Here is a 50,143-nt window from a genome sequence, read left to right on the forward strand (position 1 = left end):
TGTAGAGCCTACTTCACGCATCCAAAAGACGCGTCGCGCTCTGGCGAAAAAACAATTGACGCAAAAATGTTTTTTCACGATAAAAGACATTATATGTTAAGAGCCGCGTGTCAATCCGCTCGCGCACCCAGGAACACACCCAGGAAGCTCCCGTGAACGCCGCAAACAGCATTCTTCTGTCTCCCGCCGACAATGTCGCGGTCGCCAATGGCCGCATCGAGATCGGCACCGTGCTGCCGGGCGGCGCCGTCGCCGCCGCGCTGATCGAGCCGGGCCACAAAGTGGCGATCAAGCCGATTGCGGCCGGCGAAGCCGTGGTCAAATACGCCCAGGCGATCGGCCGCGCCACGCAGAACATCGCGGCTGGCGAGCATGTCCATTCGCACAATCTGGTCTTCGAAAGCGGGCGTTTGCCGGTGGTGCCGCCGAGCGAGGCGGTGCATGCGACCGAGGCCGACCGCGCCCGCACCTTCATGGGCTACCGGCGCGCCGACGGCCGCGCCGGCACGCGCAACTTCGTCGGCATTCTCGCCAGCGTCAATTGCTCGGCCACCGTCTGCCACGCCATCGCTGACGCGGCGAACCGCACGCTTCTGCCGCAATATCCCGGCATCGACGGCTTCGTCCCGATCGTCCACGGCCAGGGCTGCGGCATGAGCGCCACGGGCGACGGCATGATGGTGCTGCACCGCACGCTGGCCGGCTATGCCCGTCATCCGAATTTCGGCGGCGTGCTGATGGTCGGGCTCGGCTGCGAGGTCAACCAGCTCACCCTCTATGGCCAGAAGGGCGTTGCCGCGGGAAAACGTCATTTCAACATCCAGGAAGCCGGCGGCTCGCGCAAATCGGTCGAGAAGGCGCTGGTCGTGCTGGCCGAGATCGCCGAAGAGGTCGGCAAGCTTCAGCGTGAGCCGATCCCGGTCAGCGAGATCGTCGTCGGCCTGCAATGCGGCGGCTCCGACGGCATGTCCGGCATCACCGCCAATCCGGCGCTGGGTGCCGCGGTTGACATCCTGGCCGGCGTCGGCGGCATCGGCATCCTCTCCGAAACGACGGAGATCTACGGCGCCGAGCACCTGCTCGCCTATCGCGCCGCAACCCCCGAGATCGCCGCCAAGCTCGACGGTTATGTGAAATGGTGGGAAGACCATGTCGCCAAACATGGCGCATCCATCGACAATAATCCCTCACCGGGCAACAAGCGCGGCGGCCTGACCACCATCCTGGAAAAGTCGCTCGGCGCGGTCGCCAAGGGCGGCCAGACGCCGCTCAACGGTGTCTTCGGCTATGCCGAGAAGGTCACCGGGCACGGGCTGGTGTTCATGGACACGCCCGGCTACGACCCGGTCTCGGCCACCGGCCAGGTGGCGGGCGGCGCCAACGTCATCGTCTTCACTACCGGCCGCGGCTCCTGCTTCGGCTGCCGGCCGACGCCGTCGATCAAGGTCGCCAGCAACTCGACCATGTACCACGCCATGGAAGAGGACATGGACGTGAATTGCGGCGTCATCGCCTCGGGCGAAAAGACCATTGCCGGCATGGGCCGCGAGATCTTCGAGCTGATCGTCGAGACAGCTTCGGGCCGCAAGACCAAGAGCGAGGAATTCGGCTACGGCGACAACGAGTTCGTGCCGTGGCATCTCGGCGCGACGCTCTAAGCCTTAGCACCCGGGAAGTCGCGAGCACCTGACGTGAGCGCCAGGTGTCACAGTTCGTACACCGCCAAAAACGAATGTACATTCCATATTGACTGGTTGATGGAATTAATATTCCATGCTGGATATTGAAGCAGATTGGCAGCGGAGTTCCGACAGAAAATATCTTCCATCCAGCCATTCGAAGCGGCCATCAAACAGCGCTTGCGCCGACCGAGATGATGCACTATCAAAATACGGTAAATGTTTTTTATTGATAAAGTTCCGTTTGGGCCGCGCCATCCGAATGGAGCTTCCGTAACATTCACCGGGCGACTTAGGGAGGACTCCTAATGAAATTCGTGACCAGCATTCTCAACCGCCGCGCCTTCGTGGCACTCGCAGCCGCGTCGATGCTTGCCGGCGTGATGCATTCGGCTCCGGCATCCGCGGCCGACGTGACCATTCCGATCATCGTCAAGGACACCACGTCCTTCTACTGGCAGATCGTTCTGGCCGGCGCCCGCAAGGCCGGCAAGGATCTCGGCGTCAACGTGCCGGAGCTCGGCGCCCAGGCCGAGACCGACGTCAACGGCCAGATCTCGATCCTCGAGAATGCCGTCGCCGGCAACCCGGCCGCCGTCGTCATCGCGCCGACCGAAGCCAAGGCGCTCGGCAAGCCGATCGACGAGGCCGCCACCAAGGTCAAGATCATCGGTATCGACTCCGGCGCCGACTCCAAGGCCTTCACCTCGTTCCTGACCACCGACAACATCCAGGGCGGCCGCGTCGCTGCTGACGGCCTTGCCGCAGCCATCGGCGAAGCCAATGGCGGCAAGATCGAGGGCGACGTCGCCCTGATCACCGCACTTCCGGGCGCCGGCTCGCTCGAACAGCGCGCCCAGGGTTTTAAGGAACAGCTCGCGGCCAAATATCCCGGCCTCAAGCTGGTCGCCGACAAATACGCCGACGGCCAGGCCACCACCGGCCTCAATATCGCCACCGACCTGATCACCGCCAACCCCAACCTCAAGGGCATCTTCGCCTCCAATCTGATCATGGCGCAGGGCGTCGGTCAGGCGATCGCCGAGAACAATCTTGCCGGCAAGGTCGCGCTGGTCGGTTTCGACAGCGACGAGAAGCTGATCAAGTTCCTCAATGACGGCGTCATTTCGGCTCTCGTCGTTCAGGATCCGTACCGGATGGGCTATGACGGCATCAAGACGGCGCTCGCCGCCTCGAAGGGCGAGAAGGTCGAGGCCAATGTCGACACCGGCGCCAACCTGGTCACCAAAGCCAACATGAAGGATCCGAAGATCGACGCGCTGCTCAACCCCAAGCTCGACTGAGCATCGCCACAAGTGAACTGTTTCCGGGGCCTTTGCCCCGGAAACATCCCACTCGCGCCAATCGTCAGGCCATCTGGCGGGCCAATCTGGGAGGATTGTCATGATGTCGACGGCGCAGGAACTCCATCCGGCCCCAACGCTGGAACCGGGCAGGACCATCCTCGAACTCCGCGGCCTGGAAAAACGCTATCCCGGCACCCACGCGCTGAAGCCGGTCGACCTCGCCTTCAAAGCCGGCGAGATCCACGCCATCGTCGGCGAGAACGGCGCCGGCAAATCCACCCTGATCAAGCTTCTGACCGGCGTCATGCCGCGCACCTCCGGCGACGTCATCTGGGAGGGCAAGCCTGCCGCATTGGCAACGCCGCATGAGGCGATGGCACTCGGCATCAATGCCGTGCATCAGGAAGTGGTCCTGTGCCGCCATCTCACCGTCGCCGCCAACATGTTCCTCGGCGAGGAGGATGCACGTTTCGGCATCCTGCAGCAGCGGGCGATGGTCAGGCAGGCGCAGAAGATCATCGACGACCTAGGCTTCGACCTGCCCGCGCATGTCATGCTGGGTGACCTGACCATCGGCCAGCAGCAGCTGATCGCCGCCGCCCGCGCCACCGTGCGCGGCACCAAATTCCTGATCTTCGACGAACCGACCGCCTATCTCACCCGCAAGGAGGCCGACCAGCTGTTCACGCTGATCCGCCGGCTGAAGGGCGAAGGCGTCACCATCATCTACATCAGCCATCGCATGGAAGAAGTGTTCGAGCTCGCCGACCGCGTCTCGGTGCTGCGCGACGGCACGCTGGTCGGCACCAGGAACATTGCCGAGACCAATGACGCCGAGCTGGTCAAGATGATGATCAACCGCTCGATCGAGCAGGTCTACCACAAGGAGCATTTCACCCCTGGCGCGACCATCGTCGAAGCCAGGAACCTGTCAGGCAAGGGCTTCGAGAATGTCTCGATGTCCGTCCGTGCCGGTGAGATCGTCGGCCTCTATGGCCTGATCGGCGCCGGGCGCAGCGAGTTCGTCACCACGCTCTATGGGCGCCACCGCAAATCGGCCGGCCAGATCCTCTGGGAGGGCAAGGAGGTCAAGGTCAATTCCGAACATGACGCGATCAGGCTCGGCATGGCGCTGGCCCCCGAAAGCCGCCGCGACCAGGGCCTCTGCCTCAACCTGCCGGTCGGGCTCAACCTCAATCTGCCGATCTACAAGCGCATCTCGAGCAATCTGCTGATCTCGCGCGCGCAGGAAAAGGCGCAAGCCGATCGCCAGATCGCCGACCTGCGCATCAAGACGCCGACACGCAGCGCCCTGGCCTCCAGCCTGTCCGGCGGCAACCAGCAGAAGATCGTCATCGGCAAATGGCTCGCCCACGGCGCCAAGCTGTTCATCTTCGACGAGCCTACTGTTGGCGTCGATGTCGGCACCAAGGCCGAGATCTACCGCCTGTTCGGCGCGCTGCTATCCAAAGGAGCCGGCATCATCCTGATCTCGTCCTACCTGCCCGAGGTCTATGAACTCGCCGACACGCTGCATGTGTTCCGGCGCGGCAAACTGGTGGCTACGCACGGGTTTCGGACCGCTGATCACGAGGAGATCCTCACCCAGGCGCTGGCCGAGAAACAAGAAAGACCGGGAGGACGGATATGAGCACCGAGGCGATCGCTGCCGAAAGGCCGAAACGCAACTACAACGCCCTTTTCGGGCTGACACTGCTGGCGCTGCTGGTTCTTTTGTGGGTCATCCTGTCGGTGGCGACGCCGAGCTTCGCCTCGGCCAACAACATCTCCAACCTGTTGCGGCAAGGGTCGATGATCGCCATCCTGGCGGTCGGCCAGACCTTCGTCATCATCACCGGCGGCATCGACCTTTCCGTCGGCGCCGTGGTCGGCTTCGCCACCGTCATCGTCGCGATGCTGATCAACGCCGGAACACCGGTTTTCCTGGCCATCCTGATCACCTTGCTGGTCGGCGTCGCCATCGGCATGTTCCACGGCTTCGGCATCGTCAAGATGGGCCTGCCGCCCTTCATCATCACCCTGGCGACGCTGACCTCGCTGCGCGGCATCGGTCTGTTGATGACCAACGGCAACTCGATCTCGATCAACAACGACGCCTTCCAGACGTTCTCGCGCAGTTCCTTCCTCGGCGTCCCCAATCTGTTCTGGATGGTGATCCTGGTCGGCATCCCGGCCTACATCTTCCTGCACCACAGCCGCTGGGGCCGCTATCTGTTCTCGGTCGGCTCCAACGCCGAGGCGTCGCGCCTGTCAGGCGTCAACGTCCAGCGCACCATCTACATGGCCTACACGCTGTCGGGGCTGTGTGCGGCATTCGTCGGCGTGCTGCTTGCCTCGCGCATCGGCATCGGCAATCCGACACAAGCCGAGGGCTGGGAATTGCAGGCGATCGCCTCCTCGGTGATCGGCGGCACCTCGCTGTTCGGCGCTGTCGGCTCAGTTCACGGGCCGCTGCTCGGCGCCTTCATCCTTGCCACCATCAACAACGGCGCCAATCTGCTCAACGTCAACGCCTTCTGGCAGCGCATCATCACCGGCGTGCTGATCATCGTCATCGTCTATTTCGACGGGCTGCGCCGCCGCGGCAAATAGACCGCCTCCCCACAACCGCCGGCCTCGCGACAGCAGAGCCGGCGGTGCCATGAACCGACTGGATTGAAGCATGAAAGCCGTCGTCTGCCGCTCGCCCGGCGAACTTGTCCTCGAAGATCGTCCGGCGCCTGGCGCGCCCCCGGCCGGCTGGGCGCTGGTCGCCGTCAGCCATGTCGGCATCTGCGGCACCGACTATCACATCTTCGAAGGCAAGCACCCGTTCCTCGCCTATCCCCGCATCATGGGCCACGAAGTTTCCGGCACCGTGATCGAGGTTGGGGAGGGCGTCGATCTGGCAATCGGCGAACCGGTGGTCGTCAATCCCTATCTCGCCTGCGGCAAATGCATCGCCTGCCGGCAAGGCAAGCCGAATTGCTGCGTTAAGATCGAGGTGCTCGGCGTCCACCGCGACGGCGCCATGTGCGAGCAAATTCTGGTGCCGGCGCAAAATCTCTATCCGGCAAACGGCTTGTCGCTGGCCGATGCTGCTGCCGTCGAATTCCTGGCGATCGGCGCGCATGCCGTGCGGCGCTCGCTGGCTGATCCAGGTGCGCGCACGCTGGTCATCGGCGCGGGCCCCATCGGGCTCGGCACGGCGCTGTTCGCCCGCATCGCCGGGCTCGACGTGACGCTGCTCGACATGAGTGCGGAGAGGCTGAGTTTCGCCGAAAGCGAACTCGGCTTCGCGACCCTCGACGGCTCGCAGGGCGCTGCTGCGGACCTGGTGCGGCAAGCAACCGACGGCGATGGCTTTGACATGGTTTTCGATGCCACCGGCAACACCCAGTCGGTGCAGTCGGCCTTCGCCCATGTCGCGCATGGCGGGGCGCTGGTCCTGGTCAGCGTCGTCAAGGACGACATCGCCTTTTCCGATCCCGAATTCCACAAGCGCGAGATGATGCTGATCGGCAGCCGCAACGCGCTGCGTGCCGATTTCGACCATGTCGCCGCCTCGATCCGCAACGGCGCGGTGCCGTTGGCAAAGCTCGTCACGCACCGCACGACGCTTGGCGAAACGCCGCACGATCTTGCCCGCTGGGCGCATGAGAAGTCCGGCCTGATCAAGGCGGTTATCCAGGTCGGATGATGCCAGGGCTGGCGCATCTCAGAGCGCCGATAGTTTGAGCTCGATCCGCTCGGCCGGGAAGCGCGACTCCGAAAACTGGATCGGCTGACCGTCGGGCGTGACGTTAACGGCGACCGTCACTAGCACGATGGCGCCGGGCTGCAGGTCGAGGTCCGCAAGGTCGGCGGCATCCGCATGGCGCGCCGACAGCACCGTCGATTGCCGCAGATAGTCGTCAATGCCGAAACGTGCCAGCGATGCGGTGATCGAACCGGTTTCCGCCATGGCAGCATCGATGCCGGCAAAGCGCCTGGCATCGAACCAGCCGGCAGCGCGGGACACCGGCATTCCATCGGCTTCGCCGCGCGTTTCCAGACGTATCACGTCGGCCCCCTTTGCAAGGCCTAAGCTCTCTGCCACACGACGGTTGGCAGGCTCGACCGATGATGCAAGCAAGGTGATATGCCGCTCGGACGCCTGTCCTTGCAATCCTTCGGAAAAGCGGGTGCGGGCGCCGATCGGATATGACAGCCGCCTGCGCGACAGCACGAAGGTGCCGCGCCCCTGCTCTGCCCTGAGCACACCCTCCTGCACCAGCGCTGCAATGGCGCTGCGGACGGTGTGGCGGTTGACGCCATAGCGCTCGGCAAGTGCCACCTCCGGCGGCAACGCCGCATTTTCGGGAAAATCGCCGACGGCAATCGAATGCAGGATCTGATCGGCGATCTGCCGCCACAGCGCGACACCGCTGCGCCGCTCGATGCTGTTGGCTTGTCCGATCATTTTCTGCCCCAACCTTTGCGCCCCCTCTTCTCGCCCTGTCATGCACCCGTCATAGACACGCATTAGATAATAGGTATAATTTGTATAATTGTCTATATCAATAGACAAGTGTCGATGCAAGGGAGTGTTAACCATGCGAGGACAGGAAGCGCGCGATCAGGCTGAGCGCAAGGCCGTTATGACAACGCTGGCGCAATCGACCGGCGACGATATCGTCCGTCTGTGGAACGAAGCCGGCCTGCCTTCTGAGGCGGAACTCCTGCGCGGCCCCGAAACCGGCCTGGTGACCGTGCGTGGCCGCATCGGTGGCGGCGGCGCGCCGTTCAACGTTGGCGAGGCGACGGTCACCCGCGCCACCGTCAGGCTCGCCTCCGGACAGGTCGGCCACTGCTATGCGCTCGGCCGCGACAAGCAGAAGGCAAGGCTGGCGGCAATCGCCGACGCGCTCTGGCAGGACCCGGCTCACCGCAACGAGGTCGAGGCCAGGCTCGTCGCGCCCTTGCGGGCGGCACTGGCCAAGGCCCGTGACCAGCGCCGCGCCGAGACGGCGGCGACCAAGGTCGATTTCTTCACCATGGTACGCGGAGAAGACTGATGGACATCGCAACCCAAGCGATCGAAGGCGGCTTTGCCGATCCGGTGTTCGACGCCCAGACGGTCTTCCGCGCAGTGATGGACGCGATGGCGCGGCCGGGCACACTGCAGCCCCTGCCGGTCTTTACCCATCCACCGACGCCGCTGTCAGCCACCGCGGGCGCCATTGCGCTGGCGCTGTGCGATAACGACACGCCGCTCTGGCTCGACCCCGCCTTGCAGGCTTCAGCGACGGTGAAATCCTGGCTTGGCTTCCATACCGGCGCGCCGCTGGCCAACACATCGGCCGACGCGCATTTCGCGCTGATCGCCACCCCGGCCGAGATGATGGCGCTCGACGGGTTTTCGCAAGGCACCCAGGATTATCCCGATCGCTCCACGACGCTGATCCTCGAGGTCAGCGATCTTGTCTCCGGCGCTCCGCTGCTGCTCGAAGGCCCGGGCATCGAGAAGACGGCGACGATCGCGCCGGCGCAAATGCCGCGCCATTTCGTCGAGCAATGGAAGCAGAACAACCAGCGCTTTCCGCGTGGCGTCGACATCATCCTCGCCACGTCCGAAGCAATTGCCTGCCTGCCGCGCACGACGCGCATCAAGATGATGGAGGCATAGGATGTATGTCGCGGTAAAGGGTGGCGAAGCGGCCATTCGCAACGCCCACAAACTGCTCGCCGACCGCCGGCGCGGCGATCGTTCGGTGCCCGCACTTCGCCTCAACCAGATCGTCGAGCAGCTGGCGCTCGGCGTCGACCGGGTGATGAGTGAAGGTTCGCTCTACGACACGGAATTGGCGGCACTCGCCATCGTCCAGGCGCGCGGCGACATGATCGAGGCGATCTTCCTCATTCGCGCCTACCGCACCACGCTGCCGCGCTTCGGCTACACCAGGGCGGTCGACACCGGCACGATGCTGGTCGAGCGGCGCGTGTCGGCCACCTACAAGGACCTGCCCGGCGGCCAGTTGCTCGGCCCGACTTTCGACTACACCCACCGGCTGCTCGATCCCGAGCTTGCTGCAGGCGGCGAAGTCGCCGAGCCGGAGCAGCGTGCCGGCGAAGCGGAAGCCATGCCGCGCGTGTCGGCGATCCTCGCCCGCGAGGGCCTGATCGAATCCGACGGCGACATGCCTGAAGATCATGTCCCCGGCGACATCACCCGCGAGCCGCTCGAATTCCCGATGGCGCGCGACATCCGCCTGCAGGCGTTGTCGCGCGGCGATGAGGGGTTTTTATTGGCGCTCGGCTATTCCACCCAGCGCGGCTATGCGCGCAACCATCCCTTCGTCGGTGAGGTCCGTATCGGTGAGGTCGAGCTGGAGCTCGACGTGCCGGAACTGCCTTTCGCAGTGCCGCTCGGCAGTATCCGCGTCACCGAGTGCCAGATGGTCAACCAGTTCAAGGGCTCGGCCAAGGCGCCGCCGCAATTCACCCGCGGCTACGGCCTTGTCTTCGGCCAGAGCGAGCGCAAGGCGATGGCCATGGCGCTATGCGACCGCGCGCTGCGTGCCTCGGAGTTGGGTGAGGATGTCGTCGCCGCCGCCCAGGACGAGGAGTTCGTCATCTCGCATTCCGACAATGTCCAGGCGACCGGCTTCGTCGAGCATCTGAAGCTGCCGCATTATGTCGATTTCCAAGCCGAGCTCGACCTCGTGCGCCGCATGCGCGCCGAGCACGACGCCCGCGAAAACGCCGGCAAGGCCGAAGAGAAGAGAGAGGCCGCGGAATGACCGCACAACCAACCGACATCGCCACCTACAACTTCGCCTATCTCGACGAGCAGACCAAGCGGATGATCCGCCGGGCGATCCTCAAGGGTATCGCCATCCCTGGCTATCAGGTGCCGTTCGCCTCGCGCGAAATGCCGATGCCCTATGGGTGGGGCACCGGCGGTGTGCAGGTCACCGCTTCGATCATTGGTCCCCTCGATGTGCTGAAGGTCATCGACCAGGGCGCCGACGACACCACCAATGCCGTCTCGATCCGCGCCTTCTTCAAGAAGGTCGCCAATGTCGCTGTCACCACCGAGACGGCGAAGGCGACCATCATCCAGACTCGCCACCGCATCCCTGAATATCCGCTGAGCGCCGGCCAGGTGCTGGTCTATCAGGTGCCGATCCCCGAGCCGTTGCGCTTTCTCGAACCGCGCGAAACCGAGACGCGCAAGATGCATGCGCTGGAGGAATACGGGCTCATGCATGTCAAGCTTTACGAGGACATCGCCAAACATGGCCGCATCGCCACCACCTACGCCTATCCGGTCAAGGTGGAGCGCCGCTATGTCATGGACCCGTCGCCGACGCCGAAATTCGACAATCCGAAGATGCACCGTTCGCCGGCTTTGCAATTGTTCGGGGCCGGCCGCGAAAAGCGCATCTATGCACTGCCGCCCTTCACCGATGTGGTCAGCCTCGACTTCGAGGACCATCCGTTCGAGGTGCAGACCTTCGACCAGCCCTGCGCGCTGTGCGCGGCCGAGAACGTCTATCTCGACGAAGTTATCCTCGACGACCATGGCGGCCACATGTTCGTCTGCTCCGACACCGATCATTGCGAGAAGCGGCGGGCCGAAGGCCATCGCGGCCATCTTGCGCCTGAAACCCCTCTTGCCCTGGAAAAAACGGAGCCGGCCCAATGACCGACGAACCGCTGCTGCGCGTTTCGGCGCTGTCCAAATTCTACGGCTCGCGCGTCGGCTGCGAGGACGTCACCTTCGACCTCTGGCCGGGTGAAGTGCTGGCGGTGGTCGGCGAATCCGGCTCCGGCAAGACCACTTTGCTCAACTGCCTGTCGACAAGGCTACTGCCCAGCTCCGGCACCGCCAGCTACCGCATGCGCGACGGCCAATTCCGCGAGCTCTATCGCATGAGCGAGGCCGAGCGCCGCTTTTTGATGCGCACCGACTGGGGCTTTGTCCATCAGAACCCCGCCGACGGGCTGCGCATGACGGTGTCGGCCGGCGCCAATGTCGGCGAGCGGCTGATGGCGGTCGGCGACCGTCACTACGGCAAAATCCGCGCGACGGCGGTCGACTGGCTGTCGCGCGTCGAGATCGACGAAGACCGCATCGACGACGAGCCGCGCGCCTTTTCCGGCGGCATGCGCCAGCGCCTGCAGATCGCCCGCAACCTCGTCACCGGGCCGCGGCTGGTGTTCATGGACGAGCCGACCGGCGGCCTCGACGTCTCGGTGCAGGCGCGCCTGCTCGATCTGTTGCGCGGCCTGGTCACCGATCTCGGCCTGGCGGCCATCGTCGTCACCCACGATCTCGCCGTGGCGCGGCTGTTGTCGCAGCGCATGATGGTGATGAAGGACGGCCGCGTCGTCGAAAGCGGCCTCACCGACCGCGTCCTCGACGATCCGCGCGCGCCCTACACCCAGCTTCTCGTTTCTTCCATTCTGCAGGTGTGACTATGGCAACCCCGCTCGTTGTCTCCGACGTCGCCAAGAGCTTCACCATGCATCTGCGCGACGGCATCAAATTGCCGGTCGTCGCCGGCGTCTCGTTCGCGATCAGGGCCGGCGAATGCGCCGTGCTCGGCGGCCCGTCCGGCGCCGGCAAGAGCTCGATCCTGAAAATGCTCTACGGCAATTATGCCGCCGATGAAGGCCAGATCATCGTCCAGCACGAGGGCGGGCTCATCGATCTCGCAACTGCCAGCCCGCGCACCGTGCTTGCCGTGCGCCGGCTTACCATCGGCTATGTCAGCCAGTTCCTGCGCACCGTGCCGCGTGTCTCGGCGCTCGATGTCGTCGCCGAGCCGCTGGTCGAGCGCGGCGAGGAGCGTGAGGTCGCGCGCGGCAAGGCACGTGCCTTGCTGGCGCAGCTGAACCTGCCGGAAAAACTCTGGGCGCTGCCGCCGGCGACGTTCTCCGGCGGCGAACAGCAGCGCGTCAACATCGCGCGCGGCTTCATCACCGAGCATCCGATCCTGCTGCTAGACGAGCCGACCGCCTCGCTCGACGCAAGGAACCGCGACGTGGTGATTTCCCTGATCGCCGCCAAGAAGGCCTCGGGCGTCGCCTTGCTCGGCATCTTCCACGACCACGACGTGCGCGAGGCGGTGGCCGACCGTATCATCGACGTGACCGCCTTCGCCGCCGGAAAAATCGCCGCATGACGAGGAAACTGTCGGAGGCACCGCTGATCCACGAGACGGCGCAAGTTGAGAACTCGACGCTTGGCCGCTGGACCGAGATCGCCGAGCGCTGCCGGGTTTCCGAAAGCACGCTCGGCGACTATTCCTACATGATGCAGGACTGCGGCGTCTGGTGCGCGACGATCGGCAAATTCGCCAACATCGCCGCCAATGTGCGCATCAACGCCACCAACCATCCGACCTGGCGGCCGACGCTGCACCATTTCACCTATCGCGCGTCCGACTATTGGGACGACGCCGAGCACGAGAGCGAATTCTTCGCCCAGCGCCGCGCCAAACGCGTCACCATCGGCCACGACACCTGGCTCGGCCATGGCTCGACCATCCTGCCCGGTGTTACTGTTGGCGATGGAGCGGCAGTCGGCGCCGGCGCAGTGGTGTCGAAGGACGTCGCGCCCTACACCATCGTCGCCGGCGTACCGGCCAAGCCGATCCGCGAACGCTTCGACCGCCGCACCGCGGAGCGCTACCAGGCGCTCGCCTGGTGGGATTGGGATCACGCCCGGCTGCGCGCCGCGCTCGACGATTTTCGGGAACTGTCGGCCAATCAGTTTTTGGAGAAGCATGGGGGTTGACGTCCCGAATAAGTCAGCCGCTCAGGCAAATGTCCAAAATAATAGAAAGAAATCCTAACGTGATAAGAATAGCACCACCAGTCTGATTTAACCTGATAAGTTCTATAATTTTTTTGTCATAACCAATATCTACAAGCGATTTGGTTTTTTCCTCAATCTTATTTGCAAAATTTATCGTAACTAGCGCAATTAAAAAAATGAGAATCATTATAATAATGGCCGCGTCGCGCCCATTTCCATAATTGTACAAGTATCCCGGTATTGGATGGTTCAAGCTACCAACCCGATATACGGACATCAAAACCAGGGCCACTGTGAAACTTATCGCAGCGACTACCCCTGCAGCATACAGCCGCAACCACTGGCGCCAACGTAGCAATTAGGAAGCCTCTCTTTGATACGAGTTTGAATCTTTATTTCAATCTTGATGATGTGCAAACCCCGGCAGAATCGCTTGGCGAGTCCTGCCTTTGATATTCTACTTCTTGGCACGGTTTTGATGTCCCTGACACATCGTCGGGGCAGAACGCGGCCTTTCCTCTGGAGATCGCAATGCCTGTTTCAGTCAAACCTTCGCTCGCCGGATACTTTGCCGGCTCGAACCTGACCCCTCCGCTGCATCTCGGCAGGCGCTACGACACCTCTGGCAATTTCCTGACCGAGCCCGGCAACACGGTCGTCTGCCATCTCGTCGACGGCTCGCCGTCCGAGGCAGTGGTGGTCGAAGTGCGTGAGCGGATGCGCGCCATGCCCCATACCGACCGGCTGGCCTTCACGCCGGTCTCCAGCCTGCACATGACGCTGTTCCAGGGCATCATCGAATATCGGCGCCGGCTTCCCTATTGGCCTGAGGATGCGCCCCTCGACACCAGCATCGACGACATGACCCGCCTCTATCAGGAACGCCTGAACGGCTTCGAAGGCCGCGGCGCCTTCAAGATCAGGGTTGTCGATGTCGTGCCGACGGGCTTGACCGTTGCCGGCGCAACCGATGAGGACGTGCGTATCCTGCGCGCATGGCGCGATGCCTTGTCGGCGCCCTTCGGATATCGGCATCCCGACCACGACAGCTACACGTTCCACATAACCTTCGCCTATCAGATCCGCCGTCTCGACGATGAAAGGATAACGCAATGGCAACAACTATTCGATGATTGCCTCTCGCTGCCGTCCGTCAGACTCCAGTGATCGAGCTGCTGCCTCCGGCATTTTGCAGCTTCAAGGACATGAAGCATTTCGAGGAGCTTCTTGTCCTGGGCTGATCCAAAGGCGCGCGGATGAATTCCCCGGGCGAGGCGTACCTGTGGGCAGTAACAAAACTGACATCGTTCCGACACCGCAGGTTCATGCGGCTGCGCTAGCGAGGGTTAACAGACCTTCAATTGCGATTGGACTGGAGCCTGCACCATGTCAGCTACGCTCGAAATCCGCGGCGTCACCCGCCGGTTCGGCAAGAACACCGCCGTCAGCAATGTCGACATCGCGATCCCGCACGGTCAGATGGTCGGCATCATCGGCCGTTCCGGCGCCGGCAAATCGACGCTTCTGCGCATGATCAACCGCCTCATCGATCCCAGCCAGGGATCCATCCTGTTCGACGGCGTCGAAGTCTCCGGGTTGCGCGGCTCGCCGCTCCGGCGATGGCAGCGCGACTGCGCCATGATCTTCCAGCAGTTCAATCTGGTGCCGCGCCTGGACGTGCTGACCAATGTGCTGCTCGGCCGGCTCAACCACCGCTCGACGCTGTCCAACCTGTTCGGCATGTTCTCGCGCAGTGAATGCGCCGAGGCTGTTGCGGCCCTTGAGCGTCTCGACATCGCCCGCACCGTACTGCAGCCCGCCGGCACGCTTTCCGGCGGCCAGCAGCAGCGCGTTGCGATTGCGCGTGCCATGATGCAGCAGCCGAAGGTGCTGTTGGCCGACGAGCCGATCGCCTCGCTCGATCCGCTCAACGCCAAGGTGGTGATGGATTCGCTGCAGGACATCAATTTGCGCGAAGGCATCACCGTCATCACAAATCTGCATACGCTTGATACGGCCCGCAACTATTGCAGCCGTATCATCGGCATGGCCGCCGGCAAGGTTGTCTTCGACGGCCCGCCCGAAGACCTCAACCGCGAGGCCGTGCGCATGGTCTACGGCGCCGACAGCAATGGCGGCGAAATCTCCGAGGCCATCACCTCGACCAGCGTCGCCATCAAACAGAAAATCGCTGCATCCGCCGGACCGCTCGAGCCCGTATTCCCTGGCTACTGAGAACGGCCTGATCGCCCGCCCGCGTCAAAGGCACTCGTCAAAAGTTCGAACGCTCCGGCGCGAAGCCGGAACCAACAGGAGAGAGATAATGTTCAGGAAGATGGTTTTTGGCGCGGTTTCATTGCTCGCCATCGCAACAAGTGCCGCTCACGCCCAGGATATCAAGGAATTCCGCATCGGCATCCTTGGTGGTGAAAATGAAGCGGACCGGCTGCGCAACTTTCAGTGCCTCGCCGATCACCTGAAGTCCGAATTCGGCTTCGAGAAGGTCTCGCTGTTCCCGGCCGCCGACTATGACGGCGTAATCCAGGGCCTGCTCGGCGGCACCCTCGATTTCGCCGAGCTTGGCGCGTCAGGCTATGCCAGCGTCTACCTCAAGGATCCGAACGCCGTGACCCCGATCCTCACCACCCAGCAGACCGACGGCGCGACCGGCTATTATTCGATCGGCCTGGCGCTGAAGTCGTCCGGCATCACCGACATCAAGTCGGCAAAGGGCAAGAAGCTCGGCTATGCCGACCCGGATTCGACCTCCGGCTATCTGATCCCGCTGACCCAGATTCCGAAGGACACCGGCGCCTCGAACGAAACCTTCTTCGCCTCGACCCAGTTCAATGGCGGCCACGAGAACAACCTCCTCGCCGTTCGCGACGGCAAGGTCGATGTTGCGGTTGACGACTCCTCGGGCATTGGCGACTTCAAGAATGGCTACACCTCCGGCACCTTCCACAAGGAAGTCGCCAAGGGCGCCGTCGACCCCAACGATTTCGTCGAAGTCTGGCGCTCCGGCCTGATCCCGAACGGCCCGCTGGTCGTGCGCACCGCGCTCGGTGGCGATATGAGCGCCAAGCTCGCCAACTTCTTCACCAGCCTGCCGGCCAAGGACAAGCCCTGCTTCGAGGCCATCGAAGGCGGCGATTTCACTGGCTACGTTCCTGTGAAGCCGGACTTCTACAGCGTCATCGTCGAAGCCCGCAAAGCCGCGATCGGCGGCTGAATGCAGTTGCAAAGGGCGGCCTTATCAGCGCCGCCCTTTTTGCATGCCCGATCATGACCATCTCAGCCACGATCCGTTCAGACGCGACCCGGCGGACAGCCGACTCCTGGCGACGGCAGACGTCCTTGCGCCGGTTCTACACGGCGCTCGGCATCGGTTTGCTGCTTATCGCCATGTGCACAGCCATGTGGTTTGCCGACGAGGCCAATGCCGGACATTTCTTCGATCGGCTGCCGCACATACTGGATTTCCTTAGCTGGCTTGTTCCCAAAGACTGGAACGACGTCTGGCGGGCGCTGTTCGACATCGCATCGCCGCACGACAAGGGCAGCCAGGAGTTCAACTTCCCGCTTGGCCGCGTTTATCTCTGGGGCGGTTTTTACCTACCCGAATATTTCGAGCTGATGCTCACCACGCTCAACGTGGCGCTGGTTTCCACTTTCATCGGCTTCGTCTTTGCGGTGCCGTTCTCGTTCATCGCCGCGCGCAATTTGACACCCAGTCCGGTGCTCAGGCTCGTCGTCAAGCGCTTCATGGAACTGCTTCGCGCCTTCCCCGAGATCGTCATTGCCGGCCTGTTCGCAGCCATCCTCTCGACTGGCCCGGTCGCGGCCATCATCGCCATCGGCCTGCATTCGATCGGCGCCCTCGGTAAGCTCTTTTACGAGATCAACGAAAACATCGACATGCGCGCCGAAGAAGGCCTGCGCGCGGTCGGCGCCAACTGGTTCGAGCGCGTGCGCTTCGCCGGCCTGCCGCAGGTGCTGCCCAATTTCATGTCCTATGCGCTGCTCAGGATCGAGATCAATGTCCGTATCTCGACCATCATCGGCGCGGTCGGCGGAGGCGGCATCGGCGAGGAGCTGAAGCTCTCCATCTCACGCGGCTTTGGCGCCAAGACGCTGGCACTGGTGCTGCTGTTGTTCACCACCATCTTCCTCGTCGACCAGTTCTCCGCCTGGCTTCGTCGCAAGCTCGTCGGCGAGCAGGCCTTCATGATGGGCGCCTGACCATGATCCCAAAAAGTGGATTCCGGTTTTTGGAAAAGATCTTGGCAAATCAACAAGAAGACTGCCCATGACCGCGATGACCGCCGATGAGATGCAGGCGATAGAGGAGCGCTTTCCCCAAGTGTTCCGACGGCCCTTGTACAAACGCTTCGGCCCGCTGGTGCTGTTCGCCGGCATCCTGCTCTACCTCGTCTATGCCTTGTGGTTCTTCAGCCTGCCGCAAGTGCTGAGGCAATCGCACTGGGAGCGCCTGCCGCTCTTCCTGACGCAATGGATCAGCTACGATCTGCAGCCGGAATTCCGTCTCGATCAGCCTCAGATCACCCCCAAATACCCGCGTTTTTCTGCACTTGGCGAAGACCCGCATCCCGATTGGGTCATCACCAATGCCAACGGCTCCTACACCGTTCTGATCGACGGCCGAGCCAAATCCGTCACCTTCGACAAGGCCGAGGCAACGCTTGTCGCCAATGGCCAGGCGGTGCCGGTGTCGTTGACCAGCGGCAAGCCGGTGATAACCGGCCCGGTGCCGGACTGGATCACCGCGCATGACGATGAAATCGTCGCCCGGATGGGCTTTGCCGGCGAGGTTCGCATAACCGTCGATCGCGTCAAGGTCCGCAAGCGCTTTCTCGGCTGGGCGAATTTCGTCTTCGACACACGCTCGCCCTTCTTCGGCAAGTCGCCCGGCGAGGTGGTCTCGTTGCTGATGTCCGGACCCCAGCTCAAGCCGGGCACATCGAACATTGCGCTGGCCGCGGACAATATCTGGAACAACGCCCAATGGCAGCATGGCGACGTCTGGACGAAGCTGTTCCAGACCATCGTCATGGCGTTTCTCGGCACCTTGCTCGGCGGCATCGTCGCCTTCCCGCTCGCCTTTTTCGCCGCCCGCAACATCACCCCGAGCGGCCTCCTCAGCCAGGTGCTCAAGCGGTTCTTCGATTTCATGCGTTCGGTCGACATGCTGATCTGGGCGCTGTTCTTCACCCGCGCCTTCGGCCCGGGCCCGCTGGCCGGCAGCGCCGCGATTTTCTTCACCGAGATCGGCACGCTCGGCAAAGTCTATTCGGAAGGCCTCGAGAACATCGACGACAAGCCCCGCGAGGGCATCCAGTCGACCGGCGCCAACGGCTTGCTGGTGCAGCGCTATGGCGTGCTGCCGGAAGTGATCCCGGTCTTCATCAGCCAGACGCTCTACCAGTGGGAATCCAACACCAGGGGCGCGACGATCATCGGCGCCGTCGGTGCTGGTGGCATCGGCCTGAAGCTTTGGGAAGCGATGCGCACCAACTCCAACTGGGCCAATGTCTTCTACATGGTGCTCTTGGTCCTGCTCGTCGTTTTCATCTTCGACAACATTTCCAATTTCCTGCGCCGCCGGCTGAGCAGGACGATCCACGACTACAACAGGATCCAGGCTGAGCAGGGGTGACGGGTGCGGCATCGGGCTGGCCGATCATTATGCAGCTTTCCTCCACCCGTTCTTAATGTGCCTGTAGCCGTCGCGGTAGACAGCTTCCGGGCCTTCGGAAAAGTCGCGCCACACCTTGGTGGCCGCGGCCAAGTCCTTCAGCGAACGCCCGAACGCCTCGATCGTCAGCCAATCGTCGTAGCCGCTCTTGCGGATGGCGGAGAAAGTCTCCTTCCAGGGAATATGGCCACGGCCCGGCACCCCGCGATCGTTCTCCGAAATGTGGATATGGACGATGTTGTTGCGGTTGCGCGTATAGGCGCCAATCGGGTCGGCTTCTTCGATGTTGGCATGGAAGGTGTCGTACATCGCCTTGATGTGCGGCCGGTCGATCGCGTCGATATGCTCCGACAAATCGTCCATCGTGTTGAACAGATAGCATTCGAAGCGGTTGAGCGCCTCCAGCCCGATGGTGACGCTCTTGTTGCCGGCATAGTCGCCAATGGCGCGTTGCGAAGCGATCGAACGTTTTTTCTCGGCCGCTGTCGGCCCGCTGCCGGAGAAGGCCCCGAGTGTCGAATGGAGCGGGCCGCTCAACGTGTTCGCGCCAAGCGCCTGAGCGCAGTCGATCGCCGATTTCATGTAGTCGATACCGGCCTTGCGCGTCGAGGCATCCGGCGAGATCAGGTTCATCGCCGGATCGCCCATCGCCGAGACGGCGGTGCGTTGCAGCCCGATACGGTCGAGCAGTTCGCCGAGTTTCCTGTAGTTGTCCGGCGTGCCGGAGAAGACCGGTATTTCGACGCCGTCGAAGCCGGTCGCCTTGATGTCCCTCAGCAACGGCTCGTGTTTTTTCGAGACACTGGTCGTCCACAACAACATGCACATGCCGATTTTCATCGACGCCCCCTCCCTTCATTCGCTCGATCGCCGGAGGAGTGGTGAGATTCAGGTCAGGCCGAGCCGAAAATGGTGGGTTCCGAGAACCGGAGCGGAGCGTGCTTTTGGTACATGAGCACCGGAAGCGCAGGAAACTGCCATTTGCAGGCCGGTCTCACCTGACTATCACCACCACCCTTCAGAGCTTCGTCCACGCCCCATTCTTCTTCGACGACTTCACGCAGGCCTCGATGAAGGCCATGCCCTCGACCCCGTCCTGCACGGTCGGGAAGACGACATCCTTGGCCGGCTTCCCGCCCTTCCGGCGCGCTGCACGAATAGCCCGCGCGGCTTCCTGATAGATGTTGGCGAAACCTTCGAGATAGCCTTCCGGATGCCCTGGCGGAACGCGGCTGACGCGCCCGGCGACGGGGAGCGCGCCGGCGCCATTACGGGTGATCAACTGCTTCGGCTGGCCGAACGGCGTGTACCAGAGATAGTTCGGGTCGGCCTGCACCCATTCGAGGCCGCCCTTCGAGCCGTAGATGCGCAATTTCAACCCGTTCTCGTGGCCGGGCGCCACCTGGCTTGCCCAGATCATTCCCTTGGCCGGGTGCGACCCGCCGACCGGCTTGAAGCGCAGCAGCACATTGATGTTGTCGTCGAGCAGCCTCCCCGGCACGAAGGCATCGAGATCGGCCGACAACGAATCGAGCTCCAGCCTGGAGACGAAACGGGCAAGGTTGTAGGCATGCGTGCCGATATCGCCCAGTGCACCGCCGGCACCCGCCTGCTTCGGGTCAGAGCGCCACGCAGCCTGCTTCTGGCCGGTGGCGGCCAGGTCTTCGGTCAGCCAGTCCTGCGGATATTCCGACTGCACGATGCGGATATCGCCGAGCTGTCCCTTGGCGACCATCTCGCGTGCCTGCCGCACCATCGGATAGGCGGTGTAGTTATGCGTCAGCACGAACACCTTGCCGGTCTTTTCGACCAGCGCCGCCAGCCTCTTTGCCTCGGCTAGCGTCGTCGCCAGTGGCTTGTCGCAGATGACGTGGATGCCGGCCTCGAGAAAAGCTTTGGCGGCCGGCACGTGCACATTGTTCGGCGTGACGATGGCCACCACTTCGATGCCATCCGGCCGCTTGGCCTCCGCCTTGGCCATCTCGGCATAGGAGCCGTAGCTGCGTGCCGGATCGAGCCCAAGCTCGGCCGCCGAGGCCTTGGCGCGCTCCGGATTCGACGAGAGGGCGCCGGCAACCAGCACGAACTCGTTGTCCATGCGTGCCGCGATGCGGTGCACCGCGCCGATAAAGGCGCCTTGTCCGCCGCCAACCATGCCGTAGCGGATCGGACCGCCTCCCGTTTCCGTCTTCGATGCGCCAACCACGATTTTCTCCCTCGTCATTGAAATACCCCTCCCCTTGAGGGGAAGGTGGCCCGCAGGGCCGGGTGGGGTCGGTTCATGCCGAGCCCTACGCCCAGCGACCCCACCCCGATCCGCTGCGCGGATCGACCCTCCCCTCGAGGGGGAGGGATATCTGTGCTAGATCCCCATCATGCCGCGCAGCACCTTTGTATCGGTCTTGCCGCCGGCGAAGTCGTCGAATGCTTTTTCCGTCACCCTGATGATGTGGTGCTGGATGAAGGGAGCGCCTTCGGCCGCACCATCCTCCGGGTGCTTGAGGCAGCATTCCCATTCCAGCACCGCCCATGAATCGTAATTGTATTGGGTGAGCTTGGAGAAGATGCCGCCGAAATCCACCTGCCCGTCACCGAGCGAGCGGAAACGCCCGGCACGGTTGGTCCAGCTCTGGTAACCGGAATAGACGCCTTGCCGCCCGGTCGGATTGAATTCGGCATCCTTGACGTGGAACGCCTTGATCCGCTCGTGGTAGATGTCGATAAAGTCGAGATAATCGAGCTGCTGCAGCAGGAAGTGCGACGGGTCATAGTTGATGTTGCAGCGCTTGTGGCCGCCGACCGAATCGAGGAACATCTCGAATGTCGCGCCGTCGAACACGTCCTCGCCCGGATGAATTTCGTAGCCGACATCGACGCCGTTGTCGTCATAAACGTCGAGGATCGGCGTCCAGCGTTTGCCGAGTTCGGCAAATGCCTCCTCGATCAATCCCGCCGGCCGCTGCGGCCAGGGGTAGAGGTAGGGGAAGGCCAACGCTCCGCAAAACGACACCGACGCCTTGAGCCCGAGATTCTTCGACGCCTTGGCGGCGAACTTCATCTGTTCGACCGCCCATTGTTGCCTGGCTTTTGGATTGTTGTGCACCGCAGCCGGCGCGAAGCCGTCGAACTGCGCGTCATAGGCGGGATGCACCGCCACCAATTGCCCCTGCAGATGCGTCGACAGTTCGGTGATCTCGACGCCGGCATCGGCGCAGATGCCCTTCACCTCGTCGCAATAGGCCTTGGAGGAGGCTGCCTTCTCGAGATCGAACAATCGGGCGTCCCATGTCGGGATCTGCACGCCCTTGTAGCCCAGACCGGCCGCCCATTTGGTGATCGAGGCCAGCGAATTGAACGGCGCGGCGTCGCCCGCAAACTGCGCCAGGAACAGACCAGGCCCCTTCATCGTCGTCGGCATCGGCATCTCCCTATGTTTTACGACCAAGCATAGCGCCGATTGAAAACAGGGCCAGCGTCTTTGGTCTCTTTGCACAGCGCGCTCAGCGCCACTATTCTGGTATTACCAAATGCCGAAATCTGGTCAAGCCATTTGACGCGCTGCCGCAGTCCTGCAACCATGCCGAGTTAAGCCACATGTTTAAGTATAATCAATAGCATAGACAGGAGCCAACGCTTGATGGCAGCACTTCTTGCCGTCCAGATGAAATTACTGTAGACCTCCCATCAAGCCCAATTGGTCGAACCAGTTTGCAAAAAAATGCTGGGACGGCTTGGGGAGGAATCATGCGGCGGCTTCGGCAGAGTGCGCCGCAGGCAAACTGGTACAGGCGATTCTGGGAAGGATAGACCATGCATCTTTCGACGCACAATTGGATGCGGGCGGAGCCGCTGGAAACGACGCTCAAGCGCATCAAGAAATTCGGCTATGAGTCGATCGAGATTTCCGGCGAACCCGAACAGTACAAGCCCAAGGAGACGCGCGCACTGTTGAACGAGTACGGCATTCGCTGCTGGGGAGCGGTGACGCTGATGCTGGGCGAGCGCAATCTCGCCGCCAAGGACCAGGGCCAACGCGAGCGCTCGGTGCAGTACGTCAAGGACGTGCTGACCATGGTCAGCGAGCTCGACGGCGAGATTATCACGCTGGTTCCCGCCACCGTCGGCAAGGTCGTGCCGGACGGCACCGAGGAAGAGGAATGGAAATGGGTGGTCGACGCCACCCGGGAATGCTTCACCCACGCCAAGAAAGTCGGCGTCAAGATCGCGGTTGAGCCGCTCAACCGCTTCGAGACTTATCTGTTCAACCGCGGCGCCCAGGCACTGGCGCTGGCCGATGCGGTCAGCCCCGAATGCGGCGTCTGCCTCGACGCCTACCACATCCACATGGAAGAATTTAACGTCTACGACGCGATCCGGCAGGTCGGCAAGCGCCTGTACGATTTCCATGTCGCCGACAACAACCGCTTCGCCGCCGGCCTCGGGCAGATCGACTGGCCGAAGATCGTCGGCACGCTGAAGGAGATCGGCTATGACGGCGCGCTGACCAATGAATTCGTCGCCCCCGTCGACCGCACGCCGGCTGCTCCCTATCCCGACATGGTCGAACGCAACCCCGTCGACATCTCGCCGGAGCAGTTGAAGTTCATTCAGGACCACGGCTCCAGCGTGCTCACGGAGAAATTCTACACCGACCAGATGCGCATCAACGCGGAAACGCTGCTGCCGCTGATCAAGTAGCCGAGCCGTTTGGAAAGAGCCCTTCCGCCTCACCGCGGCCGGGCCGAGGATGAACATGCGCATCAAAACGGTCCAAGCCTGGTGGGTCCGCATACCGATCGAAGTCGCGAAGCAGCACCGCAGCGACTTCGGTCAGGTGGCGACGTTCGACGCCGCCATCCTGCGCATCGAAACCGACGACGGGCTGGTCGGCTGGGGCGAAGGCAAGAATGCCGCCGGCAGCGCCGGCAGTTACGGCGCTCTCGTCCATTTGCTGAACTACGAGGTCGGCCCGCAGCTGGTCGGCCGCGACCCGGCCGACATCGGCGTCATCTGGGAGATGCTCTATAATGGCACGCGCCACGACAGTGCCGCTCGCGCCGGCCATGCCATGCCGCAACTGGCACGACGGGGCATGAGCATCGCCGCCATCAGCGCCGTCGACATCGCTTTGTGGGACATTCTCGGCAAATCGCTCGGCGTTCCGGTCTGGCGGCTGCTCGGCGGCCGCAAGCTGGACCGCATGCCGGCCTATGCTTCCGGCGGCTGGGCCACCGCGGAAGCCATCGGCGACCAGCTGCAGTCCTACATCGCCAAGGGCGGCTTCAAGGCGCTGAAGATGCGCGTCGGCGCGATGGACGGCGCCCCACATATCTCGGCCGCTCGCGTCCGCGCCGCAAGACAGGCGCTCGGTCCCGATATCGACCTGATGGTCGACGCGCACGGCACTTACACGGTGGCCGAAGCCAAGCGCTTCATCCATCTCGCCGGCGACCTCGATCTCGCCTGGTTCGAGGAGCCGGTGATCGCCGACGACAAGCCCGGCATGGCCGAGGTGCGCGCCTGCGGTTCGATCCCGATCGCCACCGGCGAAAGCGAGGCGACACGCTATGCCTTCCGCGACCTCGCCGTGCTCAAATCCGCCGATATCTTCCAGCCGGATCCGGCCTTTTGCGGTGGCATCAGCGAGGCGATGAAGATCGGCACCATCGCCAGCGCCTTCAATCTGCGCTTTGCGCCGCATCTTTGGGCCGGCGCGCCCTGCTTCTTTGCCGGGCTGCATGTCTGCGCCGCTTCGCCGGCGAGCTTCACCGTCGAATATTCGCTCGGCGCCAACCCGATGATCCACGATCTGATCGAAGAGACTGTCGAAGCAAAGGACGGTATGGTAGCGATCCCTGATAGACCCGGGCTGGGATTCACCATTTCGGAGCGGTTCCTGGAGGCGCACGCGCAACACGGCTGACATGAAAGAAAAGAACCTTCTCGCGGAACTTGCCGCCTATCTGTTCTCCCATTCCGACAAGGAGACGGGCCGCACGCCGTCGGAGCGCGAACTGGCAGAGCATTTCAGCGTCAGCCGCGGACAGATCCGCGAGGCGCTGGCCATTCTCGAGGCGATGCGCATCGTCGAGCGACGGGCGAAATCCGGCATCTACATCGATACGAAGCAGGCGAGCGTCGAGGCGATGGCGCTGTTCGCCCGCGCGGGCCTGCCGCTCGATCCCGTCCAGATCTACGAGACGGTCGAGTTGCGCAAGATCCACGAGATCAAGGCCGCCGAACTGGCCTGTTCACGCGCCACCGAGGAGAATTTCGAGCGGCTGCGCGAGATCCTGAAGGCGTCCGAGGATCGCATCGCCGCCGGTGAAGGCCTTGCCCGGGAAGACCGCGAGTTCCACCTCGAGATCGTGCGGGCGACCAAGAACAGCGTCTTCCACAATATCTGCAGCGTCTACTACATGATGGGTGAGCTGCGCCTGCCGATCTATTTCAACGATCCCGAACGCAGCGTGCGCTCCCATGCCGAGCATATCCAGATCTACGAGGCGCTGCTGCGCCGCGACGGCAATCTCGCCCAGGCGCTGATGAGCGCCCATCTGCAAGGCGCCGAAAGCTACTGGAAGGGGCTGATCGAGGGGCGTGGGGCGGAACCGCAAAGCCCAGCGCTCGAAAAGGCCTGAAATGCCCAAGATCCTGTCGACACACAGACTGCACCCCCGTGCCTCTTCCATGCTGACAGGGACCGGCGAACTCGTCGTTGCTTCCGCCCTCGATGCGCACACGCTTGCCGCCGAGGCAAGGGACGCCGATGTCATCATCGTTCGCGCTCCCTTGCCTGCGTCGCTTTTCGAAGGAGCGAGGAGGCTCAGGGCCGCGATCCGCCACGGCGCCGGGCTGGACATGGTACCTATGGAAGCGGCCAATGCGGCCGGCGTGCTGGTGGCGAACGTACCGGGGGTGAACGCGCGATCCGTCGCCGAATACGTGATGTTCGCGGCGCTGGCGCTGCTTAGGCGCTTTCGTGTGTTGGACCGCGACCTGCGTGCGAAGGGCTGGCTGGCCGGCCGCGAACACACGGTGGTGGCCAGCGAGCTAGCGGGCAAGACGATCGGCATTGTCGGCCTCGGCGCGATCGGCCAGGCGGTTGGCCACATCGCGGCACATGGGTTCGATCTGAATGTGGTGGCGACGACGCGCAGCATGCGGCCGGCGCCGGACAGGGTCGGCTTCCTGTCGATCGATGCGCTGATCGAACAGAGCGACATCATCGTTCTGTGCTGCCCGCTGACGCCCGAAACACGGGGGCTGATCAGCCGCGAGCGCATTGACCGGATGAAGCCGGATGCGCTGCTGATCAATGTTTCGCGCGGGCCGGTGATCGACGACGACGCGCTGATCGAGGCCTTGCAGAAGGGCCGCATCGGCGGCGCCGCACTCGATGTTTTTGCAACACAACCGCTGCCGCCCAACCATCCTTATTTCGGGTTCGACAACGTCATCGTCACCCCGCACATGGCTGGGATCACCGAGCAGTCGATGATGCGCATGGGCGTCGGCGCGGCTGGCGAAGCCTTGCTGGTGCTGGCCAACAGATTACCGGTCAATCTGCGCAACCCGGAAGTGGTCGAGCACTACCGGCGGCGGTTCCCTGTCGATCTCTGAGCGCCTCAATTTTCCCGAACTCGCCGGCGATGGTGCCGGCATGGTAAACGTCACAAAATTCCTGCTGACCGCTGGCTTCTGCGTGGCGACGGCGCAAGTCTTCGCCAACGGACAGGGCAGCTACGTGTTCTGCGACAACGGCTTGCGCTGCGTGGCGGCACCCTGTCCATCGAACAGCGCACTCGACCTCGCTACTGGTAAGCTCATCAAAGGCGTTTCAATCGACATTGATCGCCTGCCGCAGCAAGACAAAGCCCTCAATCTTTCGGACAAGCTCTATGCCGGCGAGGTCGTTGTTGTCGGATCGATCGAGAACCGCACCCGGACCTTCAACGGCAAGCGGTACACCCTGCCTTGGCTGGTTGCCACCGGCATCGAACGCGCCGCCAAGGACAGCGAACGCGGCCACTGCTCGTCGCGCTGACACGCGCTGTCGGATCAATTTGCAAGCAGCGCCTCCACGCCGGCTGCGATGCGCAGCAGGTGGTGGTCATGACCATTGCGCGCCACCAGCATCAGCCCGGCCGGGCGCGCCTTTCCCGGCATGGGCAGCGAGATTGCTGACAGATCGAACTGGTTGGCGACCTGCGTGTTGCGCAGCAGAAGACCCTCGATCCTGTTGCAGAGGGCCTCGTCGCCGGTCATCGAGACTATCGTCGGCGCCGTCACCGGCGTGGTCGGCAGGGCCAGTACGTCTACCCCTGCCAGCCGCTCATCCATTGCGGCGGCAAGTGCTGCGCGACGGCGCATTGCCCTGATATAGACCGTGGCCGGAATGGCGGCGGCGCGCGACAATGGTCCGCTTACCCGCGGGTCGACCGGCGTCGCCGCTCCCGTCGCCAGCCAGTCGGCATGGATCTCCGCCCCTTCCATCGCCGCGATTGAGGCGCGCTTGGTTGCCGCGCGCAACTCGGCAAGCAGGTCGTCGATCGACAGTTCCGCAAGCCGTGCGCCGCTAAGCTCCATCTTGCGAAGACACCAGTCGAATGTCGTCGCGACCTCTTCCTGCGTATCATCGAACAGCACGCCGCGCGCAATACCGATGCGCAGGCCGTCCAGCGGAAGCGGCAACAGTGCTGCCAGGTTTTCGCCCGACATCACTGCATCGGCCGCCGCACATTCGGCGACGGTGCGGGCCAGCGGACCGATCGAGTCCAGCGTGGCCGACAGCGGAAACGCACCCGCGAGCGGCACGCGCCGCGCGGTCGGCTTGAAACCGACGACGCCATTCAGCGATGCCGGAATGCGCACCGAACCACCCGTATCGGAACCGATAGAGATTTGGCTGGTGCCTTCGCCGACCGAAACGGCGGCGCCTGAGGACGAGCCGCCCGGAATACGGGTGGCATCGCTTGCATTGCCGGGGGTGCCGTAATGCGGATTGACGCCGATCGCGGTGAAGGCGAACTCGGTCATGTTGGTCTTGCCGAGGATGACTGCACCGGCCTGACGCAGCCGTCGCACGACAATGGCATCCCGCAGCGCCGGCGCTGCGGTGGCGAGCAGCAGGGAGCCCGCCGTGGTCGGCTCGCCAGCGACATCGAACAGATCCTTGATCGAGACGATCGCCCCATCGAGCGGCCCGAGCGTGACGCCGGCTTTTCGCCGCGCATCGGCGGCGTCGGCCGCCGCCCGTGCGGCTTCCGGGTAGAGCTTTACGAAAACGCTTTCATCGTCGACGCGAGCGGCAAGACGCGAAAGAATTGCTTCGAGGCGATCACGGGCTGATTGCATTTTCGGTGTCGGACTCCGCACGCTTGCGACGTCTTAAGGTAGCAGCCGGAAACTGGCCGCAGGAGACATAGCCCGGCACGGTCGGATTTGCACCTGTCGAACCGAAGGAGGAAGGCCCGATGTTCTACCAAGGCAGCTGCCACTGCGGCAAGGTCGCGTTCGAGGTCGAAGGCGAGCTGACCGGAGCCGTACGGTGCAATTGCTCGATCTGCTCGCGCAAGGGTGCACTGCTATGGGCAGTGCCGCATGAGAGTATGCGGGTGCTTGCCTGGGGCGATGATCTCGGCCGCTACAGCTTCGGCAACCATGTCATCGCGCACCGCTTCTGCCGCAGCTGCGGCATTCACCCCTTCGCCGAGGATGTCGGCGAAGGGAGCGGGCGAAGTGCCTATATCAATATTCATTGTATCGAGGCGTTGGACGTCGCCGCCGTGCCGGTCTTCGACTTCGACGGCCGTTCCGTCTAGGCCTTGGGATCGTCGATCGGCTTGGGGCCAAGGAAGAACGCCGCCAGTGCCGCAAGCAATGTCGCCGCCGCGCAATAGGCGAAGGCGCTGGCAACGCCGGCATTGTCGACCAGCAGGCCGCCGAAGACGGCGCCCAACGCGATGGCGACCTGGAACGTCATAACCATGAGCCCGCCGGCGCTTTCGGCCTGATCGGGGGCGGCCCGCACCAGCCAGGTCTGCAGCCCGACTGGGACGGCGCCGAACGCAAAGCCCCAGCTAGCCACTGCTATTGCAGCCACCACGGGTGAGCCTCCGACGACCAGCAGCAAGAGCGCCGAAAACGCGATCAGCAGAGGCGCCAGGCTGACGGCTGCCTTGAGGCTGCGTTCGGCAATGAAGCCGCCGGCAAAATTGCCGAAAAAGCCACCAATGCCGTAGGCGAGCAGCACAAGCGAGATCGTCTCGATGTCCAGCGCGGGCACCTTCTCGAGAAACGGGCGGACATAGGTGAAGCCGGCAAAGTGTCCCGAGGCGACCAGCAGCACCACCAGCAGCGCTACTCTGATCATCGGCCGCTTCATCACCTCCAGCAGCGTGCGAAAACCTGCCGTACCTGCCGGCGGCAGTCGCGGGATGGTAGCCACCTGCACCAGAAGCGCCAGCGCGCCGACCACGGCGGCGATCATGAACGCCGTCCGCCATCCCCAGATGTCGCCGACATAGGCGCCGACCGGAGCAGCACAGACCGTCGCCACCGAAACGCCGGTGAGGATGATCGACATGGCGCGCGGCATCAACCGCATCGGAACGAGCCGCATCGCCATGGCCGCCGACATCGACCAGAAGCCGCCGAGACTGATCCCGAGCATGATGCGGGCGATCAGAAGAACGGGAAGCGACGACGCAAACGCGGCCACCAGGTTTGACAGCACAAGCAGCACCGTCAGCGCCCACATGACCAGCCTGCGGTCCAGCCGCTTGGTGACAATAGCCATGGTCGGCGCCGCAATCGCGCCAATGACGGCCGTTGCCGTTACCGCCTGCCCGGCGGCGCCTTCGGTGATGCCGAGATCCTGCGCAAGCGGCGTCAACAGGCTGGCCGGCAGAAATTCTGCGGTCACCAGGCCGAAGACTCCGAGCGCCAGGGAGACCACCGCCCCCCATGCGGGCTCGGATCGTTCGCCAGTTTCCGATGGATCGAGAACGGCGTCCATGACGCCTGTCGCGGGTTCGGTCATGAGGGATCTCCGGTCTGTTGCAGCGCAGCATTTGACTGCGATGCAACATAAGGAGTGACCAGCTGGAGTTTCCATGCTAGAAACACCATCATGTTTGACCGTTCGTCCAAAATCCCCGTAACCGGCGATCCGCTGACGGACATACTGCGTGGATTGCGCCTCGAAGGCGTCGATTACGGCCGTTGCGAGATGAAGGAGCCTTGGGGCATCCATTTTCCGGCTCAGGCGGCGGCACGGTTTCATTTCATCGGCCGCAAAGGCTGCTGGTTGCTGCAGCCGTCCGGCGAATGGGTCGAGCTCAAGGCGGGCGACGCTGCCTTGTTGCCGCGCGGCTCAGCTCACACGCTGGCGAGCGAGCCGGGTGTCGAGGCGGCGCCGATCCACGGCTATGAGGTCGAGGAAATCTGCAAGAATGTCTATTGCATGTCGAATGACGGCGTGCCCGGCTGCCGTCCGGGGACCTTGCTGTTTTTCGGCAGCATGTATTTTAATCTCGATGGCTTGCACCCCTTGCTCGGCATGATGCCGGACGTGATGCGCGCACATGAGTTGGAAGCCTATGAACCAGGTATCCCACATTTGCTGGAAGCGATGGCCCGCGAGGTGACGATGGAGCGCGTCGGCTCCGGCGGCATCCTGGCGCGGCTGGCCGATGTGCTTGCCGCGACCGTCATCCGCTCATGGGTCGAGCGCGGCTGCGGCGACTCTTCCGGATGGATCGCGGCGGTCAGGGATCGCGAGATCGGCCGGGTGCTGGCCGCGATCCACCTGGAACCGAACCGTGACTGGACGGTGGAGGCTCTGGCGAAGATGATGGGTGCCTCGCGATCGGGTTTCGCCGATCGCTTCGCCACCATTGTCGGCGAAACACCGGCAAAGTACGTCACGCAGGTGCGGATGCACCAGGCGCGGCAATGGCTGGTCCGCGACCGGCTCAAGATTTCCGTCGTGGCGGCGCGCCTCGGCTACGAATCCGACGCCTCCTTCAGCCGCGCCTTCAAACGGGTCATCGGATCGCCGCCCAGCCATTTCCGGGCCGAGGAACAGGCGGAGATCCGCTAGGCCGGCTAAACGTTGGCCGGCTTATTGCTCGGTGATACAGGCCGAGCCGGCACTGCTCTTGCAATATTTGCCGGAGGCCCCGCACCTGCCATCCGAGACTTCGACGACGGTGCCGCTCAACAACAGTTTGCAGTCGCTGGTGGACAGATTGACCGTGCCGTTGAGGCCCTTGATCTTCTTGGCGTCGACCTTCGCACCGGCGACGACTTTCTTGGCTGCCTGCGCCTCGCCCAGATGCGCCGCCAACAATCCCATACCGGCGACAACCAGGATCGTCGCAAATGTGCGGAACAGATTTCCCATAGCCAACCCTCCATTTCGGGTCTCCAAATTGCGCTTGCAAAGCCCGTTTGGGACCAAAGGATCAGCCTATTCGACAAATCGGCGCATCCGCATCCCCCGCACGGGGGAGATGACGGGAAGACTCGAGCATTTCGCACCAAATGGAATCACGCAGCGTCGCACAAATGCGGCTAAAACACATAGATGGAGCAGGAAACACGGTTCGCGTTGAACGCATCCCGCCCCAAGCTGCAGTAAAGAGGCTTGTACTTAGCCGGCGTGACGCAGGCTTATTCCGCTGCCCTTGTCGAACAGCACCACCTTGTCCGGGTTCCAGGCAAAGCGCACCGGCTGCTCTATCTGGACGTCGGTCCTGGCCGGCACGGTGGCGCGCAGCATGGCGTCGCCGACCCGCAGCGTCAGGATCTTCTCGACGCCATGGTTCTCGACATCGTGGACCCGCGCCTCGACCGGCGCGCCGGTCTCGAGATAGACGTCCTCGGGACGAATACCGAAGACGAGCGGGCGACCGTCGGTCGCCGCGCCCGTCTTGGCACCCCCCGAAGTCTTGGCACCCCCCGCAAACGGCAATTCGAAATTGAGCGGCGCCATCACCGCGCGTCCGTTGACGAGCTTGCCGTCGATGAGGTTCATCGGCGGCGAGCCGACGAAGCTTGCCACGTAGGTGTCGCGCGGATTGTTGTAGATCTCGTACGGCGTGCCGGTCTGGACGATGCGGCCATGGTTGAGCACGCCGACCTTGTCACCCATCGACATCGCCTCGATCTGATCGTGCGTCACGAACAGGAAGGTGGCGCCAAGCTGCATCTGCAGGTTCTTCAATTCGGTGCGCAGCGCCTCGCGCAATTTGGCGTCGAGCGCCGACAACGGCTCGTCCATCAGGAATACCCGCGGCTTGCGCACGATGGCGCGGCCGATCGAGACGCGCTGCATCTCGCCGCCTGAAAGCCTGTCGGTCTTGCGGTCGAGCAGATGCTCGATGCGCAGCGTCCTGGCCGCGCGGTCGACACGATCCTTGATCTCGGCATCGGGCAGCCGGCGGATCTTCGGCTTCAGCGGAAATTCGAGGTTCTGGCGCACCGTATAGCGCGGATAGAGCGAATATTGCTGCAGCACCAGCGCCACGTCGCGCTCGGCCGCGCCCCAGTCGGCGACATCGACGCCATCGATGAAGACCTGGCCTTCGCTCGGTTTTTCCAGGCCGGCAATCATGCGCAGCGTCGTCGTCTTGCCGGCGCCGGTCTCGCCAAGCAGGACGAAGAACTCGCCATCGGCGATGTCGAGATCGAGCCCGGTCAAGGCGGTGTGGTTACCGAACTTCTTTGAGATGTTCTTGAGCTGGATGTGGGCCATCAGAGTCTCACTCCCAGCGATTTGCCGCTCGCCGTGTCGAAGAAATGCGCCTGGCTGGGATCGATTCTGACGAAGACCCTTTCGCCGGGGCCGCTGATGAAGCCGCTCTTGGTGCGCGCACGCAGCATCTTGGAGCCGACCTTGAGGTCGACGATGTCGAAGGACCCGAGCGGCTCGACGATCTGCGTCTCCACCGGCAGGAACCCCTCGGCGGCTTCGCGGCGGACGAGGACGCCTTCCGGCCGGATGCCGAGCGCGAGTTGGCTGCCGGCATGGCCATTGAGCTTCGACAGCAAGGCGCGCGGGAATTCGAAGCCAGCGGCCGCATCGCCGACCGTGACCGAGGCCGATGAGGGTTTCTCGGTCACCGAAGCGTCGGCGACGTTCATCACCGGGCTGCCGACAAATTGCGCGACGAAAAGATTCGCCGGATGCGAATAGACCTCGTCCGGCGAGCCGACCTGCTGCAGCACACCTTCATGCATGATGACGATGCGGTCGGCGAGGCTCATCGCCTCGATCTGGTCGTGGGTGACGTAGATGCTGGTCGAACCCTGCTTGATGTGCAGCCGCTTGATCTCGGCCCGCATCTCCTCGCGCAGCTTGGCATCGAGCGCCCCGATCGGCTCGTCCATCAGCATCGCCTTCGGCCGCCGCACCAAGGCCCGGCCGATCGCCACGCGCTGCATGTCGCCGCCGGACAGCGCCGACGGTTTCTTGGCGAGGAGATCGCCGATCTGCAGCGTCTTGGCGACCGAGCGCACCTCGCTGTCGATCTCGGCCTTGCTCTTGCGCGTCGCCCTCAGTGGAAAGGCGATGTTCTCGTAAACGCTCATATGCGGATAGAGCGAAAACGATTGGAAGACCATGGCGATGTCGCGGTCGGCGGCCTTGAGGTGCTGGACCGGCTTGCCGTCGATGAGGATGTCGCCGCCGTCGATCGTCTCCAGTCCGGCAACGGCCCTGAGTGTCGTCGTCTTGCCGCAGCCCGACTGGCCGAGCAGCACGATGAACTCGTTATCGTCGATCTTCAGGTTGAGGTCCTTGATGACCTGGACGGCGCCGAAATATTTCTGGACGCCGCGAAGCTCGATCTGGGTCAATGCTGTGCCCCCGGATTTGTCCCTTGCCCGGTGCCGGCCTTCTCCTCCGGCGCGATCTTGGAGGTGATGTTGAAGCCAATCAGGCCGATCAGGATGATGGTCACGCCATAGCTGTGCAGCAGCATGTGCCATGGCTGGCAGAGCGCTATGATGCCGAGCACCATCAGCACCTGGCTGCCCGGTTCGAGATATTTCTGGTTGATGTCGCGAAAGCTCATTTGCGGATCGCTCCGAAGGACATGCCGCGCAGCAGGTGGTTGCGGAGCAGGAAGGTGAAGATCGCGACCGGCAGCAGGAACAGGAAGGTTCCGGCGGCGATCACCGTCCAGTCCGGCAGGCCGGCGCCGACCTGGCTGGGAATGAAGGGCGGTGCCGTCTGGGCGCGGCGGCTGGTCATGATCAGGGCGAAGGCATACTCGTTCCACGCCGTGATGAAGCAGAACACGGCGGTGGCGGCGATGCCGGTGGCGGCCTCGGGCAGCACGATCTTGAAGAAGGCCTCCATGCGCGTGTAGCCGTCGACGAGCGCCGCCTCTTCATACTCCTTCGGGATTTCGTCCATGAAGCCCTTCATCAGCCAGACCGAGAAGGACAGGTTGAAGGCGGTGTAGAGAATGATCAGGCCGACATGGGAATCGTTGAGCCCTACCGCCCGGTACATCAGGAACATTGGGATGGCGACGACCACCGGCGGCAGCATGCGCGTCGACAGGATGAAGAAGAGCAGATCCGCCTCTCCCTTCACCTTGAAGCGCGAGAAGCCATAGGCGGTGAAGGTGCCCATGCCGACGGCCAGGACGGTCGAGGTTATGGCGACGATCAGCGAATTCATGAAACGGCTCGGATAGCCCGACCACTGAACCTGGCCCTTGCCGTCGCGCACGATCTTTTCGCCGCCATTGAAGACGACGCGCTCCCACCACGGCGCAGCCGCATACTCCTCCGGCGACGGCGGGCTGCGCAGCTGCGAACGCTTGGTGAACAACTTGACGAAGGGCGATATCTCCGGCTGGAAAACCACCGTCGGTGGAATGGTGGTGGCGAGGTTGCGCGGCTTGAACGCCGTCGAGGCGATCCAGTAGATCGGCGCCAGGAAGATGATCGTCACCAGCAGGACAGCGACGATGGCGACCCGGTTGAAGGTGATTTCGGAAGAAGTGCGGACTGCGGCCATCTCAGCGCTCCTTCACCTTGTTGAGGTATTTGACATAGATGTTGGTGATCGCCAGCACCATGATCAGCACGATGTAGGCGAGCGCGCAGGAACGCCCGGTCTGCCATTCCTGGAACGCCATCTTGTAGAGCCGGATCGAGATCAGCTCGGCCGTCGGCTGGCTGGTCAGGATGTAGGCGAGGTCGAAGGTCTTGAACGCCTCCATGGTGCGGAAGATGACCGCGATCATCAGGATCGGCGCAACCAACGGCAGCGTTATGCGGAAGAAGGTGTAGAACGGCCCGGCCCTGTCAATCGCGGCTGCCTCGTAGAGATGCTTGGGCACGGCCGACAGGCCGGCCAGCGACAACAGCATGACGAAGGGCGACCACATCCAGATGTCGGTCAGCGCGACCGCGTAGAGCGCCATTTTCGGATTCGACAGCCATTCGAAGGTACCGAGGCCCAGCGCATAATTGATGATGCCGAAGGACGGATCGTAGAGCAGCTTCCAGAACAGGCCAACGACGGCCATCGACAGCATCATCGGCAACAACAGGAGCGTCGTCAGCAGGCCCTTGAGCGGAATGTCGCGGTTGAGCAGCATGGCCACGCCGAAGCCGACGAGCAGCTGGCCGGCGACCGAGATGATGACGTATTTCGCGGTGATGGCGAAGTTGGACCAGACATAGGGATCGCTGAGCAGGTCGCGATAGTTTTGCAGCCCGACGAAATTCGCCGCCGCGCTGGTCGAGGCCCGGAAATCGGTGAACGAATAGCCCAGCGAATAGATCAGCGGGAAGATGTTGAAGACGATCAGAAACAGGATCGTCGGGATGATGAAGAGATTGCGGATCGAAATGTCGCTTAGACCGCGAGCGGCGGCCCGCGAGGACCTGTCCAGCGTGGTGATCATTGTGGTCGCCAAGACCCTGCTCCCAGTTCAGAAATCAGAAAGATTTCAAAAATCAGAAAAAGAAACGGAGGAGGCACGAGCGCCTCCTCCGTGAAACTCCATGCTTATTGGCCGCGGCCGTATTTCTTGAAGGTCGCGTTCCAGTCGGCTGCCAGTGCGTCCAGCGTCTCCTTGGCGGTGCCTTGGCCGCCGATCATGTAAGGATAGATGCGCTGATTGAGCTGCTGCAGCAGTTCGGCATATTCCGGAACCGCCCAGAAGTCCTTTACCTTGAACATGGTCTCGTAGAACGCCTTGTTGTAGGGCGTGGCGTTCTGGAATTCGGGCGACTTGAGCACGGCGGCACTGCAGGTGTAGCCGCCGAGCGCTGCCCACTTCTTCTGGGTCTCGTCCTTGATGAACCATTCCAGGAACTTCGTCGCCTCTTCCTGCTTCTGCGAGTAGGAAACGATGGAGATGCCCTGACCGCCGAGTGCGGCGAACTGGTCCCCGTTCGGGCCGGGAGGATTGGCGAAGAAACCGGTGTTCTTGGCATTCGGGTTCGACGCCTCGTTGATCAGCGAGGGGAAGAACGCGAAGTAGTTCATGCTCATCGCCGCCAGGTTTTCAGTGATCGCCTGGTTGTCCTCGACGAAGAACGACTTGGCCCAGCCCGGGGGCGTGAACTTGTAGAGTTCCTTGTAGGCGTCGAGCGCCGCGATCGCCTTGTCGGAGTTGATGAAGCCATCGACCTTGTAGGTCTTATAGTCACCCAACTCGCCGCCAAAGGAGAACAGCGCGTTTTCGAAGCCCATCGCCATCGCGTCGTAGGAATTGTCGGTGTAGATGGCTATGCCGTATTTCTTCTGGTCCGGACGGTGGAAGAATTCGGCGATGTCGCGCAAAGCCTTCCAGTCCTTCGGCACGTCGAGATCGTAGCCATACTTGGCCTTGAAGGCTTCCTTTTCCTTGGGGTCTTCGAACCAGTCCTTGCGATAGGACCAGCCGACGGCGTCGCCTTCGAGCGGAATGGCCCAGTATTTGCTGCTGCCGCCCGGATATTCGGCATAGTATTTCACCGTGGCCGGTGCCATCACTTCACCGACCTTGTGCTTGTTGAAGAAGTCGGTCAGGTCGACATAGTGGCCACCGGTCGAGCCGGCACCGAGCCATTGCGAGTCGCCGACGACCATATCGTAGGCGTCGCCATGGGCGTTGAACTCGGTGAAGGCCTTGGTCTGGAAGTCGGGCCACGGTGTGGTTTCCACCGTGATCTTGACGCCGGTTTCCTTCTCGTACTCGTTGCCGAGTTCCTGCAGGTAATTGGCCGGATCCCATTCCGCCCAGAAGATTGTAAGTTCCTTTTCCTGCGCGTAGACGGACGTTCCGCAGGCGAGCACTAGGCCGATACCAGCAAGCAAGCTGGTCATTGTCTTGCGCATAATGATTTCCTCCCTTGTGCGCATTCTACCTTGTCATGCGGGCCGGCGGCGAGGCCGGCCCTGGTAGTCCTCCCGTGACGGCACCGTTCCGGTTTTTGAGCCTCCTCGTTCGACCGAAACGGATATTAGCCTTCACCCTTTTGATCCGCTTTATTTGTCCTGATCTGGTATTACCAATTCCAGAGGAACGTCAAGCCCTTTCTTGGACGGCGACAGACGCGCAGACAAGTTGGTTTCTGCGATATCTGCCTGTTTTCCCTGAATTTTCCTACTCTTTGATACATAAATGCCTTACTTGGACCGCTGCATCGGTAGTAGCATGAATAGTCAGGTTGAAAATCTGGTCGAACCAGATTGACGTTATCTAGCGGCCGACGTCGGCGCGATCCCATCTCATTCAGTCACCGATTCCGTCACCGCCGCGCGCACCAGAGCGCCGGCCGCCCATTGCGCGACCGACATCATGCGGCGGCTATCCAGTCCCCATATATCCTTCAAAACGATCAGCACCTCAACGCCGAAGATCAGCGACAGCGCCTGCGCGAGCCGCTTGAATTCGCGCGGCGGCAACTGGCCCTTGAGTGGCGCGATCGCATCCTTCAAAAGCTCGATGCGATGGCCGCGCGTGAAGGCCGGTTCGCCGCCCAGCGTGCCTGCCTGTCGCTGTGCCCACTGGTCGAGCGACAGTTTCAGCGCCGCCTTGAACGTCGCTTCGAAGGCCTCGATGCGTGGCATGGCGGTGTCGAACAGCTCGGCCACCCGGCGCTCCGGATCGGCAGAGCTCGATTGCCAGGTAAGGATCGGCCCGAGCCCTTCGTCGACCACCGCCTGCACCAGCGCCGCCTGGCTCGGAAAATACCGATAAGCGGTGGCGCGCGAGACTTCCGCTGCTTCCGCCACCTCGCTGACGGAGGGCGTGGCGCCCGCCTGCATCAGCTTTGTCGCCGTCTCCAGCATCAGCCGCTTGGTGCGCGCGCGGGCCCCGCGCTCAGCCCGCGGGCTGGCGCCTTGGCCGGCGTCGTCGTTCACTGTCGCTTGTTGACGTGAGACATCCATGTCAATACGATACGCGCGTCTCAAAAAATTGCAATGGCCCTTCGCCCATCGAACGGCCAGGCAAAGGGGCGGCAGCGCCGAACACGCCCAAGACCGGGGAAACGCGATGAAGCGCATCTATGTGGTGGGCACCGCCGACACCAAGGGCGAGGAACTCGCATTTCTGTACGATGCGGTCGCCGCTACCGGCGCTTCGATTGCCCGTGTCGACATCGGAACACGCGGCGCGACCGTGCCGGTCGACATTTCGGCCGACGAGGTCGCCAGCCACCATTCCGAGGGTCGCAATGCCGTGCTCGGCGTCGACGATCGCGGCACCGCTGTGGCGGCAATGGCTGCCGCCTTTGCCCGGTTTGTTCAATCGCGCAGCGACATTGCCGGGATTGTCGGCATCGGCGGCGGTGGCGGCACCTCGATCATCACCGCAGGCATGCGCACGCTGCCGCTCGGCCTGCCCAAGATCATGGTTTCGACCTTGGCTTCCGGCGACACCGGACCTTATGTCGACATCTCCGACATCATCATGATGCCGTCGGTGACCGACATGGCCGGCCTCAACCGGCTTTCCCGTGTCGTGCTGCACAATGCCGCCCAGGCGATATCAGGCATGGCGGCAAAGCCGGCGCCGCCGGCCGACGGCAGACCCTCGATAGGCCTGACCATGTTCGGCGTCACCACGCCATGCGTGACCGCGATCGCCGATGAGCTTCGTTCGACCTATGACTGCATGGTCTTTCATGCCACCGGAACCGGCGGCCGCACCATGGAAAAATTGGCCGACAGCGGCCTGTTGTCCGGCGTCATCGACATCACAACAACCGAAGTCTGCGACTTGCTGCTTGGCGGCGTGCTGCCGGCGACCGAAGATCGCTTTGGTGCCATCGCCCGCACCGGGCTGCCTTATGTCGGCTCGGTGGGCGCGCTCGACATGGTCAATTTCTGGGCGCCGCCGACAATTCCGGAACGCTATCGCGGCCGGCTGTTCTATGAGCACAATCCAAACGTCACACTGATGCGCACCACTGCCGACGAAAGCAGAACGATCGGCGAATGGATCGGTACAAGGCTGAGCCTCTGCCCGGGTCCGGTTCGTTTCCTCATTCCGGAGAAAGGCGTGTCGGCGCTCGACATCGAAGGCGGCGCCTTCTTCGACCCTGAAGCCGATGCCGCATTGTTCGAGGCGATCGAGCGTACCATCAAACCCGCCAAAACGCGGTGCGTGCTGCGCCTGCCGCTGCACATCAACGATCCGGAATTCGCCTGGGCCGCCACAACGGCCTTCCTCGACATCGCCAGACAGTGAGACACCAAGACATGGCCGCCATTCCGCGCAAGAAAATCCTGGAGAAATTCCGCATGATGATTGCGGATGGCGTGCCGATCGTCGGCGGCGGTGCCGGCACCGGCCTGTCGGCCAAGGCCGAGGAAGCTGGTGGCATCGACCTGATCATCATCTACAATTCCGGCCGCTACCGCATGGCCGGGCGCGGCTCGGCCGCCGGCCTGCTCGCCTATGGCAACGCCAACGAGATCGTCAAGGAGATGGCCTACGAAGTGCTGCCGGTAGTGAAGAAGACGCCGGTGCTGGCCGGCGTCAACGGCACCGATCCCTTCGTCATCATGCCGCTGCTTTTGGCCGAGTTGAAGACGATGGGCTTTTCCGGCGTGCAGAATTTTCCGACCATCGGCCTGTTCGACGGCCAGATGCGGCGGAGTTTTGAAGAAACCGGCATGGGCTTCGAGCTCGAAGTCGACATGATCGCCGAGGCTCACAAACTCGACCTGTTGACCACGCCCTATGTCTTCAACCCAGACGAGGCGCGCGCCATGACAACAGCCGGCGCCGACATCGTCGTCGCCCATATGGGGGTGACCACCGGCGGCTCGATCGGCGCGACGTCGGCTAAATCGCTGGACGACTGTGTCAGCGAGATCGACGCCATCGCCAAAGCGGCACGCTCAGTGCGCGAGGACATAATTCTGCTTTGCCATGGTGGGCCGATCTCGATGCCGGACGACGCCAGATATATTCTCGAGCGTTGCAAGGGCCTGCACGGGTTCTATGGCGCCAGTTCGATGGAGCGGCTGCCGGCGGAAGCCTCGATCGCCAGGCAGACGGCGGATTTCAAGGCCGTCACGTTCGGCGCTGCGTAGAGACCAGCAAAAGAAGGTGGGACGATGACCGACAACAGCAAGGTATTCGTATATCCAAAAGACGTCAGCGTCTTCGGCTTCGACTGGGGCAGGCTGTCGATGACGGTCGCTCCCGAAGTGAACGGCGCAAAGCGATTTTCCGGTGGTGTCGTCGACCTCCCGTCGGGCAAGGGCCATACGCGTCATAACCATCCGGGTGCGGAGGAGATCATCTTCGTCATCTCAGGCAATGGCGAGCAGATGGTCGAGGACGAGAAAGGCAACCCGGTCGTCGAGAAGGTCGGCCCCGGCTGCACCATCTATGTGCCGGAAAGCCGCTTCCACTCGACGCTTAATACCGGCGACGGGCCGATGCAGCTTTTCGTCGTTTACTCGCCGGCCGGGCCGGAACTGGCGTTGCGCGACCTGCCGGATTTCAGGCAGCTACCGCCAAGCGGGGAACTGAGATAGAAGCGCCTAACCCCCGCCCCTGTTCCAGCCCCGGCCCCGGTCGCCGAACATCACGTACCCTGTGTCGGTGACCGCCACCGTGTCCTCCAGCTTGATGAAGCCGCGCGTCGGGTGGAGCATGGTCGTCTCGACCGAAAGCACCATGTTCTTCTCCAGCGGCTTTGCGGCATAGGTGCCTTCATAGGTCACCGGATGGTTGGTCATCAGGAACGGCGCTTCATGCGTGATCAGCCCCATGCCATGCGCGAAGAAATCGGTATAGGGCGCAACCTTCGACTTCTTCAGCACACCTTCGGCATGAGAAATCATGTCACCGCCCAGCGTGCCCGCCTTGACCCTGGAGAAGGCCGCCTGCTGCACTGTCTCGATCTCGGCCAACAGATCCTCGAGTTCGGCGTCAGGCTCGCCCAGCACGCCCATGCGGCAAAGGTCGCCGATATAGCCGTGGTAGTTTCCGCCGGAATCGATCGACATCACCTCGCCCCGTTTCCACGCCTGCGGCGAGGCGGCGCGGTTGTGGCTGGAGCCTAGCGTCAACAGGCAATATTCGAAATGCGCGCCGCGATTGGTCTCCTCGCGCCTGAGCTGTTCGATGATCTCCCTCTTGGTCGTGCCTTCGCGTGCCCAGCCGATGGTCGCCAGCATGGAATCGGTGATCAGCTCGGAGGCGATGCGCAGCTTCTCCAACTCGGCCTCGGTTTTGATTGCCCGCATGCGCTCCAGCATATCAGTCGCATCGATCAGCTTGGCATCCGGCAGCGCGTTACGGATTAGCATATAGGCGTCGGACGGCAGGAAGGCGGGCTCGATGCCGATGCGGGCATTGCCCTTGCCGATCTTTCGCAAATGCTCGACCGCCAGATTGGCGGCATCGAGCGTGCCCCAGCAGGCGGCATGCAGTGTCGGCGTCCAGAATGGATGGTTCTGGTGCTCGCCGCCTTCCATGCGGTTGCCGATATAGGCGGCATGCTCCGGCCCACCTTTCTCATAGACGACGACAGGCAGATAACGGCTGTGGCCGATCGCATCCATGGCGGCGAAGAAGATGAACTTGTACCCACCAAGCAGATATTGCGTGTTGTGCTTGGAGGTGGCGAGCAGCACGTCGATGCCGGCCTCCTCCATCAGCCCGTCCACCCTGGACTGGTCGAACGGCACGCCGCCGACGGCATTTTTGCCTGGGGCAATGTTCATGTCTCTCTCCCTGAAATCCTTAGCTGGCCGCTCGCCGGCACCGGCTTTTCCGGCTCTGAACCTCGGCTATGCTTAAATCTGCATCATTTTGCCCGATCTGGTCCAGCCAGAACGGGCGAACCGGCCCAAAGCTGGTCCACCTGCTGCACTTTACTCCAGTCTGGGTCCTGCCAGAACCGCGCATCGAACCGTTTCTATACAACTGGTCCAACGGACGGAAATTTCAAAGCCACGTGAGGATGCGCCAATTCCGTCTTTGGCGAAACCCCGCACAAGGCCCATAATCAGCTTTGCAGGATGCTTACGAGCGCCCGAGGGGTACGGCGGACCCGGCCGGGTCCGCGGAGAGGACGGAGTTCGATCATGCCAGAGTTCACCATTTCCAGACGTACGATGCTTGCGGGTTCGGCATTGCTGCTGGCCTCCACCGCGATGCCGACGATCGGGTCGGCGCAGACGCCGAAAAAGGGCGGACGACTGGTTGTCGCCGCTGATTCCGAGCCGCGCAATCTCAATCCGGCGATCGTCGCCTCGAACGGCGTCTTCTTCATTTCGAGCAAGATCGTAGAACCCTTGGCTGAGGCCTCCTTTGACGGCAAGGACGGGCTCGATCCGCGCCTGGCGCTCAGCTGGGAAGGTGCCGCCGACGGCCTGTCGGTGACGTTCAAGCTGCGCGAGGGCGTCAAATGGCATGACGGTAAACCTTTCACCTCCGGCGATGTCGCGTTCTCGGCGCTGCATATCTGGAAGCCGCTGCAGAATCTCGGCCGCACCGTGTTCAAGGATCTGGAGGCGGTCGACACGCCGGACGAAGCCACCGCCGTGTTCAAATTCGCCAAGCCGACACCGTTCCAGCTGATCCGCAACGCCTTGCCGGCGCTGAGCAGCGTGGTGCCCAAGCACATCTACGAGACCGGAAAGATCGAGGACAACCCGGCCAACAACGCCCCGGTCGGCACCGGCCCGTTCAAATTCGCCGAATACAAACCCGGCGAATGTTACCGGCTGGAGAAGAATACGGATTATTGGGGCAAGGACGAGCCCTATCTCGACGAGATCATCTATCAGGTGCTGCCGGACCGCACAGCAGCGGCCAGCGCGCTCGAGGCCGAAGAGATCCAGCTCGCCGCCTTCTCCGCCGTGCCCCTCGCCGATCTCGACCGCATCTCCAAAGTGCCCGGCCTCAAGGTGATCACCAAAGGCTACGAAGGGCTGACCTACCAGCTCGTCGTCGAGATCAACCATCGCCGCAAGGAGCTGGCCGACCTGAAAGTGCGCCAGGCGATCGCTCACGCCATCGACAAGGATTTCGTCGTCAAGACGGTGTTTCTCGGCTATGCCGCCACCGCCACTGGCCCGGTGCCGAAAAACGACCCGCAATTCTACACCGCCGACGTGCCGACGTACGCCTTCGACGTCGCCAAGGCCAACACCTTGCTGGACGAGGCCGGCTACAGCCGAGGCGATGACGGCAAGCGCTTTTCACTGAAACTGCTGCCGGCGCCCTATTTCAACGAGACCAAGCAGTTCGGCGACTATCTGCGCCAGGCGCTCGCCGCCGTCGGCATCGACGCTCAGCTGGTCAACAACGACTCGGCCGCGCATATCAAGGCTGTTTACACCGACCACGCCTTCGACCTTGCGGTCGGGCCGCCGGTGTTCCGCGGCGATCCTGCGATCTCGACCACCATCCTGGTGCAGAGCGGCATTCCAGACGGCGTGCCCTTCTCCAACCAGGGCGGCTATAAGAACGCCGAACTCGATGCCCTGATCGCCAAGGCATCGGAGACGCTCGACACCGCCGCCCGCACCGGACTCTACAAGGAGTTCCAGAGAAAAGTTGCCGCTGACCTGCCACTGATCAACGTCGCCGAATGGAGTTTCATCAGCGTCGCACGTGATACGGTCAAGAACATCGCCAACAATCCGCGCTGGGCGGTATCGAACTGGGCGGACACTTGGCTGGAGGGGTAAGGAAGTCTCTCCAGACTTGCGCGCCGCTTGTGTGCTCAGCTTCAACGATGAGAGCTTTTTCGCGCCCCCCTCTGTCCTGCCGGACATCTCCCCCACAAGGAGGGAGATCGGCTGTCATTGTCGCTTTCGCCAATCTCCAGCGTTGCAAGACGGCCGGCAACGCCGAAGCTGCCAATCTCCCTCCTTGTGGGGGAGATGTCCGGCAGGACAGAGGGGGGCGCCGTAGAGCGCGGCACCCAAGACTTGGCTCTCCTATCGGCGTTATGCCATGACCCGCGCTGTCATCCTCGTTCGCCGCCGTCTCGTCGGCAGCATCTTCGTGCTGCTGATTGTCGTCATCGGCACCTTCCTGTTACTCGAAGCCGCTCCCGGCGACGCGGTCGATGCCTACATCGTCTCGACCGGCGGCGACGCCGGGATGATCGAGCTGTTGCGTCACCGCTGGGGTCTCGACCAGACGGAACTGACGCGGCTCGCCAATTATCTTTGGGCGCTGCTGCATCTCGATCTCGGCCAATCGGTCACCTTTTCGCGGCCGATCCGCGACGTCATCCTCGAGCGCCTGCCCAACACGCTGCTGTTGATGGGCAGCGCCACCGCGCTCTCCTTCGGTCTCGGCTCGGCACTCGGCATCTATGCCGGCGCCAGGCCCGGCAGTTTTCGCGATCGCTTTCTGTCCATCGGTTCGCTGGCGCTCTATGCCGTGCCGGGCTTCTGGCTTGGGCTGGTGCTGATCATCGTCTTTGCCGTCGACCTGCGATGGTTTCCGATCGGCGGGATCGAGAGTATCGCCTCGGCCCGGACCGGCCTCGATCGCGCCGCCGATATCGCCCGCCATCTCGTCCTGCCGGTTTCCGCGCTCGGCTTCATCTATCTCGCGCTCTATCTGCGCATGATGCGCGCCGGCATGGCCGAGGTCTGGCGACAGGATTTTGTGCTGGCCGCCCGCGCCAGGGGACTTTCCCGCCGCCGCATCGTGCTCGCTCACGTCGCCCGCAATGCGCTGTTGCCGCTGGTCACCATGCTTGGCCTGCAGTCCGCGCAAATGTTGGGCGGCAGCGTCGTTATCGAAAGCGTCTTTTCCGTGCCAGGCCTTGGCCGGCTGGCGCAGGAAGCGGTGGCGGCACGCGACACGCCGTTACTGCTCGGTATCATTCTCATCAGTTCCGTCCTGGTCGTCATCATCAACCTTCTCGTCGACATCGCCTACGCCTTCCTCGATCCGCGCGTCGGGGCCAGTGAGGCCGGCGCGTGAGCCCGCTTCGCCGCTTTCTTCGGACCCCGGAAGCGATCGCCGGCACGGTCATCCTGACGGCGCTGTCTGCCGTGGCGCTTGCCGCACCTTTGTTCTTTCCGAGCGATCCGCAGGCCATTGCCGGGTCGGCATTGCTGTCGCCGTTCCAGGACTGGTCGCTGCCACTCGGCACCGACCGTCTCGGCCGTGACGTGCTGGCCGAGCTTTTCCACGGCGCCCGCACCTCGCTGGCGGTCGGCCTGGCAGCAGCAGCCACCGCGCTTGCCATCGGCGCCGTAATCGGCACGTTGGCCGGTTTTGCCGGCGGCCTTGTCGACGAGGTGCTGATGCGCATCACCGACGCTTTCCAGACCGTCCCAGCCTTCCTGCTGGCTTTGGCTTTCGTCAGCATTGTCGGGCCGTCGCTCGGCGTCGTGGTCGCTGCGATCGCGCTGGGCGCCTGGACCGGACCGGCACGCGTGGCGCGGGCCGAAGTGCTGTCGATCCGCGAGCGCGATTTTGTTGCCGGCGCCCGCGTCATCGGCATGCATCCGCTGGAGATCGCCCTTCGCGAGGTGCTGCCCAACGCGCTGCCGCCGGTACTGGCGTTGTCGTCGGTGATCGTCGCCGCGGCTATTCTCACCGAAGCGGCATTGTCTTTTCTCGGCCTCGGCGACCCCAACCGCGTTACCTGGGGCGGCATGATCGCCGAAGGCCGCGCCGTGCTGCGCACCGCGCCCTTCCTCTCGATCGTTCCGGGAATAGCACTCGTACTGACCGTGCTCGGCGTCTATCTCGCCGGCGAAGGCGTCGTCGAGACGACATCGGTGAGGAGGAGCCTGTCGTGACGGCGCTTGCTTCGATCCGCAATCTGACGGTGACGTATCGCCGCGAAGGCGCCGAGGTGGCGGCGCTGAAGCATATCAGCTTCGATGTCGCCGCTGGCGAGCGCCTCGCCATCATCGGCGAGAGCGGCTCGGGCAAGAGCACGTTGGCGCTGGCGATTGCCGGGCTGCTGCCGGCCACTGCCAAGATCGAAGGCCATATCGATTGGCTCTTGCGCCCGCCGCCAATGTTTGGTGCCAAGGCACCCCCCTCTATCCTGCCGGACATCTCCCCCTCAAGGGGGGAGATTGCGCTTTCATCTCTGCCTTCGCCAATCACTGAAGCTGGCCGAAAGGAACCGGCTGCGGAACTGCCGATCTCCCCCCTTGAGGGGGAGATGTCCGGCAGGATAGAGGGGGGTGCGACGGAACGCCGGCCTAAGTTCGTTCCCCCCGGAGGCCGTGATATCGGCTTCGTTTTCCAGGACCCATCCGCCAGTCTCGATCCGGTCATGCCAATCGGCAAGCAGATCGCGGAAGTCGCGCGCACGCATCTCGGACTTGACTGGCGACACGCCTATGCCAGAGCAAAAATCTTACTCGAACGCGTCCGTCTGCCCGACCCCGATGCCGCTTTGCGCGCCTTTCCACATCAGCTCTCCGGCGGCCAGAAGCAGCGCGTGGCGATCGCCGCCGCGATCGCGGCCGGGCCGAAACTGCTGATCGCCGACGAGGCGACCAGCGCGCTGGACACCATCGTGCAGGCCGAGATCGTCGGGCTGATCCGGCGACTGGTGTCCGAGGACGGCATGACGCTGCTGTTCATCAGCCACGACATCGGGCTGGCCGCCGAACTGGCAGAGCGCATCGCCGTGTTCCGGCATGGCGAGCTGCTCGAGCTAGGTGCGACGGCGCAGGTGATCAGTGCGCCGCGTCACGCGTACACAAGGGCGCTGCTCGACGCCAATCTCGGTCTCGACGCCGAGCCGCTGCTGCAGCGAACATGACCAGTCCGCTGCTCGCCGTTTCCGGCCTGACCAAACGATACAGTAGCGGCGGCAAGATCATCGCCGCGGCCGACGATGTTTCCTTCCACATCGAGCATGGCGAGACGCTGGCGCTGGCCGGACCTTCCGGCAGCGGCAAATCGACGATCGCTCGGCTCATACTGCGGCTCATCGAAGCCGATGCTGGCCGAATCGAATTTGAAGGCAGTGATTTCCTGTCGTTGAACGGCGCCGCGTTGCGCGACCGGCGCGCTCATCTGCAGATGGTGTTTCAGGATCCGCTCGCCGCCTTGAACCCACGCGCCACGGTGGCGCGTGTGCTCGACGACCCCTTGCGCATCCATCACATCGCCTCTCGCGCCGAACGCCCGCGCCGTATCGTCGCTCTGCTGGAACGCGTCGGCCTCAGCGCCGGTCTCGCCGGCCGCGCCATTCACGAAATCTCCGGCGGTCAGCGCCAGCGCGTTGCAATCGCCCGCGCCATCGCCACGAAACCGTCGCTGGTCGTGCTCGACGAGGCGGTGTCGGCGCTCGACGTTTCGGTGCGCGCGCAGATCCTGCGGCTGCTGCTCGACCTTCAACGCGAGGAGCGCATCGCCTATCTGTTCATTTCGCACGATCTCGGCGTCGTCCGTGCCATCGCCCACCGCATCGCCATTCTGGACGGCGGGCGGATTGCCGAGAGCGGCGATGCCCGCACCGTCATCGACGCGCCGCAATCCGCGATCGGCAAGGCGCTGGTGGCGGCAGCGCCAAAACTGTCGAGGATCGAACGGGACGCATCATGACCGACGCCGAAGCCCGAGCCGAAAAACTGTCGCGCGAACTCGATTCCGCCTTCCGTAACCGCGCCGATCTCTATCGTCTGTTGCTCGATGAGCTAACTGCGGAAGTTGGCGCGGAAAAGGCTGAGGCGATCATGATCCGCACCATTGAACGGCGAGGCAGGGAAGTTGCGGCGGCGGCCTTCGCCGATTTCGGCCCCAACGACGCACCGGCGATCGGCGAGGCGTTCCTGGCCGTCAGCCCGGATGGCGGTCGCATGTATCCGACCGACGTCGAACGCGGTCCGGACCGCATCGCCTTCAAGGTCAGGCGCTGCCCGCTGAAGGACGCCTGGCTCGAAGCCGGCGTCGACGACGAGAAACTCGCCACGCTCTGCCGCATCGCCGGCGCCTTCGATCGCGGCCTGTTCGAGGCCACCGGGGTACGCTTCGACAATGTCACCTGGACACCGGGCCACGGTTTCGGCTGCTGCCACATCGCTTTGACCAACCGGGATGCCGGTTAGAGCTGCAACTCGAGCCATGTCGGCGAAGACGTAGAGTTCCGTTCCGTTGGGCAGCACGGAGCCAACAAAAACTCCCGGCGGCATAAGGCCACGGCAATCAAATCAATCCGAGATTTGTCGGATTGCGGCATCCTTGTTCGTCTTCTGTAGGGGAGTTCCTGTAGGTGAATTATGAGCGCATTGCCGGTAGTCAAAACGAGACGCAAAGGCAAGACCCTTACGCAGAGCATGCTGATCCCAACCGAGAAAATGGTCGCTGACGAGCTCCGGGCTGCACGACCTGGCCACTTGTCGGACCTTGCAGAGCTACGACGTAAGCTCGCGGCAAAATACGGAGCAGACGCCTGCTGCCCGGTGACTGTGCGGCGGCACTTGGTGCATATCAGTCAAGACGGCAGCGCGCCCTTTTGGCGCGTCGTAAATCCCGATCGGCCATTCGCCCGACGTATGAGAGGTGGATCGGAGCACATACGCGAAAAATTGGCGGCGGAATGCTAAGTGTCCTGTCGCGGCACTTCAGCGCATACGAAAACGGCCCGCACAAGGCGGGCCGTTTTCGTATTTTGGTTGCGGGGACAGGATTTGAACCTGTGACCTTCAGGTTATGAGCCTGACGAGCTACCGGGCTGCTCCACCCCGCGTCAACCCTAAAGGTAAGCCTTGGCTCACCGTATTCAAGCTTCCGCCAAATGAAAAGGCCGCTTGCGCGGCCCGGAGTCCCGTTGGCGGGCCTGTTTGTAAGGAGAAGATTAAACAACGTGCGCTTGGCAGACCTGGCAGCGACCTACTCTCCCGCGTCTTGAGACGAAGTACCATCAGCGCTGGAGCGTTTCACGGCCGAGTTCGGAATGGGATCGGGTGCAGCCGCTCCGCCATAACCACCAGGTCGGCAAAACGCACGTTGCTCGAGAAGCTGTTTTCTGTGCCATCCATCTCGGCGCAATCGAAGGATTGTCGCCAGAAATGGGCATTAGGAATGAGAACGATCAAGCCGATCGAACTATTAGTACCGGTAAGCTTCAAGCGTTGCCGCTCTTCCACACCCGGCCTATCAACGTGGTCGTCTTCCACGGTTCTCAGGGAATACTCGTTTTAAGGTGGGTTTCCCGCTTAGATGCCTTCAGCGGTTATCCCGTCCGGATATAGCTACCCTGCTATGCGGCTGGCGCCACAACAGGTCCACCAGAGATCCGTCCATCCCGGTCCTCTCGTACTAGGGACAGATCCTTTCAATATTCCTACACCCACGGCAGATAGGGACCGAACTGTCTCACGACGTTCTGAACCCAACTCACGTACCGCTTTAAATGGCGAACAGCCATACCCTTGGGACCTGCTCCAGCCCCAGGATGCGATGAGTCGACATCGAGGTGCCAAACAACCCCGTCGATATGGACTCTTGGGGGTCATCAGCCTGTTATCCCCGGCGTACCTTTTATCCGTTGAGCGATGGCCCTTCCACGCGGGACCACCGGATCACTATGACCGACTTTCGTCTCTGCTCGACTTGTCAGTCTCGCAGTCAGGCAGGCTTATGCCATTGCACTCAGCGAACGATTTCCGACCGTTCTGAGCCCACCATCGCGCGCCTCCGTTACTCTTTAGGAGGCGACCGCCCCAGTCAAACTACCCACCATACATTGTCCCGGACCCGGATAACGGGCCGCGGTTAGACATCCATAGTGATAAGGGTGGTATTTCAAGGGTGGCTCCACCTGAGCTGGCGCCCAGGTTTCAAAGCCTACCACCTATCCTACACATGCCACTACGAATGCCAATGTAAAGCTATAGTAAAGGTGCACGGGGTCTTTCCGTCTAACCGCAGGAACCCCGCATCTTCACGGGGAATTCAATTTCACTGAGTCTATGCTGGAGACAGCGGGGAAGTCGTTACGCCATTCGTGCAGGTCGGAACTTACCCGACAAGGAATTTCGCTACCTTAGGACCGTTATAGTTACGGCCGCCGTTTACTGGGGCTTCGATTCAGAGCTTGCACCCCTCCTCTTAACCTTCCAGCACCGGGCAGGCGTCAGACCCTATACGTCGTCTTGCGACTTCGCAGAGCCCTGTGTTTTTGATAAACAGTCGCTACC

47 protein-coding genes, 1 tRNA gene, 2 rRNA genes and 1 pseudogene (1 of these 51 running past the window's edge) are annotated in these 50,143 nt (G+C 62.7%); 33 read left to right on the top strand and 18 right to left on the bottom strand.

Annotated features, from left to right (window positions below; all coding sequences use genetic code 11):
- Window positions 1–152 precede the first annotated feature (152 nt).
- The 5 genes from NKH83_RS04225 to NKH83_RS04245 all read left to right on the top strand — a co-directional run bounded on the left by NKH83_RS04225 (window position 153) and on the right by NKH83_RS04245 (window position 6,686).
- A complete protein-coding gene (locus NKH83_RS04225) occupies window positions 153–1,658 on the top strand; it encodes a UxaA family hydrolase (RefSeq protein ID WP_352476363.1) in 1,506 nt (501 codons plus the stop codon).
- A 329-nt stretch (window positions 1,659–1,987) separates the two neighbouring features.
- Window positions 1,988–2,983, top strand: coding sequence for an ABC transporter substrate-binding protein (locus NKH83_RS04230; RefSeq protein ID WP_352476362.1), 996 nt, complete (start codon window positions 1,988–1,990; stop codon window positions 2,981–2,983).
- Between the two features lie 100 nt (window positions 2,984–3,083).
- On the top strand, window positions 3,084–4,637 hold the full coding sequence (locus NKH83_RS04235; RefSeq protein ID WP_352476361.1) for a sugar ABC transporter ATP-binding protein: 1,554 nt from the start codon (window positions 3,084–3,086) through the stop codon (window positions 4,635–4,637).
- A complete protein-coding gene (locus NKH83_RS04240; protein ID WP_352476360.1) occupies window positions 4,634–5,599 on the top strand; it encodes an ABC transporter permease in 966 nt (321 codons plus the stop codon). The genes NKH83_RS04235 and NKH83_RS04240 overlap by 4 nt, the downstream gene beginning before the upstream one ends.
- Window positions 5,600–5,669: 70 nt before the next feature.
- Entirely contained in the window at window positions 5,670–6,686 is a 1,017-nt protein-coding gene (locus NKH83_RS04245; RefSeq protein WP_352476359.1) for a zinc-binding alcohol dehydrogenase family protein, read from the top strand.
- Between the two features lie 18 nt (window positions 6,687–6,704).
- On the opposite strand, the gene phnF is transcribed toward NKH83_RS04245, so the two are convergent.
- Window positions 6,705–7,448: a phosphonate metabolism transcriptional regulator PhnF gene (phnF, locus tag NKH83_RS04250; protein ID WP_352476358.1), complete on the bottom strand. Its 744-nt coding sequence runs from the start codon at window positions 7,446–7,448 to the stop codon at window positions 6,705–6,707.
- Between the two features lie 133 nt (window positions 7,449–7,581).
- Between phnF and phnG the strand changes: the two genes are divergently transcribed.
- The 12 genes and pseudogenes from phnG (at window position 7,582) to phnE (NKH83_RS04310) (ending at window position 18,471) form a co-directional block, all read left to right on the top strand.
- Window positions 7,582–8,043, top strand: a complete 462-nt coding sequence (gene phnG / locus NKH83_RS04255; protein WP_352476357.1) for a phosphonate C-P lyase system protein PhnG — start codon at window positions 7,582–7,584, stop codon at window positions 8,041–8,043.
- On the top strand, window positions 8,043–8,654 hold the full coding sequence (phnH, locus tag NKH83_RS04260) for a phosphonate C-P lyase system protein PhnH (protein WP_352476356.1): 612 nt from the start codon (window positions 8,043–8,045) through the stop codon (window positions 8,652–8,654). Before phnG ends, phnH begins: the two co-directional genes overlap by 1 nt.
- Before the next feature lies 1 nt (window position 8,655).
- Window positions 8,656–9,768: a carbon-phosphorus lyase complex subunit gene (locus NKH83_RS04265; RefSeq protein ID WP_352476355.1), complete on the top strand. Its 1,113-nt coding sequence runs from the start codon at window positions 8,656–8,658 to the stop codon at window positions 9,766–9,768.
- On the top strand, window positions 9,765–10,676 hold the full coding sequence (locus NKH83_RS04270; RefSeq protein ID WP_352476354.1) for an alpha-D-ribose 1-methylphosphonate 5-phosphate C-P-lyase PhnJ: 912 nt from the start codon (window positions 9,765–9,767) through the stop codon (window positions 10,674–10,676). The genes NKH83_RS04265 and NKH83_RS04270 overlap by 4 nt, the downstream gene beginning before the upstream one ends.
- Window positions 10,673–11,449, top strand: a complete 777-nt coding sequence (gene phnK / locus NKH83_RS04275) for a phosphonate C-P lyase system protein PhnK (protein ID WP_352476353.1) — start codon at window positions 10,673–10,675, stop codon at window positions 11,447–11,449. Before NKH83_RS04270 ends, phnK begins: the two co-directional genes overlap by 4 nt.
- A gap of 2 nt (window positions 11,450–11,451) precedes the next feature.
- On the top strand, window positions 11,452–12,159 hold the full coding sequence (gene phnL, locus NKH83_RS04280; RefSeq protein WP_352476352.1) for a phosphonate C-P lyase system protein PhnL: 708 nt from the start codon (window positions 11,452–11,454) through the stop codon (window positions 12,157–12,159).
- Window positions 12,156–12,773 (top strand): DapH/DapD/GlmU-related protein, encoded by a 618-nt coding sequence (locus tag NKH83_RS04285; protein WP_352476351.1) that lies wholly within the window; start codon window positions 12,156–12,158, stop codon window positions 12,771–12,773. Before phnL ends, NKH83_RS04285 begins: the two co-directional genes overlap by 4 nt.
- Window positions 12,774–13,325: 552 nt before the next feature.
- Window positions 13,326–14,035 (top strand): annotated as a pseudogene (locus NKH83_RS04290) (DUF1868 domain-containing protein).
- Between the two features lie 145 nt (window positions 14,036–14,180).
- Window positions 14,181–15,029, top strand: coding sequence for a phosphonate ABC transporter ATP-binding protein (gene phnC, locus NKH83_RS04295; protein WP_352476350.1), 849 nt, complete (start codon window positions 14,181–14,183; stop codon window positions 15,027–15,029).
- Window positions 15,030–15,117: 88 nt separating this feature from the next.
- Window positions 15,118–16,026 (top strand): phosphonate ABC transporter substrate-binding protein, encoded by a 909-nt coding sequence (phnD, locus tag NKH83_RS04300; protein ID WP_352476349.1) that lies wholly within the window; start codon window positions 15,118–15,120, stop codon window positions 16,024–16,026.
- Between the two features lie 53 nt (window positions 16,027–16,079).
- Complete coding sequence (phnE, locus tag NKH83_RS04305; protein ID WP_254816749.1) at window positions 16,080–17,036, top strand: phosphonate ABC transporter, permease protein PhnE; 957 nt, start codon at window positions 16,080–16,082, stop codon at window positions 17,034–17,036.
- Between the two features lie 67 nt (window positions 17,037–17,103).
- Complete coding sequence (gene phnE / locus NKH83_RS04310; protein WP_352476348.1) at window positions 17,104–18,471, top strand: phosphonate ABC transporter, permease protein PhnE; 1,368 nt, start codon at window positions 17,104–17,106, stop codon at window positions 18,469–18,471.
- Between the two features lie 27 nt (window positions 18,472–18,498).
- On the opposite strand, the gene NKH83_RS04315 is transcribed toward phnE (NKH83_RS04310), so the two are convergent.
- The 3 genes from NKH83_RS04315 to NKH83_RS04325 form a co-directional block, all read right to left on the bottom strand.
- Window positions 18,499–19,350 (bottom strand): sugar phosphate isomerase/epimerase family protein, encoded by an 852-nt coding sequence (locus NKH83_RS04315; RefSeq protein WP_352476347.1) that lies wholly within the window; start codon window positions 19,348–19,350, stop codon window positions 18,499–18,501.
- A 178-nt stretch (window positions 19,351–19,528) separates the two neighbouring features.
- Window positions 19,529–20,734: a Gfo/Idh/MocA family protein gene (locus tag NKH83_RS04320; RefSeq protein ID WP_352799745.1), complete on the bottom strand. Its 1,206-nt coding sequence runs from the start codon at window positions 20,732–20,734 to the stop codon at window positions 19,529–19,531.
- Window positions 20,735–20,872: 138 nt separating this feature from the next.
- Window positions 20,873–21,928 (bottom strand): sugar phosphate isomerase/epimerase family protein, encoded by a 1,056-nt coding sequence (locus tag NKH83_RS04325; protein ID WP_352476345.1) that lies wholly within the window; start codon window positions 21,926–21,928, stop codon window positions 20,873–20,875.
- A gap of 392 nt (window positions 21,929–22,320) precedes the next feature.
- Between NKH83_RS04325 and NKH83_RS04330 the strand changes: the two genes are divergently transcribed.
- From NKH83_RS04330 to NKH83_RS04350, 5 genes are read left to right on the top strand one after another with little or no spacing between them, the layout of a single operon-like run.
- Complete coding sequence (locus NKH83_RS04330; RefSeq protein WP_023675190.1) at window positions 22,321–23,208, top strand: sugar phosphate isomerase/epimerase family protein; 888 nt, start codon at window positions 22,321–22,323, stop codon at window positions 23,206–23,208.
- Window positions 23,209–23,263: 55 nt separating this feature from the next.
- Window positions 23,264–24,433 carry a mandelate racemase/muconate lactonizing enzyme family protein gene (locus NKH83_RS04335; protein WP_254816744.1) on the top strand — a complete coding sequence of 390 codons (1,170 nt, stop codon included), beginning with the start codon at window positions 23,264–23,266 and terminating at the stop codon, window positions 24,431–24,433.
- 1 nt (window position 24,434) lies between these two features.
- The gene (locus NKH83_RS04340) at window positions 24,435–25,151 is read left to right on the top strand and encodes a FadR/GntR family transcriptional regulator (RefSeq protein ID WP_254816743.1); all 717 of its coding nucleotides are present in this window, start codon (window positions 24,435–24,437) and stop codon (window positions 25,149–25,151) included.
- 1 nt (window position 25,152) lies between these two features.
- The gene (locus NKH83_RS04345) at window positions 25,153–26,133 is read left to right on the top strand and encodes a hydroxyacid dehydrogenase (RefSeq protein ID WP_352476344.1); all 981 of its coding nucleotides are present in this window, start codon (window positions 25,153–25,155) and stop codon (window positions 26,131–26,133) included.
- 40 nt (window positions 26,134–26,173) lie between these two features.
- Complete coding sequence (locus tag NKH83_RS04350; RefSeq protein ID WP_352476343.1) at window positions 26,174–26,557, top strand: hypothetical protein; 384 nt, start codon at window positions 26,174–26,176, stop codon at window positions 26,555–26,557.
- 14 nt (window positions 26,558–26,571) lie between these two features.
- Here the strand turns inward: NKH83_RS04350 and NKH83_RS04355 are convergent, their stop codons facing one another.
- Window positions 26,572–27,867 carry an amidase gene (locus NKH83_RS04355; protein WP_352476342.1) on the bottom strand — a complete coding sequence of 432 codons (1,296 nt, stop codon included), beginning with the start codon at window positions 27,865–27,867 and terminating at the stop codon, window positions 26,572–26,574.
- Window positions 27,868–27,986: 119 nt separating this feature from the next.
- Between NKH83_RS04355 and NKH83_RS04360 the strand changes: the two genes are divergently transcribed.
- The gene (locus NKH83_RS04360) at window positions 27,987–28,334 is read left to right on the top strand and encodes a GFA family protein (RefSeq protein ID WP_352476341.1); all 348 of its coding nucleotides are present in this window, start codon (window positions 27,987–27,989) and stop codon (window positions 28,332–28,334) included.
- Here NKH83_RS04360 and NKH83_RS04365 read toward each other — a convergent pair.
- Window positions 28,331–29,554: an MFS transporter gene (locus tag NKH83_RS04365; protein ID WP_352476340.1), complete on the bottom strand. Its 1,224-nt coding sequence runs from the start codon at window positions 29,552–29,554 to the stop codon at window positions 28,331–28,333. The two genes, NKH83_RS04360 and NKH83_RS04365, sit on opposite strands and share 4 nt — an antisense overlap.
- Before the next feature lie 90 nt (window positions 29,555–29,644).
- On the opposite strand from NKH83_RS04365, the gene NKH83_RS04370 reads away from it, so the two are divergent.
- Window positions 29,645–30,616, top strand: a complete 972-nt coding sequence (locus tag NKH83_RS04370; protein ID WP_352476339.1) for an AraC family transcriptional regulator — start codon at window positions 29,645–29,647, stop codon at window positions 30,614–30,616.
- A gap of 21 nt (window positions 30,617–30,637) precedes the next feature.
- Here NKH83_RS04370 and NKH83_RS04375 read toward each other — a convergent pair whose 3' ends face one another.
- From NKH83_RS04375 to NKH83_RS04410, 8 genes are all read right to left on the bottom strand, one after another.
- Complete coding sequence (locus tag NKH83_RS04375; protein ID WP_352476338.1) at window positions 30,638–30,919, bottom strand: hypothetical protein; 282 nt, start codon at window positions 30,917–30,919, stop codon at window positions 30,638–30,640.
- A gap of 249 nt (window positions 30,920–31,168) precedes the next feature.
- On the bottom strand, window positions 31,169–32,272 hold the full coding sequence (locus tag NKH83_RS04380) for an ABC transporter ATP-binding protein (protein ID WP_023675181.1): 1,104 nt from the start codon (window positions 32,270–32,272) through the stop codon (window positions 31,169–31,171).
- Window positions 32,272–33,375 (bottom strand): ABC transporter ATP-binding protein, encoded by a 1,104-nt coding sequence (locus NKH83_RS04385; RefSeq protein WP_352802238.1) that lies wholly within the window; start codon window positions 33,373–33,375, stop codon window positions 32,272–32,274. The genes NKH83_RS04380 and NKH83_RS04385 overlap by 1 nt, the downstream gene beginning before the upstream one ends.
- Window positions 33,372–33,593, bottom strand: a complete 222-nt coding sequence (locus tag NKH83_RS04390; RefSeq protein WP_254816734.1) for a hypothetical protein — start codon at window positions 33,591–33,593, stop codon at window positions 33,372–33,374. Before NKH83_RS04390 ends, NKH83_RS04385 begins: the two co-directional genes overlap by 4 nt.
- Window positions 33,590–34,549, bottom strand: a complete 960-nt coding sequence (locus tag NKH83_RS04395) for a carbohydrate ABC transporter permease (RefSeq protein ID WP_023722316.1) — start codon at window positions 34,547–34,549, stop codon at window positions 33,590–33,592. The genes NKH83_RS04390 and NKH83_RS04395 overlap by 4 nt, the downstream gene beginning before the upstream one ends.
- 1 nt (window position 34,550) lies before the next feature.
- On the bottom strand, window positions 34,551–35,456 hold the full coding sequence (locus NKH83_RS04400; protein WP_254816733.1) for a carbohydrate ABC transporter permease: 906 nt from the start codon (window positions 35,454–35,456) through the stop codon (window positions 34,551–34,553).
- Window positions 35,457–35,548: 92 nt separating this feature from the next.
- Window positions 35,549–36,865, bottom strand: coding sequence for an ABC transporter substrate-binding protein (locus NKH83_RS04405; RefSeq protein WP_352476334.1), 1,317 nt, complete (start codon window positions 36,863–36,865; stop codon window positions 35,549–35,551).
- A 393-nt stretch (window positions 36,866–37,258) separates the two neighbouring features.
- Entirely contained in the window at window positions 37,259–37,921 is a 663-nt protein-coding gene (locus NKH83_RS04410; RefSeq protein ID WP_352802241.1) for a TetR/AcrR family transcriptional regulator, read from the bottom strand.
- Between the two features lie 106 nt (window positions 37,922–38,027).
- Here NKH83_RS04410 and NKH83_RS04415 point away from each other — a divergent pair, with 106 nt between their 5' ends.
- Genes NKH83_RS04415 through NKH83_RS04425 form a run of 3 tightly spaced genes read left to right on the top strand, consistent with a single transcriptional unit; the run spans window position 38,028 to window position 40,525 of the window.
- The gene (locus NKH83_RS04415) at window positions 38,028–39,224 is read left to right on the top strand and encodes a Tm-1-like ATP-binding domain-containing protein (protein ID WP_352802243.1); all 1,197 of its coding nucleotides are present in this window, start codon (window positions 38,028–38,030) and stop codon (window positions 39,222–39,224) included.
- 11 nt (window positions 39,225–39,235) lie between these two features.
- Window positions 39,236–40,075, top strand: a complete 840-nt coding sequence (locus NKH83_RS04420) for a phosphoenolpyruvate hydrolase family protein (protein WP_254816729.1) — start codon at window positions 39,236–39,238, stop codon at window positions 40,073–40,075.
- Between the two features lie 24 nt (window positions 40,076–40,099).
- Window positions 40,100–40,525 (top strand): cupin domain-containing protein, encoded by a 426-nt coding sequence (locus NKH83_RS04425; RefSeq protein ID WP_352802245.1) that lies wholly within the window; start codon window positions 40,100–40,102, stop codon window positions 40,523–40,525.
- A 6-nt stretch (window positions 40,526–40,531) separates the two neighbouring features.
- Here the strand turns inward: NKH83_RS04425 and NKH83_RS04430 are convergent, their stop codons facing one another.
- On the bottom strand, window positions 40,532–41,719 hold the full coding sequence (locus tag NKH83_RS04430; protein WP_254816727.1) for a M24 family metallopeptidase: 1,188 nt from the start codon (window positions 41,717–41,719) through the stop codon (window positions 40,532–40,534).
- Between the two features lie 363 nt (window positions 41,720–42,082).
- On the opposite strand from NKH83_RS04430, the gene NKH83_RS04435 reads away from it, so the two are divergent.
- The 6 genes from NKH83_RS04435 to NKH83_RS04460 all read left to right on the top strand — a co-directional run bounded on the left by NKH83_RS04435 (window position 42,083) and on the right by NKH83_RS04460 (window position 48,049).
- Entirely contained in the window at window positions 42,083–43,693 is a 1,611-nt protein-coding gene (locus NKH83_RS04435; RefSeq protein WP_352802247.1) for an ABC transporter substrate-binding protein, read from the top strand.
- A 268-nt stretch (window positions 43,694–43,961) separates the two neighbouring features.
- Window positions 43,962–44,948 carry an ABC transporter permease gene (locus tag NKH83_RS04440; protein WP_352476328.1) on the top strand — a complete coding sequence of 329 codons (987 nt, stop codon included), beginning with the start codon at window positions 43,962–43,964 and terminating at the stop codon, window positions 44,946–44,948.
- Window positions 44,945–45,775, top strand: a complete 831-nt coding sequence (locus NKH83_RS04445) for an ABC transporter permease (protein WP_352476327.1) — start codon at window positions 44,945–44,947, stop codon at window positions 45,773–45,775. The genes NKH83_RS04440 and NKH83_RS04445 overlap by 4 nt, the downstream gene beginning before the upstream one ends.
- Window positions 45,772–46,758 (top strand): ABC transporter ATP-binding protein, encoded by a 987-nt coding sequence (locus tag NKH83_RS04450; RefSeq protein WP_352802250.1) that lies wholly within the window; start codon window positions 45,772–45,774, stop codon window positions 46,756–46,758. The genes NKH83_RS04445 and NKH83_RS04450 overlap by 4 nt, the downstream gene beginning before the upstream one ends.
- Window positions 46,755–47,546, top strand: a complete 792-nt coding sequence (locus tag NKH83_RS04455) for an ATP-binding cassette domain-containing protein (protein ID WP_254816722.1) — start codon at window positions 46,755–46,757, stop codon at window positions 47,544–47,546. The genes NKH83_RS04450 and NKH83_RS04455 overlap by 4 nt, the downstream gene beginning before the upstream one ends.
- On the top strand, window positions 47,543–48,049 hold the full coding sequence (locus NKH83_RS04460) for an L-2-amino-thiazoline-4-carboxylic acid hydrolase (RefSeq protein ID WP_254816721.1): 507 nt from the start codon (window positions 47,543–47,545) through the stop codon (window positions 48,047–48,049). The genes NKH83_RS04455 and NKH83_RS04460 overlap by 4 nt, the downstream gene beginning before the upstream one ends.
- Before the next feature lie 564 nt (window positions 48,050–48,613).
- Here NKH83_RS04460 and NKH83_RS04465 read toward each other — a convergent pair.
- From NKH83_RS04465 to NKH83_RS04475, 3 genes are all read right to left on the bottom strand, one after another.
- Window positions 48,614–48,690, bottom strand: a tRNA-Met gene (locus NKH83_RS04465).
- A gap of 130 nt (window positions 48,691–48,820) precedes the next feature.
- Window positions 48,821–48,935: ribosomal RNA gene (gene rrf, locus NKH83_RS04470) — 5S ribosomal RNA — on the bottom strand.
- A 96-nt stretch (window positions 48,936–49,031) separates the two neighbouring features.
- Window positions 49,032–50,143: ribosomal RNA gene (locus NKH83_RS04475) — 23S ribosomal RNA — on the bottom strand; it runs 1,695 nt beyond the window's last position.

The sequence above is a fragment of the Mesorhizobium sp. M0909 genome (genome assembly GCF_040319515.1).
Lineage (GTDB): Bacteria > Pseudomonadota > Alphaproteobacteria > Rhizobiales > Rhizobiaceae > Mesorhizobium.

Excerpts from the sequence above, each read along its gene's own strand:
- NKH83_RS04235 (WP_352476361.1), top strand. The coding sequence starts at position 3,084 with ATGATGTCGACGGCGCAGGAACTCCATCCGGCCCCAACGCTGGAACCG.
- NKH83_RS04375 (WP_352476338.1), bottom strand. The coding sequence starts at position 30,919 with ATGGGAAATCTGTTCCGCACATTTGCGACGATCCTGGTTGTCGCCGGT.
- phnC (WP_352476350.1), top strand. The coding sequence starts at position 14,181 with ATGTCAGCTACGCTCGAAATCCGCGGCGTCACCCGCCGGTTCGGCAAG.
- NKH83_RS04270 (WP_352476354.1), top strand. The coding sequence starts at position 9,765 with ATGACCGCACAACCAACCGACATCGCCACCTACAACTTCGCCTATCTC.
- NKH83_RS04355 (WP_352476342.1), bottom strand. The coding sequence starts at position 27,867 with ATGCAATCAGCCCGTGATCGCCTCGAAGCAATTCTTTCGCGTCTTGCC.
- NKH83_RS04325 (WP_352476345.1), bottom strand. The coding sequence starts at position 21,928 with ATGCCGACGACGATGAAGGGGCCTGGTCTGTTCCTGGCGCAGTTTGCG.
- NKH83_RS04395 (WP_023722316.1), bottom strand. The coding sequence starts at position 34,549 with ATGGCCGCAGTCCGCACTTCTTCCGAAATCACCTTCAACCGGGTCGCC.
- phnF (WP_352476358.1), bottom strand. The coding sequence starts at position 7,448 with ATGATCGGACAAGCCAACAGCATCGAGCGGCGCAGCGGTGTCGCGCTG.
- NKH83_RS04370 (WP_352476339.1), top strand. The coding sequence starts at position 29,645 with ATGTTTGACCGTTCGTCCAAAATCCCCGTAACCGGCGATCCGCTGACG.
- NKH83_RS04315 (WP_352476347.1), bottom strand. The coding sequence starts at position 19,350 with ATGAAAATCGGCATGTGCATGTTGTTGTGGACGACCAGTGTCTCGAAA.
- phnE (WP_352476348.1), top strand. The coding sequence starts at position 17,104 with ATGACCGCGATGACCGCCGATGAGATGCAGGCGATAGAGGAGCGCTTT.
- NKH83_RS04420 (WP_254816729.1), top strand. The coding sequence starts at position 39,236 with ATGGCCGCCATTCCGCGCAAGAAAATCCTGGAGAAATTCCGCATGATG.
- NKH83_RS04245 (WP_352476359.1), top strand. The coding sequence starts at position 5,670 with ATGAAAGCCGTCGTCTGCCGCTCGCCCGGCGAACTTGTCCTCGAAGAT.
- NKH83_RS04230 (WP_352476362.1), top strand. The coding sequence starts at position 1,988 with ATGAAATTCGTGACCAGCATTCTCAACCGCCGCGCCTTCGTGGCACTC.
- phnL (WP_352476352.1), top strand. The coding sequence starts at position 11,452 with ATGGCAACCCCGCTCGTTGTCTCCGACGTCGCCAAGAGCTTCACCATG.
- phnK (WP_352476353.1), top strand. The coding sequence starts at position 10,673 with ATGACCGACGAACCGCTGCTGCGCGTTTCGGCGCTGTCCAAATTCTAC.
- phnH (WP_352476356.1), top strand. The coding sequence starts at position 8,043 with ATGGACATCGCAACCCAAGCGATCGAAGGCGGCTTTGCCGATCCGGTG.
- NKH83_RS04405 (WP_352476334.1), bottom strand. The coding sequence starts at position 36,865 with ATGCGCAAGACAATGACCAGCTTGCTTGCTGGTATCGGCCTAGTGCTC.
- NKH83_RS04345 (WP_352476344.1), top strand. The coding sequence starts at position 25,153 with ATGCCCAAGATCCTGTCGACACACAGACTGCACCCCCGTGCCTCTTCC.
- phnD (WP_352476349.1), top strand. The coding sequence starts at position 15,118 with ATGTTCAGGAAGATGGTTTTTGGCGCGGTTTCATTGCTCGCCATCGCA.
- NKH83_RS04330 (WP_023675190.1), top strand. The coding sequence starts at position 22,321 with ATGCATCTTTCGACGCACAATTGGATGCGGGCGGAGCCGCTGGAAACG.
- NKH83_RS04320 (WP_352799745.1), bottom strand. The coding sequence starts at position 20,734 with ATGACGAGGGAGAAAATCGTGGTTGGCGCATCGAAGACGGAAACGGGA.
- NKH83_RS04410 (WP_352802241.1), bottom strand. The coding sequence starts at position 37,921 with ATGGATGTCTCACGTCAACAAGCGACAGTGAACGACGACGCCGGCCAA.
- NKH83_RS04350 (WP_352476343.1), top strand. The coding sequence starts at position 26,174 with ATGGTAAACGTCACAAAATTCCTGCTGACCGCTGGCTTCTGCGTGGCG.
- NKH83_RS04335 (WP_254816744.1), top strand. The coding sequence starts at position 23,264 with ATGCGCATCAAAACGGTCCAAGCCTGGTGGGTCCGCATACCGATCGAA.
- NKH83_RS04390 (WP_254816734.1), bottom strand. The coding sequence starts at position 33,593 with ATGAGCTTTCGCGACATCAACCAGAAATATCTCGAACCGGGCAGCCAG.
- NKH83_RS04460 (WP_254816721.1), top strand. The coding sequence starts at position 47,543 with ATGACCGACGCCGAAGCCCGAGCCGAAAAACTGTCGCGCGAACTCGAT.
- NKH83_RS04285 (WP_352476351.1), top strand. The coding sequence starts at position 12,156 with ATGACGAGGAAACTGTCGGAGGCACCGCTGATCCACGAGACGGCGCAA.
- phnE (WP_254816749.1), top strand. The coding sequence starts at position 16,080 with ATGACCATCTCAGCCACGATCCGTTCAGACGCGACCCGGCGGACAGCC.
- NKH83_RS04380 (WP_023675181.1), bottom strand. The coding sequence starts at position 32,272 with ATGGCCCACATCCAGCTCAAGAACATCTCAAAGAAGTTCGGTAACCAC.
- NKH83_RS04425 (WP_352802245.1), top strand. The coding sequence starts at position 40,100 with ATGACCGACAACAGCAAGGTATTCGTATATCCAAAAGACGTCAGCGTC.
- NKH83_RS04360 (WP_352476341.1), top strand. The coding sequence starts at position 27,987 with ATGTTCTACCAAGGCAGCTGCCACTGCGGCAAGGTCGCGTTCGAGGTC.
- NKH83_RS04265 (WP_352476355.1), top strand. The coding sequence starts at position 8,656 with ATGTATGTCGCGGTAAAGGGTGGCGAAGCGGCCATTCGCAACGCCCAC.
- NKH83_RS04440 (WP_352476328.1), top strand. The coding sequence starts at position 43,962 with ATGACCCGCGCTGTCATCCTCGTTCGCCGCCGTCTCGTCGGCAGCATC.
- NKH83_RS04340 (WP_254816743.1), top strand. The coding sequence starts at position 24,435 with ATGAAAGAAAAGAACCTTCTCGCGGAACTTGCCGCCTATCTGTTCTCC.
- NKH83_RS04365 (WP_352476340.1), bottom strand. The coding sequence starts at position 29,554 with ATGACCGAACCCGCGACAGGCGTCATGGACGCCGTTCTCGATCCATCG.
- NKH83_RS04415 (WP_352802243.1), top strand. The coding sequence starts at position 38,028 with ATGAAGCGCATCTATGTGGTGGGCACCGCCGACACCAAGGGCGAGGAA.
- NKH83_RS04435 (WP_352802247.1), top strand. The coding sequence starts at position 42,083 with ATGCCAGAGTTCACCATTTCCAGACGTACGATGCTTGCGGGTTCGGCA.
- NKH83_RS04240 (WP_352476360.1), top strand. The coding sequence starts at position 4,634 with ATGAGCACCGAGGCGATCGCTGCCGAAAGGCCGAAACGCAACTACAAC.
- NKH83_RS04430 (WP_254816727.1), bottom strand. The coding sequence starts at position 41,719 with ATGAACATTGCCCCAGGCAAAAATGCCGTCGGCGGCGTGCCGTTCGAC.
- NKH83_RS04455 (WP_254816722.1), top strand. The coding sequence starts at position 46,755 with ATGACCAGTCCGCTGCTCGCCGTTTCCGGCCTGACCAAACGATACAGT.
- phnG (WP_352476357.1), top strand. The coding sequence starts at position 7,582 with ATGCGAGGACAGGAAGCGCGCGATCAGGCTGAGCGCAAGGCCGTTATG.